Below are 56408 nucleotides of genomic sequence, written 5' to 3' on the forward strand. Positions count from 1 at the left end.
GCGGGGCGAGCTGGTGGTCCGGGCCGCCCTCGCGGCGGGGGCGGACGCGGTGCACCCCGGGTACGGCTTCCTGTCCGAGGACGCCGGGTTCGCGACGGCGGTGACCGACGCGGGGCTGGTGTGGATCGGGCCTCCACCGTCGGCGATCTCGGCGATGGCGTCGAAGACACGGGCGAAGTCGCTGATGGGGGCGGCTGGGGTGCCGTTGCTGTCCTCCGTGGACCCTGCGGTGGTGACGGCCGGGGACCTGCCGGTGCTGGTGAAGGCCTCGGCCGGTGGGGGTGGGCGGGGGATGCGTGTCGTGCGCGATCTCGCTGCTCTCGCCGATGAGGTGGCCTCTGCGCGGGCCGAGGCGGTTGCCGCGTTCGGCGACGGCTCGGTGTTCGTCGAGCCGTACGTGGAGGGCGGGCGGCATGTGGAGGTGCAGATCCTCGCCGACGCGCACGGGACGGTGTGGGCCTTGGGAACGCGTGACTGCTCGCTTCAGCGCCGGCACCAGAAGGTGGTGGAGGAGGCGCCGGCGCCGGGGCTGAGCGTCTCGCTGCGTGACACGTTGCGGGATGCCGCTGTCGCGGCGGCCTCGGCGGTCGACTACCGGGGGGCCGGGACGGTTGAGTTTCTGGTGGCACCGGGTGGGCGGGCCTATTTTCTGGAGATGAACACCCGGCTGCAGGTGGAGCACCCGGTGACGGAGTGCGTGTACGGGGTGGACCTGGTGGCGCTCCAGATCCGGGTTGCGGAGGGGTACGCGCTGGGCGCGCCGCCTTCGCCGGTGGGGCATGCGGTGTCGGCTCGGCTGTACGCGGAGGATCCGGCGCGGTCGTGGCGGCCTTGGGCGGGTGTGGTGCACCGGCTGTCGGTGGGGGCCGGTGCGGATGCGGAGGCCGGTGCGTTCGGGGTACGGCGCCGGGGCCTCCGGGGTGGGGGTCCGGGACCGTATATTTACGGGCCCGTGGGCCGGAATCCTTCTGGTGCCCCGACATTGGGCCCGCAAATACACGTCAGCGTCCCGGACCCCCACCCCTGCGACCCCGTCACCTCCCGTGGTGCCTTGTCCGCCGGGCTGCGTGTCGATTCCGGCGTCGATGACGGTGACGTCGTCGGTGTTCATTACGACCCCATGCTCGCCAAAGTCATAGCTTGGGCCCCGACGCGCGCCGAGGCTGTTCGGCGCCTCGCCTACGAGCTGGAGCGGGCCCGCATCCACGGGCCCGTGACCAACCGCTCGTTGCTCGTACGGTCCCTCCGGCACCCGGAGTTCCTGGCCGGGGAGATGGACACCGGGTTCTACGATCGGCATCTCGCCGAGTTGACCGATGCCGACGAGGCAGGGGGTATTCGGCTTGCGGCCCTGGCCGCTGCCCTTGCCGACGCGGCCTCCTCGCCGTCGCGGTTCGGCGGCTGGCGCAACGTGCCCTCCCAGCCGCAGGCCAAGCGCTATCGCGCTGGGGACGACGAGGTCGAGATCCGGTATCGGCTCGGGCGGGGCGGGCTCGTCGCGGAGGGGTTCGACGAGGTTCGGCTGGTGTCCGCCGCGCCCTCGTTCGTTGTTCTTGAAGTGGGTGGGGTTCGGCGCGGCTTCGAGGTTGCCTGTTATTCCGGTGGGGACGTCCACGTCGATTCCTCCCTCGGTTCCTTCGCCCTCGCCGTCCTTCCTCGTTTTCCCGACCCCACCACCCGCACTTCGCCCGGCTCGTTGCTCGCCCCCATGCCCGGCACCGTCGTGCGGGTCGCGGACGGGATCGCCGTGGGGAAGCCCGTACGGGCCGGGCAGCCGTTGATGTGGTTGGAGGCGATGAAGATGGAGCATCGCGTCGTCTCGCCCGCCGACGGCACGCTCACCGCTCTGCACGCCGTCCCCGGTCGTCAGGTCGAGGTCGGAGCCCTGCTCGCCGTCGTCACCACCGAGGAGACCACGCCATGAGCCATGCCATCGTCGAGACCGAGGAACACCACGATCTGCGCGCCGCCGTCGCCGCCCTGGGCGGGCGCTACGGGCGGGAGTACTTCACCTCCGTCGTACGCGACGGCAAGCACACCGACGAGCTGTGGGCCGAGGCCGGCAAGCTCGGTTACCTCGGGGTGAACCTTCCCGAGGAGTTCGGTGGCGGGGGCGGTGGCATCACCGAACTCGCCATTGTGCTGGAGGAGTTGGGTGCTTGTGGGTGTCCGCTGCTGATGATGGTCGTCTCGCCCGCCATCTGTGGCACGGTGATCGCCCGTTTCGGTACGGACGCGCAGAAGCGCGCCTGGCTGCCGGGGCTCGCGGCCGGTACGACGAAGATGGCCTTCGGGATCACCGAGCCGGACGCCGGGTCCAACTCCCACCGGCTGACCACGACCGCGCGTAGGGATGGTGACGACTGGATTCTCACCGGCCGCAAGGTCTTTGTTTCCGGTGTCGATATCGCTGATGCGACCCTTGTTGTCGGGCGGACCGAGGACGCCCGGACCGGCAGGCTCAAGCCCTGTCTGTTCATCGTCGGGCGTGACGCGCCCGGGTTCTCGCGGCGGCGGATCGCCATGGAACTCGCCGCGCCGGAGAAGCAGTTCGAGCTGGTGCTGGACGAGGTGCGACTGCCCGCCGACGCGCTCGTCGGCGACGAGGACGCGGGTCTGCTGCAACTGTTCGCCGGGCTCAACCCCGAGCGCGTCATGACGGCCGCGTTCGCTATCGGGATGGGCCGGTACGCCGTGACGCGGGCCGTCGACTACGCCCGTACCCGTGCGGTGTGGGACCGGCCGATCGGTGCCCACCAGGCGATCGCGCACCCGCTGGCGCAGGCGCACATCGAGCTGGAACTGGCCCGGTTGATGACGCAGAAGGCCGCCTCGTTGTACGACGCGGGCGACGACGCCGGTGCGGGCGAGGCCGCCAACATGGCGAAGTACGCGGCCGGGGAGGCCGCCGTCCACGCCGTCGACCAGGCGGTGCACACCCTCGGTGGCAACGGTCTGACGTCGGAGTACGGTCTGGCCTCGCTGATCACCGCGGCGAGGGTGGCGCGTGTGGCTCCCGTCAGCCGGGAGATGATTCTCAACTACGTCTCGCATCAGACGCTGGGCCTGCCCAAGTCGTACTGAGGAAAGGTGATTCGCGGATGTTGGTTCGCCGCTCGCACGAGCACGGCATCACCACCCTGACCCTGGATTCCCCGCACAACCGGAACGCCCTCTCGGCCCGGCTCGTGGGCGAACTGCACGAGGGTCTCGCGGGGGCGGCCGAGGACGCGGACACGCGTGCCGTGCTCCTGACGCACACCGGCAACACCTTCTGTGCGGGCGCCGACCTGAATGAGGCCGGGTCGGACGCGACGGCCCCGCTCGGGCTGGCGCGGCTGTTGCGTTCGGTGGTGGAACTGCCGAAGCCGGTCGTCGCCCGGGTCACGGGGCACGTGCGGGCCGGGGGGCTCGGGCTGTTGGGGGCGTGCGACATCGCGGCGGCGGGGGAGGGCGCGTCGTTCGCGTTCACCGAGGCGCGGCTCGGGCTCGCGCCCGCCGTCATCTCGCTGCCGCTGCTGCCGCGCCTGGACGCGCGGGCCGCCGCCCGCTACTACCTGACGGGCGAGCGGTTCGACGCCGAGGAGGCGGCCCGGATCGGGCTGATCACCCTGGCCGGGGACCCGGACGAGGTGCTCGCTCCCGTGCTCGCCGGGCTGCGCCGGGCTGCGCCGCAGGGGCTCGCCGAGTCCAAGCGGCTGGTGACGGCGGAGGTGCTACGGGCCTTCGACCGCGACACCCGGGCGCTGGCCGAGCAGTCGGCGCGGCTGTTCGCGTCGGCGGAGGCGCGGGAGGGCATGACGGCGTTCCTGGAGCGGCGGGACCCCGAATGGGCACGGTGAGCGCGCCCAAGCAGGACCGCAGCCGGGCCACCCGGCAGCGCCTGCTGGAAGCGGCCATCGCGTGCCTGGCGGAGTACGGGTGGGCGGGGTCGACGGTGGCGGTGGTCGCCGAGCGGGCCGGGGTGTCGCGGGGTGCGGCGCAGCATCATTTCCCCACGCGGGAGGACCTGTTCACGGCGGCGGTGGAGTACGTCGCCGAGGAGCGTTCGGCGGCGCTGCGGACGCTGATGCCGCGGGGTGGCCCGGACCGTACGCGGGCGGTGGTCGGCGCGCTGGTGGGCCTCTACACCGGACCGCTGTTCCGTGCGGCGCTCCAGCTGTGGGCGGCGGCCGCGCACGAGGAGCAGTTGCGGCCCCGGGTGACGGACCTGGAGGCGCGCGTCGGGCGGGAGTCGCACCGGATGGCGGTGGAGCTGCTGGGTGCGGACGAGGGGTGCCCGGGGGTGCGCGAGACCGTGCAGGGCCTGCTGGACATGGCGCGCGGCCTGGGGCTCGCCGATCTGCTGACGGACGACTCGGCGCGGCGGGAGCGGGTGGTGGAGCAGTGGGCGCGGATCCTGGACGGGGTGCTGCGCTGACGGACGCGGCCCGCCCCCGGCTGGGGGCGGGCCGTGGCGAAACCCTCGGGCGTCAGCCCGCGATGTCCTCGTAGCCCGCGACCTCTCGCGGATCCCGTGACCCCGGCCCCACATAGCGGGCCGACGGGCGGACCAGGCGGCCCGTGCGCTTCTGTTCGAGGATGTGCGCGCTCCAGCCCGCCGTGCGGGCGCAGGTGAACATCGACGTGAACATGTGCGCCGGGACCTCCGCGAAGTCCAGGACGATGGCCGCCCAGAACTCGACGTTCGTGGCCAGGACACGGTCGGGGCGGCGGTTGTGGAGCTCCTCCAGGGCGGCCTTCTCCAGGGCCTCCGCGACCTCGAAGCGCGGTGCGGCGAGCTCCTTGGCCGTGCGGCGCAGGACGCGGGCGCGGGGGTCCTCGGCGCGGTAGACGCGGTGGCCGAAGCCCATGAGGCGCTCGCCGCGGTCCAGGGCCTGCTTGACGTAGGCCGTGGCGTCGCCGGTGCGTTCGATCTCCTCGATCATGCCGAGGACGCGGGACGGCGCTCCGCCGTGCAGCGGGCCGGACATCGCGCCGACCGCACCCGACAGGGCCGCCGCCACGTCCGCGCCCGTCGAGGCGATGACGCGGGCGGTGAACGTGGAGGCGTTCATGCCGTGTTCCGCCGCGGAGGTCCAATAGGCGTCGACGGCCTTGACGTGCTTGGGGTCCGGCTCGCCGCGCCAGCGCTTCATGAAGCGCTCGACGACGGTCTCCGCCTTGTCGATCTCCTTCTGCGGCACCATCGGCAGGCCCTGGCCGCGCGCCGACTGGGCGACGTAGGACAGCGCCATCACCGCGGCCCGGGCGAGGTTGTCGCGCGCCGTGGCCTCGTCGATGTCGAGGAGCGGCTTCAGGCCCCAGACGGGCGCGAGCATCGCGAGCGCCGACTGGACGTCGACCCGGATGTCGCCCGAGTGGACGGGGATCGGGAACGGCTCGGCGGGCGGCAGCCCGGGGTTGAACGAGCCGTCGACCAGCAGTCCCCAGACGTTCCCGAAGGACACCTGGCCCACCAAGTCCTCGATGTCGACGCCTCGGTAGCGGAGAGAGCCGCCTTCCTTGTCGGGTTCGGCGATCTCCGTCTCGAACGCGACGACTCCCTCGAGTCCGGGTACGAAGTCGGACATCAGGCGGCTCCTCATGATGTGTGACAAGCGGCTGCCGACCACGGTGGTGGCCGTCACTGCTCCTACGGCTGCTGTTGGCGGCCCCGAAGCGGTTACGCGGCTGCTCGGCGCGGCTCGCGGTCCGATTCGGTCAACCCGGTCATGCCCCGTGCGGCTGTTCTTCACCCGGCTCGATGCCCGGTTCTTCGCCCGGTACCCGCCCGGCCGGCGCACCGGGCTTCGATGGGAAGCAGGGTCCGCTCAGGCCGGACACGATAGCCGGTGGTGTGTGGGTGCCACAGCTTCCTGCCCAGTGATTTTGGTGGGTTCCCCGGATGCGGGGAAGGGTGATGTCCGGCACAGTGCGGGTTTCGCCCGCGGCAGGGTTACGGGACGCCGGCACGGGGGAGGATGAGCTGCTTCGGCCGCGTTTTCGCTCCTGTGCGCCGTATCCCCGCGGGCGGCCGGTGTTGCAAGATGTCCGCGTGTCCCACGCCGATGATCTCGACCCCGCCGCGATGCGCGCGCAGTACCGCTTCGGCGGACTCCTGGAGACGGACCTCGCCGACAGCCCGTACGGGCAGTTCGCGCACTGGTTCGGGGAGACGGTCGCCGCCGGGCTGCACGAGCCCAACGCGATGATCGTCTCCACCGCGGACGCCGCCGGGCGGCCCAGCTCGCGGACGGTGCTGATGAAGAGCTACGACGAGCGCGGCTTCGTCTTCTACACCAACTACGGCTCCCGCAAGGCCGTCGAACTGGCGGCCAACCCGAACGTCTCGCTGCTCTTCCCCTGGCACCCCATCGCCCGCCAGGTCATCGTCACGGGCACCGCCGAGCGGGTCGGGCCCGAGGAGACGGCCGCCTATTTCCGCTCCCGCCCGCACGGCTCGCAGCTCGGCGCCCTGGCCAGTGCCCAGTCGACGGTGGTCTCCTCGCGCGCCGAGATCGACGAGGCGTACGAGCGGCTGGCGGCGCGGTACCCGGAGGGCGGGCCGGTGCCGGTGCCCACGGGGTGGGGCGGCTTCCGGGTGACGGCCGAGACCGTGGAGTTCTGGCAGGGCCGGGAGAACCGGCTGCACGACCGGCTCCGGTACGTGCGGGCCGCCGGGGGAGCGGGCTGGCGGGTCGAGCGGCTCTGCCCGTAGTGGTACGGGAGACGTGACGAACACAGACGATCCGTGGGCCGGTTACCGGCGCGCCTGGCGGCGCGGCGGTGCCGAGCGGACGACTCGGCGGCCCACGGATCGGGTGACTGCTTGGGATTGGCCGGCAAGGCCGGCGTTGCGCTGTGCGCGACGACGGGCGCTAGCCCGCAGTCACCTCACGCGTCCGGACTGAAATCATGTCCCGAACCACCTCCCTTCTCGTGTGCCCCCAGCCTAAAAAACGGTCCCGCGGACGACAAGCGAATTTCCCGTGGGCACCGATTTCGCCGAAGACGGTGTGGTGCCGGGCACGGTCGAGTTGAATGACCCGTCGTGCAGGACATGCAGACGCGTCCAGCAGGGGGTACCTCGTGACCGCTCCACACCCGTCCGGCCCTGCCCGACCCGGAACCCGCACGGGGGCCGAGGCCGCCGCCGGCAGCGACGACTCCGGCCTCCTCGCGGCGCTCCTCGACGGCATGGACGCCGCGCTGTGCGCGTTCGACGCCGACGGCACGGTCACCCACTGGAACCGCGAGGCCGAGCGGATACTGGGCTGGTCGGCCGAGGAAGCCGTAGGGCGGCACGGCCTGGACGGCTGGGCCGTGCGCGCGGCGGACGCCGAGGAGGTCACCGCGCGGCTGCTGGGCGTGATGGAGGCACCAGGGCGGCAGGTGCACGAGTTCGCGCTGCTCACCAAGGACGGCGGCCGGGTCCTCGTCCGCATCCAGACCTCGGCCGTCCCCGGCGCGGACGGCACGCCGACGGGCGCGTACTGCGCGTTCAGCGAGGTGCACACGCAGATCGATCTGGAGCGGTCGATCGCGCTGAGCGAGGGGCTGTTCGGGGACGCGTCCTGGGGCGTGGTGCTGGTCGACGCCGATCTGCGCCCGGCCCTCGCCAACGCGCACGCCGCACGGGCGCTGCGCACGGGCCGCACGGCACTGCTCGGCCGGCCGCTGGGCGATCTCCTGGACCAGGGCGTGGAGGAGTTGGAGGGCGCCCTCCAGCACGTACTGGCGGCCGGTGCCCCGCCCGCGCCCACGGACCTGTGGGTGACGCTGCGGGACGCCACCGGCGCGGCGTCGGAGCGGCGCTGCTGGCGCAGCGGCTTCCTGCGGCTGGCGTCCCCGCTCGCGGAGGAGCCCGTGCCGCTGGGGGTGGCGTGGCTGTTCCTGGACGTGACGAAGACGCGGCTGGCCGAGCAGGAGAGCGCGCGGCTGCGGTTCAGGGGCAATCAGCTGCACCGTGCGGGGCGGGCGGTCGCGGAGTGCGAGGACCCGACGGAGGGCGCGGCGCTCTACATGGACTTCGCCCTCGCGGGCTTCGCCGACCACGCCGTGATCGATCTGCTGCCGAAGCCGGTGGCGGCCCCGGAGGGGCCCGTCCGGCTGCTGCGGGCCGCCGCGACGCCCGCCGGGGCGCCGGGACCGTGCCCGGCGGCGGCGCTGAGCGGGCTGCCGGTGCCCTATGCGGACGGTCACCCGGCGTTGCAGGCGGTCGAGCGCTGCGGTTCGGTCCGGGCGGGCTCGGACCGTACGGACGGCTGGGCGCCGGCCCGCAAGTGGCCGGACGGCACCGAACACGCCCTGGCCACGGTCCTGCGCAGCCGGGGCCGCACGCTGGGGGCGGTCACCTTCCTGCGCGGGCCCTCCCGCCGCCCGTTCGACCGCGCGGACGCGACCTACGCGGAGGACGTCGCCTCGCGGGTGGCCGCGTCGATCGACCTGGCGACGACGGCCGAAGCGGCGGCGAAAGCGGAGGCGGAAGCCGGAACCGTCGACTGGTGCGGGAAGCCTGTCGGCTGAGATCAGCTGTGCCGCCTGCGGTGGTGGGCGCCCTGCGGGCGCGTCCTCAATCTCCCCCAGCCACCGCTGGGAGGTACCCCCAGGGGCTGGTTTGGGCTGGCCTCGGCCAAAACCAGCCCGTCCGGCGATTGAGGACAACCGCCGCGCAGCGGTGGTGCGGGGACGGCACGGCCTTGAGATGTCATCTGATCCGCCGGAACGGCTAATGGCGGAAGAAGATGCGGTCCCCGTACTCGGCCATCACCCGGCCGTTCCACTCGTGGCCGCCGTCCACGTTCCCCGAGCGCAGCATGGGCGGGTCGATGCCCCGGGCGGCCAGCTCACCCGCGGCCGTCGCGACGACGGCCTGCAGCAGGGCGCTGGTGACGACGGTGGAGGCCGGGGCGAAGGGGGCGGCGATGCCGTCGGCGGTCAGCTCCGCGTCACCGGGCGGGATCTTGCTGTCGATGACGAGGTCGCAGTGGTCCTTGAGGAAGGTGCCCGAGACGTGCCGTGACCTGGTCTGCTCGGCGTACGCGAGGGAGGTGACGCCGATGACCTTCAGGCCCAGGGCGCGGGCGTTCATGGCCATCTCCACGGGCAGGGAGTTGCGGCCGGACAGCGAGACGACGATCAGGACGTCGCCGGGCTGTACGGGGCTGGAGTCCAGGACCGCGCCGGCCAGGCCGTTCACCCGCTCCAGCGCGCTGCCGAGGGTCGCGGGCATGACGTCGATGCCGACGGCGCCCGGGACGGCGAGCAGGTTCATCAGAGCGAGGCCGCCCGCCCGGTAGACGACGTCCTGGGCGGGGAGGGAGGAGTGCCCGGCACCGAAGACGAAGAGCCGGCCGCCGTCCACCACCGTGTCGGCGAGCATGGCCCCGGCGGCGGTGATGTGGTCGGCCTCCTCGTCGCGAGCCCGCTGGAGCAGCCCGATCGCGGCGTCGAAGAACTGCCCGGCCAGCTTGTTCTCGCTCATCGCTGCGGGGCTCCTTAGCTCGGAATCCGGTGGTGCCTGGGGGATGCGCACGGTCGGTGCGTACGCTCGTGGCGCGGATCACGTTGCGGTCTTGACCAGCGCCCTGTCAATACGGCGTCCGCGCCGACGCCGTACGCGGCACCGTTGTCAGTGGTATGCGTCAGAATTGAGTCCAGGGCCAGCGCACGACATATCGAGGGGCACACATGTCCGGACTGATCGACACCACGGAGATGTATCTCCGCACCATCCTCGAGCTGGAAGAGGAAGGCGTGGTCCCCATGCGCGCCCGCATCGCCGAGCGGCTCGACCAGAGCGGCCCGACGGTGAGCCAGACCGTGGCCCGCATGGAGCGGGACGGCCTGGTCTCGGTCGCCGGTGACCGCCACCTGGAGCTGACCGAGGAGGGCCGTCGGCTGGCCACCCGCGTCATGCGCAAGCACCGGCTGGCCGAGTGCCTGCTGGTCGACGTGATCGGCCTGGAGTGGGAGCAGGTGCACGCCGAGGCGTGCCGCTGGGAGCACGTGATGAGCGAGGCGGTGGAGCGCCGCGTGCTGGAGCTGCTGCGCCACCCGACCGAGTCGCCCTACGGCAACCCCATCCCGGGCCTGGAGGAGCTGGGCGAGAAGGCCGAGGCCGATCCGTTCCTCAACGCCGGCATGGTCAGCCTGATGGACCTGGAGCCGGGCGCCGAGGGCAAGACGGTCGTCGTCCGGCGCATCGGCGAGCCGATCCAGACGGACGCCCAGCTGATGTACACACTGCGGCGCGCGGGCGTCCAGCCGGGCGCGGTGGTCAGCGTGACCGAGTCGGCCGGCGGCGTCCTGGTCGGCAGCGGTGGCGAGGCCGCGGAGCTCGAGGCGGACATCGCCGCGCACGTCTTCGTCGCCAAGCGGTAGCCCTTCCGGCGGATCAGGTGAGAGGGACCCTGCGGGCCGTGGCGGTCTGCACCCCCGCTGCGTGGTGGTGTCCTCAAGCGCCGGACGGGCTGTGATCGCCTGGGCTCAGCCACATCAAGCCTGTCCAGGCGTGGGCCCTGCGGGCCGTGGCGGTCTGCACCCCCGCTGCGTGGTGGTGTCCTCAAGCTCCCCCCAGCTCCCGCTGGGAGGTGCCCCCAGCGGGCTGCTGTGCTGTGTCCTCGAACGCCGGACGGGCTTGGCGGCTGGGCTCGGCCACATCAAGCCCGTCCGGCGTTTGAGGACGCGCCCGCAGGGCGCTCGCCGCCGCAGGCGGACAGGGCGGCCTGTTGGTCAACTCCCTTGATTCCGGCCGGAGTCCGCGGAATCGATACGCCCGGCCCCTCGGCATGCCACGCTGGCGCTGACGCATATGCCCACGCGCCACCGACCTGGGGAGGGGCTCGATGGGGCCAGCGGGCCGCACGGCCACCACGTGGCACCCCGGTGCCCGTCGTGGCACCTGCCGTGGCATCTGTCGTGGTGTCAGTCGGCGTGAGCGTCGTCGTGACGGCCGTGACAAGGGCCCCGGCGACTTTTCAGGTCGCCGGGGCCCCACCTCCCCGTGCTCCCCCGCGGCGACCCGGAGCCCCGAGCTCCCAGGGTGCGCCTCGCGGACCTTCTTCCCCGAGCGGTCCGCGCCCAGATCGATGTCTCCCCTGGGTGCGGGCGGCCAATCCTGCTGCATGGTCACTCGAACGAGGGGTGTTGCGCGCGATAACGGTTCGTTCGAATGCAAGTTCTATAAAGTGGGGCTGCTCGGGGGAGAAGTGGGGGTGTCAGGACTCATGGTGCGGCGTATCGACGTGAGCGGAAGCGGCGGAGTGCGGCTGGCGGCCTGGGAGTTCGCCGACCCGCCGAAGGCGGGCGGGCCGTTCGGCGGCGGCGGGCCGAGCGGCGTCCTGCTGCTCCACGGCCTGATGGGCCGGGCCTCCCACTGGGCGGAGACCGCCCGTTGGCTCTCCACGCGCCACCGCGCGGTCGCCCTTGACCAGCGGGGGCACGGGCGCAGCGAGAAGCCCGCCGAGGGTCCGTACACCCGCGAGGCCTACGTGGCCGACGCCGAGGCGGCCGTCGAGGAGCTGGGGCTGGGCCCCGTCACCCTCGTCGGGCACGCCATGGGTGCCCTCACGGCCTGGCAGCTGGCCGCCCGCCGCCCCGACCTCGTCCGCGCCCTGGTCGTCTGCGACATGCGGGCCTCCGCGCTCGGCGCGGCGACGCAGCGGGAGTGGGGCGAGTGGTTCAGGTCCTGGCCGGTGCCGTTCGCCACGCTCGCGGACGTCCGGAAGTGGTTCGGCGAGGACGACCCCACGCTGGAGCGGCCCAATCCGGCCCGCGGCGACTTCTACGCCGAGGTGGCGGCCGAGCGCGTGGACGGCTGGCGTCCGCTGTTCTCCCGCCGTCAGATGCTCCTCGCCCGGGAGACCTACGTCCACGACGCGCATTGGGAGGAGCTGGCGCTCGTCGAGTGCCCGGCCCTCGTCGTGCGCGGTCTCGACGGCGAGCTGGGCCGTGCCGAGGCCCAGGAGATGGTCCGCGTCCTGCCGCGCGGTGTCTATGCCGAGGTGCCGGACGCGGGCCACCTCGTCCACTACGACCAGCCCGACGGCTGGCGCCGGGTGGTCGAGCCGTTCCTCGCCTCGGTCCTGCCGGTCTGAGCGGCGCCGGGAGGGGCGGGCGGCTCGCCGAAACCGGCCGAGACGCGCCCTCTCCCGGCCTCTGTCCCCTCCGTTTTCCCCTCCGTCCCACGGCGCGGATCGCCATGGCCGGAATTAATTCAACGACCGTTGACATAATCCCCGCCCCGGGTGTGCACTGGAAGGACCGAGACACCTGGAGTTGCCATGACTTCTCGCATCGATCCCACCGCCGACGTCCTCGTCATCGGCGCCGGACCCACCGGGCTCCTGCTGGCCGGCGATCTCGCCGCCGCCGGGGTGCGGGTCGTGCTGCTGGAGCGGCGGGCGCGGGAGTCGAACCTCACCCGGGCCTTCGCCGTCCACGCGCGGACCCTGGAGATGCTGGACGCGCGTTCGGTCGCCGAAGAGCTGCTCGCCACCGGCGTCTTCATCTCCTCCGCACGGCTCTTCGGCAAGGCCAGGCTCGACCTGTCCGGACTGCCGAGCCGCTTTCCCGGTGTCCTCATGACCCCGCAGTACGAGACCGAGCGGGTCCTGGAGGCGCGGGCCGTCAAGCTCGGTGCCGAGATCCGGCGCGGCGCCGAGGTCGTCGGCCTGCGACAGGACGCGGACGGCGTCGACGTGGACGTCCGGACGCACACCGCCGGTGAGCCCTCCGGCGATGCCCCCGACGACGGCGGGACGACGACCCTCCGCGCCCGCTACGTCGTCGGCGCGGACGGTGTGCACAGCACCGTGCGACAGACGCTCGGGATCCCCTTCCCCGGCAAGTCCGTCCTGCGGTCCGTCATGCTCGCCGACGTGCGCCTCGCCGCCCCTCCCCGCGAGACGCCCGCCTTCAACAGCGTCGCCGAGGGCTTCTCCCTCGTCCTCCCCTTCGGGGACGGCTGGTACCGCATCATCGCCTGGGAGCGCGGCAGCGACCTGCCCGCCGACGCGCCCGTCGAGCTCGACGACCTGCGGGCCGTCACCCGGGCCGCGTTCGGGACGGACTTCGGCGCCCACGACGCCCGCTGGACCTCGCGCTTCCACAGCGACGAACGCCAGGTGCCGCGCTACCGCGACGGGCGGGTCTTCCTCGCGGGCGACGCCGCGCACGTCCACTCGCCCGCCGGCGGCATGGGGATGAACGCCGGGATGCAGGACGCCGCCAACCTCGGCTGGAAGCTCGCCGCCGTGCTGGCCGGGCGCGCCGACGACGCCCTCCTCGACACCTACCAGGACGAGCGGCACCCGGTGGGCGCCCTGGTCCTGCGCCTCAGCGGGGCCATCCTGCGGATGGCGCTGACCGGTTCGACGGTCGTGCGGGGGCTGCGGCGCGGCGCGGCCGTCGTCATCCAGCACGTGCCGCGGGTGACCCGCCGCCCCGCGCTGCTCGTCTCCGGCCTTGGCATCCGCTACCCCGCGCCGCCCGGCGCCCACCCCCTCACCGGGACCCGCGCCCCCGACCTGCCCCTGGTCGAGGTCCCCGACGGGCCCACGCGGCTCTACGAAGCGCTGCGCGCCGGCCGCTACGTCCGGGTCCTCCCGCGCGGCGCGGCTCCCCGGGACCCGGTGGGGGAGCGCGAGCCGGACGTCATCACCGTCAGGCGCACCGACGCGCGGCAGGAGAGCCTGCTCGTACGGCCCGACGGCTACGTGGCCTGGGCTTCCGACGACGGCGCCACCGGGGCCGTGCCGATGCCGACGGTCGGCGCCGTTCCGCTGTCCCGGGTGTGAGACGGGGGTACACGCCCGGGACAGCCCTTTGCCCCCTGCGGCGGCGAGCGCCTCTCGCCTGGCCGGCGGATCCTCGGCCGACCAGGCCATCCGGCCGCCTGCGGCGGCAGGCGCCCTGCGGGCGCGTCCTCAAACTCCCCCAGCTACCGCTGGGAGGTGCCCCCAGCGGGCTTGACGTGGCTGAGCTCCTGTTGGCGGCGGATACGGCCCGCAGGGCCGTTCGCCTGATGCGCCGCCGGTCACGGCAAGGGCAGCCGTTCGCAGTCGCTACGGCTGCCGCGGAGCGGTCCCGTCAGCGTCCGCGGGCGTCCGCGGTCTCGCGGCCGCACGCGTAGGCGAGGGCGCTGACCAGCTCTTCCGCGTCGGGGAGCCAGCGGTTGGCGGCGGTGGGCTGGCGGGCCCACTGGACCGCGCCGCGTGCGCCCATCCGGGTCGGCGGCGCGACCACGTAGTCGCCCTCGCCGCGCGCGACCAGGTCGAGGGAGGAGGGCGGCCAGCCCAGCTTCCGGGCCAGGTCGGCGACCTTCAGGGCGCCGCCGGGCAGGACGAAGAACAGCATCCTGCGGTGCGGGGTGGAGGTGATCGGCCCGAGCTGGATCTCCATCCGCTCCATGCGGGCGAGCGCCAGACAGCCGGCGCTCTCGGGTACGTCGAGCGCGTCGAAGGTACGGCCGGTCGGGAGCAGAACCGAGGAGTTGGGCTGTTTCGCCCACATCCGGCGCGCGGCGACCGCGCTGCCGGTGGCCTGGGTGGCCCAGTCGGGACGGGCCGGATGCGCGCCGGGCGAGGGGCAGTCGAGGTCGCCGCACGAGCAGCGTTCCCTGCCCGCGTCGACTTCCAGCCAGGTCCCGGCGAATACGTCCCAGTGCCGCTCTTCCGCGTACCGAACCGCGGCGTCGAGGACCTGCTCGCCGCGTTGTTGGGGGATAAGCGGGGCTCCTACTCCGATGGTCTTTTCCACGTTCATCACAACTCCCCTTGTCACCAGGGGTTACGGCTCGGACACGGCCTCCTCGCCGGACCCCGGCCATGCATATGGGGCGCACGGGAGCATGCACGGGGGCGCAGGCGCGGGTTCGCCGCCGCGAAGGGGTAGCCACCTGCCTGGCGGTCGCGGACGCGGTCGTCACCGTTTCCCGTACCGCAGATGTCACCGCGTCATTACCGCAATTGCCGGTCATTACCGGCAAGTCCCGCATTCTCCGGACACCAGGGGGCAAAGATCACAGGAGAACGCGTTCACAGCTGGCTCAGCTTCTCCGCGCTTCGCGGCAGCCGTCGCGAAGGCATAGCAGTTTCAGGGGGTACAGCATGGCCGCACGGCCACTCGTGGCGCGGCAGCCGAACGAACGGTTGCAGGCGCTCATTCAGGAAGCAGGCTGTTCCAACGCCGGTCTGGCGCGCCGGGTCAATATGTGCGGCGCCGAGCACGGTCTCGACCTTCGGTACGACAAAACGTCCGTAGCCCGTTGGCTGCGCGGCCAGCAGCCGCGGGGCCGCGCCCCGGCGATCATCGCCGAGGCGCTCGGCCGCAAGCTGGGCCGCACGGTGACGATCGACGAGATCGGCATGGCCAACGGAAAGAACCTGGCCTCCGGCGTCGGGCTCCAGTTCTCCCCGACCGTGCTCGGCGCCATTGAGCAGGTCTGTGAGCTGTGGCGCAGTGACGTGGGCCGCCGGGACTTCCTCAGCGGCACGTCCGTGGCGTCCTCCGCGCTCGTCGAGCCCAGCCGGGACTGGCTGATCACCAGCGCCGACGCGCAGGTCGCGCGCAGCGCGGGCGCCCGGGTCGGGGTCTCCGACGTCGAGGCCGTCCGGGCCACGACCGACGCCCTCGTGGAGCTCGACCACCGGTACGGCAGCGGGCACGTCCGCCCGGTGGTGGTCCACTACCTCAACAGCGTCGTCTCCGGGCTGCTGGCCGGTTCGTACCGCGAGGTGGTCGGCCGTGAACTGTTCGCGGCCGTCGCCCGGTTGACGGAGCTCGCCGGATACATGGCCGTCGACACCGGCCAGCCGGGCCTTGCCCAGCGCTACTACATCCAGGCGCTGCGACTGGCCCAGGCCGCCGGGGACCGGGGCTACGGCGGCTACGTCCTGGCCGCGAGCATGAGTCACCTCGCCGCGTCGCTGGGCAACCCCAGAGAGATCGCCCAGCTCGCGAAGGCCGCACAGGAGGGGGCGCGGGGGCAGGTCACCCCGCGGGCCGAGGCGATGTTCTGCGCGGCCGAGGCGCGCGGCCACGCCCTGCTCGGTGACGCGCGGGCCTTCCAGTCCGTCGCGATCCGCGCGGTGACCTGTCTCGAACAGGCCGACGGCGAGGGGGACTCCGGTGACGACCCGCCGTGGATCCGCCACTTCGACCAGGCCTATCTCGCGGACGAGCTGGCGCACTGCCACCGCGATCTCGGCCAGGCCGAGCCGGCCCGCCGGCAGGCGGAGGCGGCCGTCGCCGGTCACCCCGAGGGCCGCGTCCGTCGCCGTGCCATCGGTCTGTTGCTGCTGGCCACCGCCCACGTCCAGCAGCGTGAGGTGGAAGAGGCCTGCGCCACGGGCACCCGTGCCCTGGAACTCCTCGGCTCGCTGCGTTCGAACCGGGGCGCGGAGTACCTGGAGGACTTCCAGCAGCGCCTGGCGCCGTACCGGGAGGAGTCCGTGGTGCGGGAGTTCGGGGCCAGGTTGGAGGTGCAGGCGGCCTAGGGGGACCGCGGCCCCATAAGGAAAACCGCATAAGGAATAACCGCATAAAGAACAGGGGACGCGCGGATCACGAGTGGTCGTACGGGCGCCGCCGATCGGAGGGGAGTCACGACCCATGGCACCGGCACGGGGAGGGCTTGGTGCCGTGGGGACGTGACCGGGCGGGCCCGGCACCGACCCGCGCGATCCGCGCGATCCGCCCGAAGGGGCGGGACCGGCAGGGTTCGGTACGGAACCGGACCGGGTGACAGGAGCGTCGTACGGGGCTGGGCGGGCGGTGCATGGCCGACCGCCAGTGCGAACGGGTAGCGTGTGCCGCCGGTTCGAGTCAGTCCCGTACAGCTTGAGGAGTCCCGGTGACGCAGAGCGGACAGGGGGACGAGCCGCAGTTCCCTGCGGCCCCGCCCGCGCAGCCCGTGCACGAAGGCGTCGTGCTGCCCTCGCGCAGGAGCCATGGCGCGCCGTGGTCGGCCGACCGGGAGCAGAACGCGGCATCGGACCAGTCCTGGGGCGAGCCCTGGAGCGCCGACGCGCAGCGCGCACCCCTGCCTCCGGAGCGTCCTCAGCAGGCACCGCAGACCTCGCCGGCTCAACCGCCCCGGCAGGCTCCGCAGCCCATGCCGGTCACGCAGATCACCGAGGCCTTTCTGAGCGTGCCGCCGCCGCCCGCCCACGCCCCGGGCACATCGCCGGGCCCCGGGGGCTCCGAGGCCACCCAGTACCTGCCGCCCGTGGCGGCGGGCCCGATGCCCGGGGGCGATTCGGTCTCCGAGGCGACGCAGTATCTGCCGCCCGTGGGCAACAGCCCCATCCCCGGCGCCCCGGTCCCGCCCGCGCCCTTCACACAGCCGGCCTCGGACTCGGTGTCCGAGGCCACGCAGTACCTGCCGCCGGTGGCCGCCGACGGCCCCGCCCCCGGTGCCGGCGACTCGGTGTCGGAGGCGACGCAGTACCTGCCGTCCATGGGCACCGGTTCCCTGCCCGGCACGTCCACGCCGACCGCGTCCTTCGCGCGCGGGGCGGCCGATCCCGCGGCCGTGACCCCCGAGTACCTGGAGCCGGGAGGCTCGCCCGACTCGCCGTCCGAGGCGACCCAGTACCTGCCGCCGGTGGGCGGCGGGATACCCGGCGGCATATCCGGCACCGGCCTGTCCGGTCCGGCGGGCACCGACCGGGAGGGGCAGTCCTACGGGCGGCACGCCGCCGAATCGGCCGCGGAGGCCACGCAGTTGCTGTCCCCGCAGCCGCCCGCCCCGGCGGACTCCGACGCCACCCGTCATCTGCCGCCCGTCTCCGCCCAGTCCCCGGCACCGGCCGCGGGTCCCGCCGATCCGGCCGCCGGCGGACCGCCGGTCTTCGCGATGCGGCCGGGCCAGGCGGAGCGGCCGCCGCCGGCCGAGTTCGACGGGCTGTTCCGCGCGGCCGAGCCGACGGCGCAGCTGCCGCCCGTCCAGGCGCCCATCCGCAAGCAGCCACCGCCGTCCGGCCACGGGCCCGTGCCGTCCCACCAGGGCCCGGGCGGCCCCGGTCGGCGGGCGCCCCACGAGGCGCACCAGGCCCCCGAGCCCTACGAGCCGTACGACCCGCCGGCCCGGCGCAAGAAGTCCCCGGCCGTGCTGATCGGCGCGGTCGTGGCGGCCTGTGCGGTCGCCGGCCTCGGCGCGGGCGCGTTGCTCAGCGGCGGAGGCGGCGAGGACAACAGCGACAAACAGAACACCTCCGCGAGCACGGCCCCCAGCGAGCCGCCGAAGGACGACGACAAGAAGACGAGCCCGCCGCCGTCCCCGTCCGCCGACCCGGCGCTGGCCCAGGCGAAGGCGCTGGACGCACTGCTCAAGGACAGCAACAACAGCCGGGAGTCGGTCATCAAGGCCGTGGACTCCACCAAGAGTTGCAAGAACCTCGACTCGTCCGCGAGCGATCTGCGTGCGGCCGCGAACCAGCGCAACGGCCTGGTGACCCGGCTCGGCCGGACGCCGATCGACAAGCTGCCCGACCACGCGGAGCTGTCGGAGCAGCTGAAGAAGGCCTGGCAGTCGTCCGCCTCGGCGGACAGCCACTACGCGAAGTGGGCCAAGCAGGTCGACGGCAAGCACGGTTGCGTCAAGGGCCACGCCCGCCCGACCCGTGAGAGCGCCGCCGGCGACAAGGCGAGCGGCGACGCGACCGCCGCGAAGAAGAAGGCCGCGGCCCTGTGGAACCCGATCGCGAAGAAGTACGGGCTGACCCAGCACGCCTGGTCCCAGCTGTGAGGGGGCTCCGGCTCACACGTGCGCGCGGCGGCGCTCCAGCGTCTTGGTGACGTCGGTGAACCCCTCGCGCACGGCCACGAGCCGGCCGTCCCGCACCACCTGATAGGTGACGTTCGCGTTGACGATCCGGGGGTAGTCCGGGACGGCCAGCAGATCCTGGTAGCGCCAGGAGAGCGGGGGCGTCAGCCCGCCCGTGGCGACGCGGTGCCCCCGGTCGAGCGCGGTCCGGACCGAGCGGGCGCTGATGTCGTCGGCGTCGAGCGCCATGAGCACCGACCGCAGGGCGGTGTAGGCGATCCACGTGGTCTGGACGCCGGGGTCGGCGGGGTCGACCCGGTTGTCGCCGAAGGCGTGCCGGTCGATGACCTCGCGCATGGCCCTCCAGCGGCGATCGTCCGCGGCGGGGTACCAGGCGGTGGCGAACGCGCCCTCCAGGGCGCTCTTCGCGCCGCCGGTGCTGTCGACGAGGGACTGCTTGACGCTGCCGAGCACGGACGCGATCCGCACCTTGGCCCCGGCCTCCGGCTGCCGCCGGAACGAATCGAAGAACGTGTCCGTGCGCTCGCCGAGCGCCGCGGTGACACAGCCGCCGTCGTCGGTGCCCGCGGCCTTCAGCGCCTCCGCGCTCGTCCGCTCGTAGTCGGTGGCGTCCTCCGGTGCGCGGAGGTCGGCGGCCGGCGGCCGGCCCGCGGCGGCGAGTCCGGCGTCGAGCAGCCGGGGCAGCTGGTCGCCGGAGATCGTGTCTGGCCGTACGAGGGCGACGCGCTTGCAGGTGCCCGCCAGCTGGCGGCCGTTGCCCGCGAGCAGGGCGGCCTGGCCGCCGTTGACCGGGTAGGAGAGCGGGCTGCTCAGCTCCTCGTCGGTCAGGCCGTAGCCGCCGATGAAGGGCGTGCCGGACGCCTCCAGCGGGGACATCATCGCGCGGCCGTGCTGGCTGTAGGAGCCGACGACCGCGACGACCTCTTCCTCGACGGCGCGCCGCGCGCAGCGTGAGGCGGCGACGGAATCGTTGCGCTCGTTGCAGGTGATGACCTTGAGGTCGCGACCGTGGATGCCGCCGTGCGCGTTGACCCAGCGGGCGAACGCCCCGGCCATGGCGGGCATGCCCGCCATGTTGGTGGCCCGGGTGCCCTCCGGGGCCCAGGTCATGACGGTGATGGGGCCCCCGGAGTCCCCCTCGGCCCCGGGGAGCCCATCACAACCGGTGAGCAGTGCCGCCGCCGCGCACACCGCGGACACGACGGTGGTCCGTAAGGGGCGGATGGTCAGGCGACGCCGTCCGGTCATGGCCCGAACTCTCCCGGCCGCCGGGGAACAGATGTGTGATCGCGGCGCAACGGCGGGTGACGCCGTGGTGAATTGCGGGGGCCTGATGTGGGCGCTCGGTGGGGAACGTACGATCGAGTGCTGTGCAAGGTTCGGAGAAGTCTTCCCGTCGCGGCCGCCGCTCGACCACCATGGACGGCATGCCGCTCAATGACATGCCGTGGTGGCGCTGGCGCGTGAATGTGCGCTCCGCGCTGCACATGCTCTCGGACCCCGTCTTCCAGCGGGAGTGCTGGCTGACCGGGCTCCCGGGGTACGGGGATGTGACCGACGCCGTCTACCGGCTCGTCGAGGACACCTGGCTGGACAACTGGTCGGCGGAGAAGTACATAGGGACGATCTTCCGGGACCCGGCCGAGGCCAGTCTCGTCGACGCCGCCGTCCTGCGGGTGCTGCGGATCATGCACCAGGTCGGCGCCGACGCGCCCGTCTCGGCCTACCTGGAGCACCACGCCTGGCCGGATGCCGTACGGGCCGCCCGCGAGGCGCACGTCCGGCTGGCGGCGAACGACGGGGACGAACCGGACGTACCGCCGCGCCCGCTCGACGTGCTGGCGCAGCTCACCCGCATCGCCTGACCGCTCGCGGAGCACGGTTCGGGGGTCTCGCTCCGGGGGTCTCGCGGAGGCGGGCGGTCCGACGGGCCCGGCGGGTATGCGACGCTATTGGGCTATGAACGCCTCGCAGCCCCCCGCCTCCGAAGGGGCCCCCGAACAGTACGTCCTCACCCTCTCCTGCCCGGACAAGCAGGGCATCGTGCACGCGGTGTCCAGCTACCTCTTCATGACCGGTTGCAACATCGAGGACAGCCAGCAGTTCGGCGACCACGACACCGGGCTCTTCTTCATGCGGGTCCACTTCACCGCGGAGCCGCCGGTGACGGTGGACAAGCTGCGGGCCAGCTTCGCGGCCATCGGCGACACCTTCCACATGGACTGGCAGATCCACCGCTCCGACGAGAAGATGCGCGTCGTGCTGATGGTGTCCAAGTTCGGGCACTGCCTCAACGACCTGCTCTTCCGCTCCCGGATCGGCGCGCTTCCGGTCGAGATCGCGGCGGTCGTCTCCAACCACACCGACTTCGCCGAGCTGGTCGGCTCGTACGGCGTCCCCTTCCGCCACATCCCGGTGACGAAGGAGAACAAGCCGGAGGCGGAGGCGGAGCTGCTGGAGCTGGTCCGCGCCGAGGGCGTCGAGCTGGTCGTGCTCGCCCGCTACATGCAGGTGCTCTCCGACGACCTGTGCAAGGCGCTGTCGGGCCGGATCATCAACATCCACCACTCCTTCCTGCCGAGCTTCAAGGGCGCCAAGCCGTACCACCAGGCGCACGCGCGCGGCGTGAAGCTGATCGGTGCCACGGCGCACTACGTGACCGCCGACCTCGACGAGGGCCCGATCATCGAGCAGGAGGTCGAGCGCGTCGCCCACGGCGTCACGCCCGACCAGCTCGTCGCGATCGGCCGCGACGTGGAGTGCCAGGCGCTGGCGCGCGCGGTGAAGTGGCACAGCGAGCACCGGGTGCTGCTGAACGGGCGGCGGACGGTGGTGTTCGCGTAGCGCGAGCGCGCTTTCGCGTCCGTCAGACCGGTTGTGGTTGGCGGGGGCCCTGGAGCTCCCGCAGCCGCGCTTCCCGCTCGGCGAGCGCCTGCTCCCGGGAGTACAGTGCCGCCTTCAGGGCGGCTTCCAGCTCGATGCTCCGGCGTAGCCGGGACTGGGCGTCGTCGAGGGCCTGGCTCAACCGTTGGACCCGCTGGAGCAGTGATTCCTCGTGTGTGGCGTCGGCCGACGGTTGCCTGTTGGCGGCGGTGGGAGGCGTGGTGCGGGAACGCAGGGTGGCCAGGTGCAGCTCGTAGAGATGCTGAACCGCCTCCGGTGCCACCTCCAGGCCTCGGTGGATCGAGACCTCCCGCACCAGTAGCTGGAGAAATTCCCGTGGCGGGATACGGCTGCCCGAGAGGTACCGGGAGAGGGCGCTCGGGTCCATGTGATGACGCGCGGCGAACGAGCGCAGTGAGGTGCCGAGCATCTCGAACAGGGCCCGTAGCCCCGTGGCCAGCATGCGCTGGTCATGCGGCACCCGGTCGATCGGGCGTAGCTCGCGATCCTGGCGCAGGGGTAGGTCTACGGCCTCCACGGTCTTCTCGGCGAGGACCAGCCACGCAGCTGTCGCGGCCTTCGGCGCGGGCCGCGGTGCCCGCTGCCGGTGCCTGTTCGCGTACAGGCGTAGCCAGTGTTCCTGCCACTCGTCGGCCACGGGACCGGTTTCCTCGGCGCGGATGCGGCCCTGCCGTTGCGCGAAGGTCAGACAGGCGAGTACGAGCGATCTGACGACGAACGAGTTCGGCAGCGAGGTGCGTTTGGGGCTCAGGGCGTCGCCGATGGTGCTGCGCGGCAGCCGGGCGGCGCGCGAGCCCCAGTTCCTCGCGATGTCCTCGAGTCGCGACAGCGACGGGTTGCCCGCCCAGAGCTTGAGCTCCCGTAGGCAGGCGATGAACTCCCTAGGGGCCCCGGCCGTGGCTGGGACGGGCGGCTGGGTCGACCACGGGCGCATCTCAGCGGCCGCCGGGCCGCCGAGTGGGCCCGGCCCGGCTTGGTGCTGGGCGATGAGCCACTGCTCGGTCCAGTGCTCGTGGCCGGCACCACAAGCCGTGGCATACGCGAGAGTGAGTTTGAGGCTCGGGAGTTTCCAGCCCGCCGCCGCCTGGGACAGCGCGGGTACCGAGTAACTCGTCCGCCGTGCGAGTGTCGTATAGGTGGGGGATCCGGCGGCCTTCCGCAGCTTTCGCAGTTGTAGCGCGAATGTCGCGTACGGGGCCGTGGGGTCGATGGGCTTTTCCGGGCGTGCCACTCGCGCCTCCCTGCGGGTGGTCCAGGGGGTGCCGCGAAAGGGCGGCACCCCCTGGCAGCCGACAGGGGTCAGGACGTGCGCTGGAGCTCGCGTGCCGCCGTACCGGCGGCGAGAATGGTCGCGAGCGCGGCGGTCTCGTCGTAGCCGAGTGCGACGAGCACGACGACGACCACCAGCACCGGAATCACCGGTGGCACCGCGAGGGTCCTGCCTCCCGGCAGACTGACGCACAGTGCGTGCGTATCGATCGCCACTGATACCACTTCCCTTTGTCCGGACGGTCATTGACGAGGCGTCACGGGTTGCCGCCCGGGACACCGCCTCACTGTCTCAGCTCGCGCGGCGCGAAGGCACCCGCTCCGGAGGTCTTGTTGTTTCCTGGATTCCGGGATTCCGTTTCTTTCAGGAAAGGAACGGGCGGCGCGGATTGTTTGCCGGGTGTCCGGGCGGCGAGTGAACAATGGCGACCACATCGGTTTCGGGCCTGGTCGGTACCCGGAGGTTGTTCAGTGGGCGTCCGGATCCATCCGGCAAGCGTTGCAACCCTTCCTGCAACGCCCGTCCGCGTGGGAGAAACTCAGCAAGAACTGCGAGCCAGATACTGTTCCGTCCGGACGGTCTGCCGCAGCTTTCGGGAGCCACCCGTTGCCGCGGGACTCTCGCCAGATCGGGGCCCCGTATCCGGGATACGGGGCCCCGACTCGTCACAACCGCGAAAGCGAAGCCGTGGCGAGCAGCACGTCGCGGATCGCCTCGCGGTCCCCGAGCTGCCCCGCCGCCGCTTCCTCCGGCGGCACGTGTCCCGCCGCCAGGCGGCAGAACTCCAGGGCGTCCAGCGCGACATGGGCCACCTCCTCGTCCGGTGAGGGGAGGGCCGCCGGGGAGTCGAGGGGGATGTGCCAATGGCCGCCGCCGTCGCCCTCGATCTCCAGGTGGAGGGTGCGGCCCGGTGTGCCCGCCGCGACCAGGGTGCGGGGCGGGCCCGAGAGGCCTGTGCGGCGGCGGTGCGCGATCGTGGCGGGCAGGTGCCGGGCCGCGAGGTCGATCATGTGGTGGAGGTGGCCGGCCGCCGGTGGGGCGTAGGGGTAGTGGACGGCCTCCGCGATGTCCCCGGCGTGGACCCAGCATTCGAAGGCGCGGTCGAGGAAGGAATCCCGCAGCGGCAGGGTGAACGGGCCGTAGGGGACGTCCAGTTCGGCGGCGCCGCCGCCCGCGAAGGACACGGTCCTGATCAGTGAGTGGCCCTGGGCGCGCCAGACGGCCCGCACGTCCCCGGGTGCCTGCTCGGCGGCGGCCGAGGACCAGAACGCCTCCGTGCGTTCCGTGGGCGTCCCGGGCTTCTCGCAGCCCCGTCGGGTGGGGAGCCCGAGCGCGTCCGCGACGATGCCGTCCACGGCCATCAGATGGCCGATCACCTCGGCCACGGTGGTGTCACGTCCGGCCGGGCGCCGGCCGTCGAACCAGCCCAGCCGCACCGGGGCACGCCATTCCGCCTCGCCGATGTCGCGGAGCAGGGCGTCGAGGCGGGCGGTCTCCGCGTCGTACGGGGCGGCCCATTCGGGCACCGGGATACGGGCGGGGCGGCGGGTCAGGCAGTTGGCGAGGGTGCGGGAGCGCAGGGTGGGGTCGAGGTCGAGGTTGTCCTCGGGGTGCAGCAGCGCGACCGCGTCGCGCAGCCGGACGGCCTCCTCCGCGCAGCTCGCGCAGTCCGTCAGGTGCGCTTCGACCGCGGCCGTCTCCTCGGCGGAGCAGGCGGCCAACGCCCAGGCGCCGAGCAGTGACTTGAGCAATCCGTGGGACATGGGCGGCGCCGGTGGCGTGGGAGGTTCGGGATCCGGGGCGGGGGCGGGCGGCGGCGACGGCGTTGGTGCCGGATCCGGTGCGTACGGCCAGCGCGGCGCGTCCTCGGCGGGTGAGCGCGGCGGGGGTATGCGCGGCGGGGTGCCCGGAGCGCCGTTCCCGCCGTCCGGCAGCCGGCGGCCGGGGCCCGCGGGGTCGTTCGTGCCGCTCACCGACCGCCCCTCCCGCTCCCGCCGTCGGGCGGCGTCACCGCGCGGGGTCCGGGGTGGGCCGTGGAGAGCAGTTGCAGGCCGAGGCGGAGCCGGCGACGGGCCTCGTCCTCGGTGACGCCGAGGTCGGCGGCGGCCCTGCGGTAGTCGAGGCGGCGGAAGTAGGCGAGGTCGAGGGCGGCGCGCAGCGGGGCGGGCATGGACGTGACGATGTAGTCGGCGCGGGCGGCGGCGGACGCCGCGCGGACCTTCTCCTCGATCTCCTCGGGCGCGCTCTCCCGGTCACTCTCCGACTGTCGCAGCCTGCTGACGGCCTGCCGGTGGGTGACCGTCGCGATCCAGGAGCGCAAGGGGCCCTGTTTGGGGTCGTAGGCGTCGGGGTGCTCCCAGACGTAGCCGAACACCTCGCGGGTGACGCGGTCGGCGCCCGCCTCGTCGCCGAGCACCCGGTGGGCGAGGCCGTGCACGAGGGAGGCGAACCGGTCGTACAGCTCACCGAGCGCGGCGGCCTCGCCGCTCGCGAGGCGCTGCTGCATCTTCCGGTCCCACCGGGGTGGTGCGTCGTTCGTCATGCGGCCCCCTCCGTGCGCACCGCCACGCAGGTGGCGCCCGGTGGCGCCTCACTCACGTGTCCCGTACGCGCGTACGTCGTACTGCTGCCCAAAACTGCTTGTGCCCACCGTCACATACTCGTCGAATGTAGTGGCCGGGCCCGGCGGCGCAGTCGCCTTTGTGGCAAATCGCCGTCCGGGAACGGTCGGGGATGATATGGCTACGTTCACTTTGTGCTCGTTTCGCCGATCGGCGCAGATCGTACGTGCGCGAATGTGCCGATGTGTTATGCGGGTGTGACCGGATTCGTGAGAGTGAGGGGCTCGGACGGGGCATAGGCTCCTTGGCGGTCGGCGTATGCCAGGCGGTGTTTCACGGGGAAGCGGCCGGGCAGGGGCCACCGAGGAAGACGTCCGTGGGAGCGCGGGACCGAGTGAAGGGCTGCGGGCACGTGACACTGAAGGTGACGGAGGGTGAGCGGGGCCACTGGGCCGTGCTCCGGGTCTCCGGAGAGATGGACCTCGTGACCTCGCCGGCGGTCCGGCAGCATGTGCACGACGCGGTCGCCGAGGGACGGCGCAGTCTGGTGCTCGACCTCGGTGAGGTCCGTTTCTGCGACTCCAGCGGTGTGGGCGTGCTGATCGCGGCCCGGCGGCTGATGCGGTCCTGCCAGGGGCGGCTGCGGCTGATCCTGCCCGCGCAGGGCGCGGTCGACGGCTCGCACGTCAACCGTGTGCTGGGCGCCCTCGGGGTGCGCCGCCTCTTCGAGGTCTTCCCCGATCTGGACAGCGCGACCGACGAACGGGCGAACCCGCTGTCGGCGTAGCGCGTTCACCCCGCCGGGGGGAACTCCGCCCGTACGAGGAATCCGCCGTCGGCCGTCCCGTGCGCGGTCAGCGTCCCGCCCAGGCTCTGCGCCCGCTCCCGCAGCCCGACCAGACCGTGGCCCCCGCCGGGCAGTTCCGGTGCCGGTACGGCCGCGTCCGCCGGACCGTTGCGGATCTCGACCCGCAGGCCCCGTGCCTCCTCCTCGGTGACCCGGACCCGCACCCACGCCCCGGGCGCGTGTTTGCGCACGTTCGTCAGTGCCTCCTGCACGGTCCGGAAGGCGGCGCGCTCGACGGCCTCCGAGCGCTCGGTCTCCCGGTCGGAGGTGTCCTCGTAGTCGACGTTCAGCGCGCTCAGCTCGATCAGCCGGGGCAGGTCCGCCAGGCGTGGCTGCGGGGTGAGTTCCTCGGTGTCGGCGCCCGCGGCGCGCAGGATGCCGACCATGTGGCGCAGCTCGTCCAGGGTGCGCACGGACAGTTCGCGGATCGTGCGGGCCCCGGCGCGGGCCTCCTTGTCGGCCGTGCTGATCTGCACGGCCCCGGCCTGCAGGCTGATGAGGCTGACCTGGTGGGCGACGACGTCGTGCATCTCGCGGGCGAGCCGGGCGCGCTCGGTGGCGAGGACCTGGTCGGACAGCAGTCGGTCCTCGCGGGCGCGGCTGCGGGTCAGCTCGTCGAGACGGGCGGCGAGTTCGCGGCGGGTGCGGGTGAGCAGGCCGACGGCGATGGGGGTGGCCGCGGTGACGAGCGCGTCGACGAGGAAGAGGGCCGTTTCGCGGCGGTCGTCGAAGGAGAGTTCGGAGATCGGGTAGGGCAGGAAGTGCGCGGTGGCCAGCAGCAGTCCGCACACGACGAGCAGCCGCCGGTCGGGTCTGCGGACGGCGATCGTGTAGAGCGCGACCATGGGTGCGAACCAGATGTAGCCGATGTAGATGCCGGGCAGGGTGGCCGCGAAGACGGTGAGCGGGAACCGGCGGCGCCACAGCAGCGCGACCGCGGCGAGCAGTGACACCCCCAGCTCCAGCCCCAGCCCGGTGCCGTTGACGAGCAGCGCGTCCATGGTCGCGAAGAGCGCGGGCACCACGACGGGCAGGGCGGCGGGCATCCGGGCGGCCGTGAAGCGGTGCCGGATCCGCGGCGAGGTGCTCATCGGGCGCCGCCGTTCGGCGGGGCGGCGTCGGCGGGGTGGCGGGTGGCGACGAGCCCCGCGCGGTCGGCGACGACGGCGGCCTGGACGCGGTTGACGCCGCCGAGTTTGCCGAGGACGGCCCGGACGTGGTCCTTGACCGTGCTGGGGGCCAGTCCCATGCGCTCGGCGATCTGGGGGTTGGCGAGGCCCGCGCCGAGGTGGGCCAGCACCTCGCGCTCGCGCGGGGTCAGCGCCTGGACCGCCGAGGCGGCGGTCGTCTCGGCCTCGGCGGCGAGGTAGCCGCCGATGACCGCGCGGGTCACACCCGGGTCCAGGACGCTGGCGCCGGCGGCGAGGGTCCGCACGGCCCGCACGAGCTGCTCGGGGTCGGTGTCCTTCAGCAGGAACCCGGAGGCCCCGGCGCGCAGCGCGGCGGCGAGGTACTCGTCGGCGTCGAAGGTCGTGAGCATGGCGACGGCGGGCGGGTGCGGGAGACGGCGGAGCGCGCGGAGCACGGTCAGCCCGTCGACGTCCGGCATCCGGATGTCGAGCAGCACCACGTCGGGTGCGCAGCCGCGCACGGTGTCCACGGCCGCGCCGCCGCCGCAGTCCGCGACCACCTCGATGTCCTGGGCCGTGCCCAGGATCATCCGGAGCCCGGACCGGACGAGCTGCTCGTCGTCCACCACCGCAACACGGATCACGGGCCGCTCCCTCTTCCCTGTTCAGAGCCGGGGTGCCACCTGTCGGCCCCCGGCGCCCTCCAGCCTGCCGCACGGCTCGGACAAAAGCGGAGCCAGTCGCTCCACCCGGCGGGAGGGGACACCCCCGCCGATCGGCGGGGGTCGGCCGGGACCCACGGGGGATTCCGTTCCGGTTACCCCGACCGGCAGAGTGTGTCCATGCTGCACCATGCCGGGGCTCACCCCCGGACGCCCGATCGCGCGTGGCGCGCCCGCGCCCTCGTCGCGACCGGCGTCTGTGTCGCCCTGGCGACCGCGTGCGGCTGTACCCGGTCTCAGGCCGCCGCGTCCCCCACAAGCGGCGGCCTGTCCGTGTCCTACGAGGCTCCCCGGCGCGGCGGCGCGGACGAGCGCGCGTTCCTGAAGGACCGGCGGCTGCCGGAGCGGGTCGCCGAGCAGCTCAACGACAGCCTGCGGCTGCCGAAGACGATCGACGTCGTCGGCCGGACCTGCGACGAGAAGGACGACGTCCCCACCTACGACCAGCAGACCCGGCGCATCGAGCTCTGCTACGACTTCATCGGCGAGGTCCGGTCGATGTTCGAGGACGCCCACAGTCCGGACCCGGACGAGCGCACCGCGGGCGTGATCACCGAAACGCTCTACCACGAGGCCGCGCACGCCCTGAAGGACACGCTGCACCTCGCGACCACCGGTCGCGAGGAGGACGTCGCCGACCAGTTCGCGGCGTACAGCCTGATCCCGCAGGGTGCCGAGGGCCGGGCCGCGGTGCTGGCCGCCGCCGACAACTACGCCCAGTACGCCCGTGAGACCGACCCCGAAGAGATCGACTTCTCCGCCGAGCACCCCCCGGAGGCCACCCGCTCGGCCAACTACCGCTGCTACCTCTACGGCGCCGAGCCGAAGAAGAGCGGAAAGCTCGTCGACGGCACGCTGCTGACCAAGGAGCGGGCCGAGCTGTGCGTCGACGAATACCAGGATCTGCGGCGCGGCTGGGGCAGCCTCCTCGCGCCGTACAAGACCGACCGCTGACCGGCCTCTGGAGGGGAGGGCCGGTCAGCGGCGCGGGCTTCGAGGTCCGACGCGGAATCAGGGCCGCCACAGCGGGGGCGCGGCGGGGGCGGGGCCCAGCGTCGTCGTACCGGGGGCCGCGCGGTGTCCGAGACCGGTGCGGTACGCGTCCAGGGCGGCGTCCGTACGGCCGGTGCGCCGCAGCAGGTCGCCCAGCAGCCGGCACAGATCGGCGAGATCGCCCGCGGCGCCCGTGCGCTCCAGCAGGGACAGCGCGGCGCAGTAGTGCTCCTCGGCGGCCTCGGTGTCCGAGCGCTCCTCGGCGATCAGCCCCAGCAGCCGGTGCGCGCCGCCCGCGTGGACCGCGCCGCGCTCGGCGCCCAGCGCCGAGGGCGACAGCAGCGGGCGCAGCAGATCTTCCGCCTCGGCCGCCTTGCCGCGCCGCCGCAGCACGTCCGCCAGCTCCACCTCGACCTGCACGGTGAACAGCGGGGCCTTCTTGGAGGCCAGCATGTCGCGGGCGGTGCGCAGCTCGCTCTCGGCCTTCCGCAGATCGCCGTCCTGCGCGTAGACGTAGCCGCGCATCCAGTGGCAGTGCGCCAGCTCGGTGCGGATGTGGAGCTGCTGGTACAGCTCCTGGGCCTTGGCGAGCGAGGCGTCGGCCTCCGCGATCCGGCCCTCGGCGATGAGGGTGCGGGCGACCCCCCGGTGCATGCTCGCAACGAGCGCCGGGTTGTCGACCTGCGGAGCGAGCGCGAGCGCCAGCTCGGCGGCGTGCGCGGCCCGCGCGTGCGCCCCCATGTCCATGTAGGGGGCGATGACGGCGGTGTAGAGGAGCAGCAGCGCGTCGGGGTCGTGCAGCCCGGCGGCGTTCAGCTCGTCGACGGTCGACTCCAGCAGATAGCAGGCGTAGCGCAGCTCGCCCGCGAGCAGATGGGCGGTGGCGCGGCCGCGGACGGCGGGGACGCGGCGCGGCAGCGGCTCGTCGGCCAGCAGCCGTTCGACCTCGGCGAAGTGATCGCGGGCGGCGACGAGGTCGCCGGTCTCCAGGGCGCAGTCGCCGAGCCCCTGCACGGCGGTGGCCTCCTCGGACACCAGGGTGTGCCCGGCGGCCTCGGCGCGCAGGGCGCGGTAGCGCACGGCCGCGTCCTCGGCTTCGCCGGTGGACAGGACGCGCCGGGCGTCGGTCAGCCGCAGCCGCAGCTCGGTGGCCAGGTGCGGGGGACGGCCGGTCGCCAGCTCCTCCAGGGTGATGCCGAGGCGCCCGGCGAGATGCCGCAGGGCGGTCTCGGAGGGGCGTACCTTCCCGGCCTCCAGGGTCGAGACGTACGCGGCGGTGTAGGCGGGTTCGGCCAACTGCTTCTGGGTGAGACCCCGTTCCGTGCGCATCCGGAGCACGCGTCGGCCGATGTCGGCGGGTTCGTCGGCCCGTATGCCGTGGGTACTGTTCTCGGCCACTTGTGCCCCTCGGTAAGTTACGCCGTGACTTAAGTCGTGAGTTAAATCTGTTTGATTCGACGTGAGGACGGATGATGCCGGAAGCCCTGGGGAAGGCGGCTGCTGCCGCGCGGACGGTCGGACCGGCGGATTCGATAGATACCACGGGTACGGCGGTCGTCCGGCAGCCCGGCCTCGTCATGACGGACCACTTCTTCGACGTCCCCCTCGACCACCGTGCGCCCGACGGCGAACACATACGCCTCTACGCTCGCGAGGTCGTCGCCACGCGCCGCGAACGCGACGAACTGCCGTGGCTGGTCTACCTCCAGGGCGGTCCGGGCTGCCCCGCCGGGCGGCCCGTGGGCCGGGAGAACTGGCTCGACCGGGCGCTGGAGGACTACCGCGTCCTCCTCCTCGACCAGCGCGGCACCGGCCGCTCCACGCCCGCCACCCGGCAGACCCTCCCGCTCCGCGGCACCCCGGCCGAACAGGCCGACTATCTGGCCCACTTCCGCGCCGACTCCATAGTCCGCGACTGCGAGCTGATCCGCGCCCGGCTGACCGGCGGCCGGCCCTGGACCGTGCTCGGGCAGAGCTTCGGCGGCTTCTGCGCCGTCACCTACCTCTCGTACGCGCCCGAGGGGCTCGCCGAGGTCCTGATCACCGGTGGTCTGCCGTCCCTCGACGCCGACGCGGACGCCGTCTACCGCGCGGCCTACCCGCGCATGGAACGCAAGTCGCTGGAGCACTACGCCCGGTACCCCGGCGACGAGGCCGCCGCCCGCCGCATCGCGCGCCATCTCGCCGACCACGAGGAGGTGCTGCCCGACGGCACCCTCCTGACGGTCCCGGCATTCCAGCAACTCGGCATCCTCCTCGGCACCGGCGACGGCTCCCACCGACTGCACTACCTCCTCGAGGACGCCTTCGTGGACACCGTCGCGGGACCGCGGCTGTCCGACGCCTTCGCCGAACAGGTCGCGACGGTCCTCTCCCGCGCCGACTGCCCTCTTTACGCCATCCTCCATGAGGCCATCTATGCCCAGGACGAGCGCGCGACGCACTGGTCAGCCGATCGTGTGAGAGGCGAATACCCGCAGTTCGAACGGGGGATCGAGCCCGGGGGGCGCTTCCTCTTCACCGGGGAGAGCGTCCACCCCTGGATGCTGCGCACCCACCCGGCCCTGCGCCCCTTGCGCCACACCGCCGAACTCCTTGCCGAGCGCCGGGGTTGGACCCCCCTCTACGACCCCGAGCGCCTCGCCCGCAACACCGTTCCCGTGGCGGCCGCGATCTACCACGACGACCTCTTCGTCGACACCGAGCACTCGCTGCGCACCGCGCGCACGATCGCCGGGCTGCGGACCTGGGTCACGGACGAGTACGAGCACGACGGCGTCCGGGCAGGTGGACGCGCAGTGCTGGACCGGCTGTTGAGCCTCGTACGGGACGAGGCGTAGCCCGGTCCACGGCCGTGGGGCAGTCCGAACGAGCTTTGTCACACTGGTAACTTGAGCCCCATCCATTGCCTTGTGTCCCCTGAGCCCCTATGTTAATCCGCACCTCAATGCGACTTAATCCGCCACTTAATGGCGGGCTCAGGGAGGAACCCCCCATGCGCAGACGAATATCCCTCGCGGCCGGTGCGGCCCTCACGGCCGCGCTGGCCGCCACGGCGACGACGGTGACCGCGACGGCCACGACGACATCCGCGAAGACTTCGAAGTCGGCGGCGCCCGAGCCGAAGAGTGAACGCACCCAGCACGTCGAGTACTTCACCGGCCCCGGCGGCCACCCCCGCCACACCACCGTCCCCGCCTCCACCCCCCCGCCGCGCACGTTGCGCCCCTCGGCCGCGGGCGACGGTGCCGTCACCAAGGTCATCGACAACGGCACGGTGGGCTCCAAGGTCGACGTCGTCTTCATCGGCGACGGCTACACCGCCGCCCAGCAGGGCGACTTCCATGCCGACGTGCGCGCCAAGTGGGCGAAGATGTCGGCCGTCGAGCCCTACGCCTCGTACAAGAAGCTCTTCAACGTCTGGGCCGTCGACGCGGTCTCCCGGCAGTCCGGCGTCTCCGGCGACCCGGGCGAGGGCGTCGTCAAGGACACCGCGCTGAAGTCCCGCTTCTTCTGCGACGGCATCGAGCGGCTGCTGTGCGTCGACACCGGACGCGTCGAGTCGTACGCCGCGAAGGCGCCCGCCGCGGACCTGGTCGTGGTGCTGTCCAACTCGACCAAGTACGGCGGCGCGGGCTACAACGACATCGTCTCCCAGGTCGGTTACGACGGCATCGCCACCGCCTCGTCCGACAACGACGACTCCGACCAGGTCGCCGTGCACGAGACGGGCCACTCCTTCGGCAAGCTCGCCGACGAGTACCAGTACGAGGAGTACGGCACGTACACCGGCGCCGAGCCGGGCAGTGCCAACACCAGCAAGCTGACCGCGGCGGAGCTGACGGCACAGAAGAAGAAGTGGTACCGCTGGGTCGGCAAGACCTCGCCGGACGGCGGCAAGGTCGGCGCGTTCGAGGGCGCCGGCTACTACCCCAAGGGTCTCTACCGCCCCACCGACGACTCGATCATGCGCTCGCTCGGGCGCGAGTTCAATCTCCCGGGCCGTGAGGCCATGATCGCGGGCTTCTACCGCCACGCGAAGGCGCTGACGAGCACCACGAGCACGTCCGGCAAGGTCGGCAGCCGCGACAAGGTCACCGTGCGGCTGCCCGCCGCCACCACGACCGTGCGCTGGTACGTGGACGGGCGCGAGGTCCAAGCGGGCCGGGGGCGGACGAGCGTGACTCCGCGCTCCCTGGGTGTGAAGCCGGACGGCAAGACCCACACGCTGACGGCCAAGGCCGTCGACCGCACGGACGCGGTGGTGGACCCGGAGCTGCGGAAGCGGCTGTCGGGCTCGCTGACGTGGAAGGTGGCGGGTTAGAGCCGGTCGGTGCCTCAATCGCCGGACGGGCGCTGTGTTGTGTCCTCAATCGCCGGACGGGCTGAGGCTGAGCTCAGCCCAATCAAGCCCGTCCGGCGTTTGAGGACGCGCCCGCAGGGCGCCCGCCGCCGCAGGCGGCAAGGCGGGCCGGTAGCCGAGGATCCGCCGGTCAGGCGAGAGGCGGCAGGACGGGCGGCAGTCGGCAGGACGGCCCGGTAGCCGAAGTCCGGCCGGACAGACGCTAACCCGCATCCAGGACGGCGGAGCCGCCATACGCGCGGGCGAGGCGGTCGAAGCCGCGGGCGAGGGCGGTGGTGATCACCTCGCGGGTCCGCTCGGGCGGCTCGCCCGCGGCGAGCGAGGCGTGCAGGGCCTCGAAGGCCTGCTCCCGGACGGCGTTGGCGAAGGACGCGAACAGCTCCAGCTCGGCCCGGACGTCCGGGTGTTCCGCGCTCCGCCCGGCGCGCTCGACGAGGAGCTCCAGAAGGCGCCGCCGCCGCGCGCGGGAGACGGGCAGGTAGCTGCGGCGGAGTGCCGGGCTGCCGAGGAGGATGCGGGCGAAGACGCGCGCCTGACTGAGCGAGTCGCCTTCGTCGGTCAGCACCATCCCGTAGCAGTCGACGTAGAACCGGTGCAGCCGCTCGAGGAGTTCGGCGCTGTCGGTGGCGGGCAGCACGGCCTCGGGCAGTGCCGCGTCGAACTCGCTGCCGCGCCCGAAGAAGATGTCCTCTTTCGAGGCGAAGTGGGTGAAGACGGTGGCCGGGGCCACCTCCGCCTCCGCCGCGATCCGGGTGAGGGTGACGGCCTCGAACCCCTCCTCGGCGAAGAGCCGGAAGGCGGCCTCGGAGATCGCGCGCCGGGTGCGCTCCCGCTTGCGGCCGCGCAGCCCGGTCGGGGGCGCGGTGCACGGCGTGGCGTCGGTGGCGGTGTGGGGGTGGGCCGTCGTCATGGGTTCAGGATAGCCGCCCCCCAGCCAGAATTAGAGGTGCTACATTTTTAGAGCACCTCTACTTTCGGGTGCCGCCATCCGTCGTGAGGACGCCTCCGCCATGCGCACAGCCGCCGCCCAGTCACCACCGACGAACCCGATACCCGGGCCCGCCGCCGACGCCTCGTCCGTGTCATCCCGCTCACCCCGGTCCACCGCCGCGATCCTCGTCATCGCGTGCGCGGCCCAGTTCATGGTCGTCCTCGACGTGTCGATCGTGAACGTGGCCCTCCCGGCCATGCGCGCCGAACTCCACCTCAGCGCCGCCGGCCAGCAGTGGATCGTCAACGCCTACGCCCTCGCCTTCGCCGGGCTGCTGCTGCTCGGCGGCCGGGCCGCCGACCTCGTCGGCACCAAGCGGGCCTTCCTGACCGGGCTCGCCGCCTTCACCGCCGCCTCCCTCGCGGGAGGCCTCGCCCAGGGCGGTGCCCTGCTGATCGCCGCCCGCGCGGTCCAGGGCCTGGGCGGCGCGATCCTCGCCCCCGCCACCCTCACGCTGATCATGACGACGTTCACCGAACCCGCCGCCCGCACCCGGGCGATGGGCGCCTGGAGCGCCGTCATGGCGGCCGGCGGCGCGGCGGGCGCGGTCGTCGGCGGAGTGCTGACCGAGTACGCGGGCTGGCGCTGGGTGCTGTTCGTCAACGTCCCCATCGGCGTCGCCCTGCTGGCCGCCGCCCTCGTCTACGTACCCCGGGGGACGGTCCGGGAGGGCGGGCTGCGCCGCCTCGACCTGCCCGGCGCCGTGACCGTCACCGGGGGCCTGACCGCCCTCGTCTACGGGATCATCTCCTCCGAGACCCACGGCTGGGGCGAAGTCACAGTCTGGGCCCCGCTCGCGGCCGCCGGCGTGCTGCTCGCAGCCTTCCTCGCCATCGAGGCCAAGGTCGCCCACCCGCTCGTACCGCTCGGCATCCTGCGCCGCCGCACCCTGGCCGTCGCCAACCTGGTGGTGCTGGGCATGGGCGCGGCCACCTTCTCGATGTGGTTCCTGCTCTCCCTCTACTTCCAGCAGATCCTCGGTCACAGCGCCGTGAAGGCGGGCCTGTGCTTCCTGCCGGGCTCGATCGCGATCATCGTGGGCGCGCAGCTCGCCACCCGGGTCATCGCCCGTACCGGGCCCCGGCCGTTGCTGGTCATCGGCATGGCGCTCAGCACCGTCGGCTTCGTCTGGCTCTCCCGGCTGAGCGCGGACGGGAGCTTCGCGAGCGACGTGGTCGTGCCGTTCACCCTGGCGACCTTCGGCGCGGGCCTGGCGATGATGCCCGCCACCGTCGCCGCCACGAGCGGCACCGACCGGGCGCAGGCGGGCCTCGCCTCCGGTCTCGTCAACACCTCCCGCCAGGTGGGCGGCGCGATCGGCCTGGCCCTGCTGGCCACCGTCGCCTCCCACACCACGGCCGGCCGGCTGGCCGCCCACGACGACGTGCGGGTGGCGCTGACCGACGGCTACGGCAGGGCGCTGCTGATCGCCGCCGCGTTCACCGCGTGCGCGGCACTCGGGGCGCTGGCCCTGCCGGGCAGGAACCGCACGGACCGAGCCTGAGCCCGCTCCGCACCTCTTCACGTCCTGAAGGAAGGAACCGTCATGGCACTGGAGTTGAACCACATCATCGTCCACGTCAAGGACCGGCACGAGAGCGCTGCGTTCCTCGCCGAACTGCTGGGTGCCGAGGCGCCGGTCGACTGGGCGCACTTCACGCAGCTCACCTCGTCCAACGGCGTCGGCGTCGACTTCGCGGACGACATGGTGGCCCCGGAGGACATCAACCTCAGCCACCTCGCGTACCTGGTCACCGAGGAGGAGTTCGACGCGATCTTCGGCCGGGTCGAGAAGCGCGGGGTGCGCTTCTGGGCCGACCCGGCGATGAAGGCCGAGGGGCAGATCAACCTCGCCTACGGCGGTCGGTCGATCTACCTCCTCGACCCGGGTGGCACATGCGCGATCGAGTTCATGACGAGGCCGTACGCGGAGGTGCCGGAGTCGCGGCCGTCGCCGGTGTGACGCTCACGCGCAGAGCTCCCGCTCCAACGGGGTGCGGAAGCGGGGCGTGACCCGCACCCCGCCCAGCCAGGCGGCCAGCCGGGCGGCCTCCGCGTCGATCGCGGAGGCCGTCTCGCGGCCGACGTCCGCCAGCGGCCGCCAGACGACCTCCCCGCCCGCCCGCTGCGCCCAGCCGCCCACGACGCGCCCGTCGCTCCAGACGGTCGGACCGACGTTGCCCGCCCGGTCGAACAGGGCGGGCACGTGATCGGGCGAGAGGTACCAGTCGCGGCCGCGCCATCCCATGGACGTCGGGTCGAGCCCGGGGAGGAGGGCGACCCAGGGCTCGGCGGCGGGTTCGTCGTCGAGGTCGTCCGGCAGCACGACCCCGGCCCCGTGGGCCAACTCGACGCCCGTCACCCCCGCATCGGCCAGCGCCCTGCGCGTATCGCCGAGCGTCCAGCCGGTCCACCACTTCAGATCCGCTTCCGTGGCCGGCCCGTACGCGGCGAGCCAGCGCCGCGCGACCTCGGCCTTGGCCTCCCGGACGTCGATCTCCGGCAGTTGCGGCACGCGCGCGTACGGGTAGAGGCTGCTGGTCCACGAGCCGCGCGGCCGGGCGCGCCGCACGTGCCCGTCCGAGGCCAGCAGCCGCAGCAGCCGGCTGCCGACGCTCTGCCGCCCCTCGTAGGGCTTGCCGGGCGACACCACGATCGTCTCCTTCAGCGCGGGCACGTCCTTGGCCAGCTCGGCCGTCGTGGCCTCACCCCGCGCGGCGAGCGCTTCCAGCACCTCGGCCTCGGTCCGCGCGAGCCGCTCCTCGTCCCAGCCTCCGTCGGTGCCGTCTTGCAGGAACTTCACGAACGCGGCCCGCTCCTTCACCGCGATCGCCCGCGCCGTGGAGGAGCCGACGTACGGGGCGAATTCCCGGCTCACGGCGAAGAGGGTCCGCCGCATGGACAGCAGCTTGATCAGCGTCACGTCCTCGTACAGCCCCCGCTCCACCTCCGCCGTCGACGGCTCGGCGAGCCGCGCGCACGCCGACAGGTACACGGTCGCGGCGTCGGTGGCGTGCAGGGCGACGAGCGCGTCCGCCACGTCCTCGACGGTCGTCGCCCGGTGGGCGGGTGCGAGCAGATGCCGCCGCCCGAGGCGGGCGCGGCGCTGCTCGTCACTGATGCGGAGGCTCTTCATGGGGGAGAGGCTAGGGGCGGAGTAGGTCGAATCCTGTCCTCTATGGGTCGTTATTCAGGTGCGGCGCGATCGCTTTGCTGAGAGGTTGCGCGGCATGGACACTGCTGCCGATGGGCCCCTGATCCGCCGCGCCACCTCTGCCGACGCGGCCGGCACGGCCGAAACGTGGCTCCGCTCGTACGACGCGGCTCTGCCGACCGTGCGCCGCGCCCACACGGACGACGAGGTCCGCGACTACTTCCGTCACGTGGTGATCCCGGAACGCGAGACGTGGGTCGCGGAGGCGGCCGGGGAGATCGTCGGAATGATGGTCCTGCACGAGGACTGGCTGGACCAGCTCTACCTCGCACCCGGCTGGCGGGGCCGCGGCCTGGGCGACCGCTTCGTGACCCTGGCGAAGGACCGCTTCCCGTCCGGCCTGGACCTGTGGACCTTCCAGATCAACACCCCGGCCCACCGCTTCTACGAGCGCCACGGCTTCACGGAGGCGGAGCGCACGGACGGCTCGGCGAACGAGGAGCGGGAGCCGGACGTCCGCTACGTCTGGCGGCCGTAGCCCTTGGCCCGTGCGGACGGGCGAACGCGAGAGGCCCCTTCCGGTGTCGGAAGGGGCCTCTCGGGCTGTGCACTCGGCAGGATTCGAACCTGCAACCTCTTGATCCGTAGTCAAGTGCTCTATCCGTTGAGCTACGAGTGCGGGGCGTTGCGGGAGCAACCTTACAGGATTTTTTCCGGGGTATTCGCACACCCGTGAGCGGTGGGGTGGGGGCTCGGCCCGGCCGAGCCGAATTCACTGCCCACCGCACCGTGCCCCGCCGCTCCCATCGGCCGAGGGCGCGGCCCGTCCCCGGCCGACGGAGCCCTGGGTGCCGGCGTGTGACCTGTCATTCGTCATTCCGGAGTGATCTCGTAGCGCAGCCGCTGGCGGTGCGCGGGCATGGTCATCATGTCGAGCAAATCGGCGATCTCCGTCGGCGCGGGCACCTCCCCGGCGTGCACGATGCGCTGACTCCCAGGCCGCCCCTTGGCTGCGGCCTCGGCAGCCCACGCCTCCGGCTGCCCCGCGTCGCGCGGCTTCAGGTACGGCATTGAGCTGCTGATCCACTCGCCGGTGGTCATGGTGTCCTCCCTCGGGTGACGCTGTTGGGTGCGATTTCCATCTTTCGCGAATTCTGCAGCCATCAACGTCTGCTTCGCAGGCGCGTTCAGTGGGCCAGGCTGAGCAGGAGGACGTCATGAAGATCCGCGTCTTCCCAGGGGTAGGCGTCGCCGATCTTCCGATAGCCCCAGGAGCGGTACGCGGCGACTGCCGCCTTGCTTTCGGGGTGGACGTTCAGCAAAACGCGCTCGGCGCCGTTGCCCTGGAGCACGGCGTCGTGCAGTCGGCGGGCGATGCCGCGCCCGCGCCACGGCGCGCGTACGGCCAGTTCCATCAGCCCGAAGGTCCGGCGTCCGTCCTCACGGCGCATCTCGTCAGGCACGGGTGCGATGAGTTGATCCCACCAGCCGGTGGTGGACCCGAGGTTGTAGCCGTAGGCGATGCCCACCGGCTCGCCCTTCCCGGTGTGGGCGAGAGCGCCTCGGAAGGTGTGTTTACGGGTCTGCGAGCGGAAGCGGCGGAAGGTCACTTTCACATCCTCTGCCGTCTCGCAGTAGGGCGGCTCGGCGAATACCTCGGCGTAGACGAGGCGGAAGGCGTCCTCGGCCTGTACGGCGGCCGGCCCGTCCATGGGCTCGACCGCGATCGTTTCAGGTCCCCTCATGTTGCGCTCCCTCGTGCGACCTCGCGGATGCGTGCTGAGCAGTCGCGGGCTTCAGGGCAGTCAAGGCGATCGGCGGCCTCTTGGAATCCGCGCATTCTGTCCAGTAGCCGTGGTGAGGAGATGCCGCCGCATGATTCGAGGACGTGGCTCATTTCCGCGCATGCCTCCTCGGCTTCCCTGGCTTCGAGCAGGACTCTCGCCAGCTTGACGCGGTAGGAAGCGCTGTTGCGGGCGTAGTCGCCACCGATACCACGAACGGAGGCCCGCAGGAAGGGAACGGCCCGCTTGGGTTGATTCGCCCGTACATACATGTCGGCTGTTGCGTAGTCCACTTCAAAGGCACCTGCGAACTTGGCCCAGTTGGGAGCGTCGGTATCGCAATCGGTCCGTGCCTGGTAGGTCACGGCGCGGCTGAGGGCCCGGCGAGCACCGGGGAAATCACCGGCGACTGTCGCTACATTCGCGTCGCGGAGAGCGATGACCAAGTGCACGGTCGGGCCGGCGCCCACGTGGCTCGCGAGACGGTAGGCGTTCTCGACGGCACTACCCGCTTCCCACGCTCGCTCTGCCTTGATCGCGAGAAGAACAAGGGTTTCCAGGACCGAGATCTGCAGTAGGGGGTCATCGACCAGCTGGGCCGCGACCAAAGCTTCCAGACATGCGGCGCGTCCCTCCTCGATGCGTCCGCCGTCGTATCCGTACCAAGCGCGATGTCCGTGCAGCTCGGCGAGCATCGTCTGAAGCTCGCATCCGATGCGCGAGGTGTACGAGGCGGAACTGAGTGCCTGCGTGATGGCGCCTTCGATCCGTCGTGCCTGAGCCATGGCGGGCACGCTGCCTACCATGTGGTCCGTCCGGTAGAGGTCGTCCAGCCGCTCGCGCAGGTGACCGATGTCGATCGCTCCGATCCGTGGCCCCGGCCGCCTGGGTGTCAGTGCCGAGGCGGCCAGGGCGCCGGTTTCGGCGACGAACGTCCTCCTCTTCACGGCTCCGGCCTCGCTGACGGGCCCGGAAGCCGTCACGCGGTGACTGGGGACGTCGAATCCCATCTCGGCGAGCGGTACACCGAGCATCGCTTCCAGCACGGTCTGCTGGCCGGGGTGCGGCAGCGGCGGGGGCGACTCGTTCTCCCAACGGCGCAGTTGCCGTTCGCTTACGGCCGCGCTGATACCGAGGCGAGTGGCTTCCCGAACGAAGGCGGCAACGAACGATTGCTGTGTATGTCCGGCGGCTTGCCGCAAATCGGCCAGCTTGCTGATGCGCCTGCCCGCCATACGAACCTCTCCCGGTTGCGGTATGTCATCTCACCGTAGCGACTTGGCCCTTTGGGTACGGGAAAACGTCCGCCTGAACGTCCGGTTCAGCGAAACCCTGAGTGATCCGGCACGCGGTGAACTTGCGGTGCACCACCTCGAAGAGTGGGCGGACCCGTTGGGGGACTGATGACCATGACCCTTCGCGTGTACGAGGTCGACAGCAGGACCGGTCGGATCGTGCGCGAGCGCGGCGGATCAACTGTGAGGGCCAAAGCCCGGCCGTACTCGCCCCCGCTGTCCATCGCGTACCCGCTGTGCCAGTGCCGCAGATGTCATACCGACGGCACCGGCGCCGATGAGCAGTGGTCATCGGTGGATGCCGGTTCGGCCCCACACGGCGTTACGCCCACTCCCTCACCTCCTGAAGGGCGCACCGTGACCAACCCCGTTCCACTCCCCGCCTACGACCCCACCCGCATCGAGGCAGTCGTCCGACGCGCCCAGGACCCCACCCAAACCCCCACCCCCGCCACCCGCCTCGCCCTGCGCGCCGCCGTCGCCGCGCTTCTGCCCCACGCCATCCGTCACCGCGACACCCTGGCTCCCGGCGACGCCGCCCGGCAGTACGTCGGCGAGACCATCGCGCGGGCGCACGCCTGGCAGGCGCTGGTGAGCGTGCCCGCAGGGCCGCTCGCGAGCCTCGCGGCCGAACTGCTGCGGTACGCACGACAGGCCCCCGTGAAGCTTTGCCCAACGGTCAGCCACCCCGGCGCCCCGCGCCACTAGCGTCACCGTCCATGGAAACGATCAACGTACGGAACGTGGCCGCCGCCCTCCCCGAAGCCTGGAACTCGCGTGTGCTCGGTGAGGCCGGCGGGGCCTGCGTGAAGGTGCTGCGGATGGACGACGGCGGACTGGAGGAGGAGGCGCACGCGGACGCCGAGGCGCTGTTCGTGCTCGACGGGTGCCTCGAACTCACCGTGGAGGGCGTGCCGATGGCCGTCCGGACAGGTGAGCTGTATGTCGTACCGCCCAATACCGCGCACACCGTGCGACGCGGGAGTCGCGGGGTGCTGATGGTGATCGAGGGAAGCCAGGCCGGTTGAATTCCGCCTGCTGGATGGGGGACGCCGCCGGTATCGGGCCGGAGGCGTGGGGCAAGATGGGGCCATGGGGACCTTCGCTGCACCCGAAGGGTTGATCGCCGGCCGCTACCGGCTCGGGCCGAGGATCGGGCGTGGCGGCATGGGCACCGTTTGGCGTGCCAATGACGAGCTGCTGGCCCGTGAAGTCGCGGTCAAGGAGCTGCACGTCGACGACGAACTGAGCGCCGCCGAGGCGCAGGTGCACCGCGACCGCACGCTGCGCGAGGCCCGTACGGTCGCGCAGATCAAGCACCCGAACGTGATCGTCCTGCACGACATCGTCGAGCAGGACGGGCGCCCCTGGATCGTCATGGAGCTGGTGGACGGCCGGGCGTTGTCCGACCGGCTGGCCGCCGAGGGGCCGGTGCCGGCGCGGGAGGCGGCCCGGATCGGGGTCGCGATGCTGGGGGCGCTGCGCGCCGCCCACGCGCGCGGTGTGCTGCACCGGGACATCAAGCCCGCGAACGTCCTCCTGGAGGCCGGCACCGGCCGGGTCGTGCTGACGGACTTCGGCATCGCCCAGGTGTCGGGGGCGACGACGATCACCGAGACCGGGGCGTTCGTCGGCTCGCCCGAGTACACCGCGCCGGAGCGGATGTCGGGCGGCCGTACCGGTCCGGAATCCGATCTGTGGTCCCTGGGGGTGCTGTTGTGCACCGCGCTCAGTGGTGCGTCCCCCTTCCACCGGGACTCCCTCGGCGGGATCCTGCACGCCGTCGTCTACGACGAGATCCGGCCCCCCGCCAACGCGGGCCCGCTGCTGCCGGTCGTACGCGGCCTGCTGGAGCGCGATCCGGCGCACCGGATGGGCGCGGACGAGGCGGAGCGGCTGCTGCGCGGCTACCTCGACACCGGGCGGCTGGCGTCGTCCGCCCGCTACACCCCGACGCAGCGCAGCGTGCCCGTACCGCCACCTGCCCCGGCCCCACCGGCACCCCCGTCCCCCGACGCCACACCCCACAACACGGGCACCGATCCGTCGCCCACCTGCCCGCCGCAGAACGCCCGGCGCGGGCGCGGGCGTACCGTCCTGATGGCGGCCGTCGCCCTCACCGCCCTGGCCGGCATGGGTGCTGGCCTCGCCGTCGTCCTGGTGGACCGGGAATCGGAACCGGTGGACCCGAAGCCGGGACGCCCGTCGGTCCCCTCCGGGCAGGCGTCGGTCGCCGTCCCCTCACTGCCCAGCCAGCCGCGCGTCAAGGCGCCCGCCGGGTATCACGTCGTGCGGGACCCGGCCGGGTTCGCGCTCGCCGTGCCCGACGGCTACACCCGTTCCCTCGAACCACCGCGTGTCTTCTACTACTCGCCCGGCAAGGAGTTCCGGATCGGCATCCTCATCCAGGACGCCCGCCCCGACGGCCCCATCGGCGCGATGCGCGACTCCGCCGCCCAGGCCCCGGACCGCTACCCCGGCTACTGCGACGGCCGCGTCGAGAAGACCACCCACAAGGGGAACCCGGCCGCGTCCTGGGAATTCACCTGGAACGGTTTCGAGGAGGACCCGGGCCCCCGGCACACCTACGACCTCGGCTGGGACGAGGGCGGGAAGATGTACGACGTGTGGGTGTCGGGTCCGGCCGTCAAGTCGGTCGAGGGGCGCCGGCATTTCGACACCGCCCTGGACACCTTTGTGCGGACCCGGCCGGTTTCGTCGCCCTGACCTGGGGCGGGGCCGAGGTGGCCGAGGTGCGCCCACGGGCCCCCGGTTGGTAATGATTGGTTCATGACGAACCACGGGGGACGGGCCGACGAGCCCACCAGCTACGGGCTCCAGCCGCCGGGTGCTCCGGCCGCGTTCGGCGCGCCGACTCATCCCTATTCCGGCCACCTCGCAGCACCGAACGGGGCGAACGGCACGTATCAGCCGACGGCCCACCACACCCCGTCCCCGCAGCCCGCTGCCCCGCAGGGCACGGCCGAGCCGGGCGTCGTCCGCAGGGTCGGCGGCCGTTACCGGCTCGTCTCCCGCCTCGGCCACGGCGGCATGGGCACCGTGTGGAAGGCCCGTGACGAGGTCGTCGACCGCGACGTGGCCGTGAAGGAGCCGCGCGTCCCCGACCACCTGCCGGAGAGCATGCGGCAGACCGTCTACCAGCGCATGCAGCGCGAGGCCCGCGCCGCCGCCCGTATCGACCACCCCTCGGTCGTCACCGTCCACGACGTCGTCATCGAGGACGGCCGCCCCTGGATCGTCATGGAGCTGGTGCGCGGGCGATCCCTCGCCGACCGGCTCACCGAGGGCACCCTGGACCCCCGCGAGACCGCCAAGATCGGTCTGGCGGTCCTGGGCGCCCTGTCCGCCGCCCACGCGGCGGGCGTGCTGCACCGCGACGTGAAGCCGGACAACGTGCTGCTCGGCCCCGACGACCGTGTGGTGCTCACCGACTTCGGCATCGCGCAGATCGAGGGCGAGCAGGGCCTGACCGAGACGGGCGCCTTCGTCGGCTCGCCCGAATTCGTCGCTCCGGAACGCGTGTTGGGCCAGGTGCCCGGTCCGGAGTCCGACCTGTGGTCGCTGGGCGTCGTGCTCTACGCGGCCGTGGAAGGCGTCTCCCCCTTCCGCCGCACCAACACCCCCGCCACCCTCCAGAGCATCCTGTCCGCCGAGCCGCAGACCCCCTCACGCGGTTCGGGCGCGCTCGGAACGCTCGTCATGCAGCTGCTCCGCAAGGACCCGGCGGCCCGCCCGACGAGCGCCGAGGCCCGGCAGACGCTGGAGTCCGTGGCCCGTCCGACGGCGCCGCGGCCCGCGGCGTTCGCGACGCCGGCGACGGCCGGCACCGGCAGCCGCTGGGTGCCGCCCGTGCTCCAGGGCAACCGCAAGGCGCAGTGGGGTCTCGGCGGTGGGATCGTCGCCCTGGGCGTCGCGGCGGCGCTGCTCATCTTGAACCCGTTCGCGGTCGGACCGGCGATACCCCTGAACTGGAAGGTCCGGGAGGAGCCGGAGATCGTGCGGGCGTCCCTCGCGGTCCCCGAGGACTACATCAAGACCACGGACGCCGACAAGGGGTGGGTCGGCTTCAGCGACCCCAGCGGCGTGTTCATCATCTACCTGACCCGCGCGACGGAGGAGCCCAAGCCGGGATCGTCCACGCCCCAGCCCGACATCGGCTCGGCCGACGCCGAAGCCGACAAGCTCAAGGCCTACTACCAGGGCGGCACGGCCTCGGGGATCAACGACCCCGTGGCGAAGAAGAGCAAGGCGACCTACAAGGGCATGGACTCGGCGGAGGTCCAGACCGTCTACCGCAAGTCCGGGAGCGACGAGGCGGACCCCAAGAGGCTCATCCGGACCCAGATCATCGTCAACGAGGCCAAGAACGTCTCCTGGCAGCTGGAAGTGCGGATGCCCGAGAAGGGCGAGTCCCGCAAGGACGGCGACAAGCTCTTCGAGAACGTCCGTCAATACCTGAAGCTCCAGGACAAGTGAGGCCCGGGGGGCGGTGACCTCACCGGCCTCGCCCGTCGCGCCAGCGATCGCTGGCGCGATTGTGCCGGAGCAGTGAAAACAGGCTACTGGCGGGTACCCAAAGTGTCGGCCCACGCCTACGCTCGCCCTCATGACGGACTCGCGGCGCGGCGCAGCAGAGATAGCAGGGGCAACGGCGACCACGGAGGCGACGAAGGAGTCAACGGGGCGCGGGAGCAACCCCGTTGCCCCTGTGGGCGTCCGTACCGCCGCCGACGTCGTCACCCCCGCCCTCGTCGCCCGTCTCACCACCGGTGTCCTCGGCAGCGGCACGACCGCCAACCACGCGCCCTTCACCGGGCGGAAGCTCGCCGACCTGCCGGAGTCGACCCCGCAGGACGTCGCCGCCGCGTTCGACCGGGCCCGCGAGGCGCAGCGCCGCTGGGCCGCCGTGCCCGTGCGGCAGCGCGCGGCGGTGCTGCTGCGCTTCCACGACCTCGTGCTCGCGCGGCAGGCCGAGGTCCTGGACCTCATCCAGCTGGAGACCGGCAAGGCCAGACTGCACGCGCACGAGGAAGTGCAGGCCGTCGCCGTCGCGGCCCGCCACTACGGGCGCAAGGCGCCGGCGTATCTGCGGCCCAAGGGGCACATGGGTGTGGTCCCGACCCTCACCAAGGTCACCGAGCTGCGCCAACCGCGGGGCGTCGTCGGTCAGATCGCTCCCTGGAACTACCCCTTCGAGCTGTCCGTCGGTGACGCCCTCCCCGCGTTCGTCGCGGGCAACGCCGTCGTGATGAAGCCCGACACCGAGACGGCGCTGACCGCCCTGTGGGCCCGTGAGCTGCTGATCGAGGCGGGCCTGCCCGCGGACGTGTGGCAGGTCGTGCTCGGGGAGGGCCCGGTCGTCGGCCCGGCCGTCGTCGCCCACGCCGACTACGTCTCCTTCACCGGCTCGACCCGCACCGGCCGCGAGGTCGCCCAGGGCGCCGCCGCCCGCCTGGTCGGCTGCTCGCTGGAGCTCGGCGGCAAGAACGCCATGCTGGTCCTGCGCGACGCCGACGTCGAGAAGGCCGCCGCGGGCGCGATCCGCGGCTGCTTCTCCTCCGCCGGCCAGCTGTGCATCTCCATCGAGCGGCTGTACGTCCACGAGTCGGTCGCCGACGAGTTCGTCCGGCGGTTCGTCGCCCGCACGAAGGCGATGCGGCTCGGCACGGGCCTGGCCTACGGCGCCGACATGGGGTCGCTCGTCTCCGACAGGCAGCTGGAGACCGTGACCCGGCACGTCGAGGAGGCCGTCGCCAAGGGCGCAACCGTCCTCGCGGGCGGCCGCCCCCGGCCCGACGTCGGCCCACTGTTCTACGAGCCGACCGTCCTCGAAGGCGTCGAGGCGCCCATGGCGGTCTGCGCGGAGGAGACCTTCGGCCCGGTCGTCTCCGTCTACCGCTTCCGCGACGAGGACGAGGCCGTCGGACTGGCCAACGCCACCCCCTACGGGCTCAACGCCAGCGTCTGGACCAAGGACGGGCGGCGGGGCCGGGCGGTCGCGGCCCGGCTGCGCGCGGGCACGGTCAACGTCAACGAGGCCTACGCGGCCGCCTACGGCAGCGCGCGGTCACCCATGGGCGGCATGGGCGACTCGGGGCTGGGACGCCGGCACGGCTCCGAGGGCATCCTCAAATACACCGAGGCCCAGACCGTCGCCCAGCAGCGGATCATGCCGCTCGGCCCGGCCTTCGGCCTGGACGACGAGAAGTACGCGGCGCTCATGTCGAGCGGCCTGCGTGCGATGAAGGCCCTGCGCCTGCGCTGAACCCGCACGCCCGACGCGTCCGCACACTCCTACGGAGGTCCCGGTGGCAGAGTTCGACTACGACGTGATCGTCATCGGCTCGGGCTTCGGCGGTTCGGTGTCCGCCCTGCGCCTGACCGAGAAGGGGTACCGCGTCGGCGTGCTGGAGGCGGGCCGCCGCTTCACCCGCGACACCCTGCCCAAGAACTCCTGGGACCTGCGCAACTACCTCTGGGCCCCGGCCCTCGGCCTCTACGGCATCCAGCGCATCCACCTCCTCGGCCATGTGATGGTGCTGGCGGGCGCCGGCGTGGGCGGCGGCTCGCTCAACTACGCCAACACGCTGTACGTGCCGCCGAAGCCGTTCTTCGACGACCCGCAGTGGGCGCACATCACCGACTGGCAGGAGGAGCTGAAGCCGTACTACGACCAGGCCCGGCGCATGCTCGGTGTACGGCTCAACCCGACCATGACGCCCTCGGACGTCCACCTCAAGGCGGCGGCCGAGAAGATGGGCGTGGGGGACACCTTCCACCTGGCACCGGTCGGGGTGTTCTTCGGGGACGGGAAAGACGCCGGCGGCACGGCGGGCGCCCCGCGGGCCGAGCCGGGCGCCGAGACGCCCGACCCGTACTTCGGCGGCGCGGGTCCGGCCCGCAGGGCCTGCACCGAGTGCGGCGAGTGCATGACCGGCTGCCGGCACGGCGCGAAGAACTCCCTCACCGAGAACTACCTCCACCTCGCCGAGCGGGCCGGGGCGGTCATCCATCCGATGACCACGGTCGTGGCCGTCACCGAGCACCCGGGTGGTGGGTTCAAGGTCGTGACCGTGCCCACCGACAAGCGGCGCAAGGCCCGGCCGAGGGTGCTGCGCGCGCAGCGGGTGGTCGTCGCCGCCGGTACCTACGGCACCCAGACGCTGCTGCACTCCATGAAGGACAAGGGCCTGCTGCCCCGGATCCCCGACCGCCTCGGCCACCTCACCCGTACCAACTCCGAGGCCCTCGTCGGCGCCATGACCGACAACCGGCGCTACCGCAAGGCCCACGGGGTGCCGGAGGTCGACTTCACGCGCGGAGTCGCGATCACGTCCTCCGTCCACCCCAACGCCGATACCCACATCGAACCCGTCCGGTACGGGAAGGGCTCCAACGCGATGGGCGCCCTGTCGATCAGCCAGGTGCCGGTGGGCACCCGCGCGCCACGCGTGGTGGCCTTCGCGGCGAACTGCGTGCGGCATCCCGTGGTGGCCCTGCGGTCGCTCTCCAACCGCCGCTGGTCCGAGCGCACGATCATCGGCCTGGTCATGCAGTCGCTGGACAACTCCCTGACCACGTACCGGAAGCGGAGCGGGCCGGGCAAGGGCCTGCTCACCGCCCGGCAGGGGCACGGCGCGCCCAACCCGAAGCAGATCCCCGAGGCGGCCGAGGCGGCGACGCTCATCGCGCAGGAGATCAACGGCTTCGCGGGCAGCAACGTCGGCGAGCTGATCGGCACCCCGCTCACCGCCCACTTCCTGGGGGGCTGCCCCATCGGCTCCGACGCCACCCAGGGGGTCATCGACCCCTACCACCGGCTGTACGGGCACCCGGGCATCTCCGTCGTCGACGGCGCCGCCGTCTCCGCGAACCTGGGCGTCAATCCGTCGCTGACCATCACGGCCCAGGCGGAGCGCGCGATGTCGTTCTGGCCGAACAAGGGCGAGGCGGATCCCCGCCCGGAGCAAGGCGGTGCGTACGCACGGGTGGCCGCCGTGGAGCCCCGCAGCCCGGCGGTCCCGAAGGACGCCTACGGGGCACTGCGGCTGCCGTTCCTGGCGGTGCCGGTGGTACCGAAACGCGCCGAGCGGGGCGCCGAACAGGTGTAAGGCTCATGGGTAAGGCCCGCGCTCCATGGAGCGCGGGCCTTACCCGTCACTGCTCACCGCTCACTGTTCCCGGTCCCGGGTTTACGCGGCGGAGTTCGCCTTACGGCGGCGCACGACGAAGACCGCGCCCGCTCCCACGGCCACCGCCGCGCCGCTGAGCGCGGCGACCGTCGGCAGCCCGGACGAGGAACCCGTCCGGGCGAGTTCACCGGTCACGGGCAGGGTGGACAGACTGCCCCGGGCGGCGGGCTTGTCGGCGTGCCGGGCCTTGCCCGGCTTGGCGGTGGTGCCCTTGGCGTCGTCGACCTTGCCGGGCTCGCTGCCGACGGGCAGCACGTCGAAGTAGAAGATCGAGCCCTCCGCGTCACCGCACGTGCCGTCCTGGCCGGTGTAGGACCCGGTCTGGAAGGCCGCGCCGTACCCGGCGGGGGCCTTTGCGTCGATCTTCAGCCGGATCCTGGCGTCGACGTACTGCCGGGGCCTGAGGTTCTCCGCCTCGGCGAAGTCACCGAACTCCAGGTTCTGCCAGGAGCGCTTCTGGACGTTGTACCACTCCACGCTGAGGTACTTGCCGGTGTCCTCAGCTTCGTCCTTGCCGTCCCAGGTCCAGACGTCCATGAAGGCGACGACCGAACGCAGTTCCCCGTTGGAGGTGTTGGTCGCCCGGTAGACGAAGCTCTGCCAGCCGGAGCCGGCCACGATCTTGCTGGGGAGGCCGATGAGCTCGGTCTTGAGCTGTGCCTTCTCCGGGCGCTCGCCGCAGTCGTCCGGCGCGCCCGTCACCGTGCTCGAAGCGGCAGGGGACGGTGAGGTGGAGGTGGACGACGGGCTCGGATCGCCGGTCGAGGCCGAGGTCGAGGTGGCGGTCGTGGTGGCCGAGGACGGCGCGGCCGGGCTCGGGGGCGCGGACGAGGCGGGAGGCTCCACGACGGGCGAGGGCGAGGCGCTGGGGGTCGGTGACGCCGACGGCGTGGTCGACGGGTCCGGCGAGGCGCTCGGCGGGGCCGGCTCGCCCGTGGCGAAGGCGTAGGGGGCGACGAGCAGTGCGGCGGGGCCGATGACAGCCGTGGCGGCGGCTGTGGCAAGAGCGCGGCGAAGCTTCATGGAGACCTCTTCGGGGTCCGAAGTGAAGGGGCCGTCGCGGTGGGGAGGGGGAAACGCGGTCATGGCCCGTGCGATTGCAGGTACATGACCAGTGATCGCCTCGAATGGTTGCGCGGCGCCGCGAGGCCGGCGCCCGTGATTGATCTCACAGAATGCCGTGGATCGGCGAAGGGCCCCGTGGCCGCCTCCGCGGGGGGCGCGGGCGGCCACGGGGCCCTTGACTGCCGGCACCGGAGTCAGGGCAGGGTCGGTGCCGCGGAGCGGCGCCGGGGGAAGCGCCGCAGGTTCGAGAGGTCGTGTCGGCCCGGCCACTGGTTCGACCAATGGCGGTGCGGGCCCAGGGATTTGGTGTCCCCTTGGCATCGTGGGGGATGTCCCTCGCCGGGCGCAACCGTTTCGACCGGATACGGTCGGTTCCAGGCGTCCCTGGAACCGACCGATCTTGGGTGGCGGCCGGGCTGCTGTCCCCTGCTGACCGGTCGCCGTGCCACCGGAGTGAGGTCCCACGACGTACGTGCTCGTACGTCTCACACTCCGGTGGATCCGCCCTGTCGTTGCCGGGCGCCCAGGTGAACAGGGACGGAAGCCACGTGTGGATTTCAAGTGGGCCGCTCCTGGCTGGTGCGGACAACGGGTCCAACGAAGGGCGTCGCGACGCGGTCACGCGCCGTACGGGTGACGGCGCCCGAACTCGGATCCGCGTCAGGTCCGCGTCAGACCCGGGGCAGACCGGGTCGGATCCGGGTCAGATCCGCCCCCGGCACAGCTCCAGGAGGGTCATGGCCAGCGTGGTGCCGGGCTTGCCGAGCTGATCGCTGAAGTGGTTGAGGATCTCCATCTCGCGGGCGAGGCTCACCCGGGGGCCGCCCGAGGCGATCCGCTCGCGTTGGATCACCGCCGAGACGGCCATCCGCTCCTGTACGAGCCCGATGATCCGCCCGTCGAGATCATCGATCCGTCCGCGCGCGTCGGTGATCAGGTGGGCGGCCTCGTCCGTGCGGGCGCCGGTCTCCGGGGCGGTCCGGGGTGCGGTCTGGGTGCTCATGTCCGTGTCTCCTGGGGGTCGGGCCCCGTGGCCGGTCATCGGACCCGGAAAACGCAGGACGCCCCGGGCCTTGTCGGCCCGGGGCGCCTGGGAAGTCGCTGATCAGTGTTTCAAGCAGCACAACCATGGCAGCCGGTCGGGCCGGTGCCATAGGTAAACGCGAAGGTGAGCTGCTTAAACATGGGGCTCAGTATGAGCCCGTTAGAATGGAAAGTCCAAACCCCCCGTTTCACCGCCGGAAGGCCGCCGAAGTGCCATCAGCGTCCCCTGCTGCCGCCCACGACAACACCGCGGACCCCGTCCTCGTTGTCGACTTCGGCGCGCAGTACGCCCAGCTCATCGCCCGCCGCGTCCGCGAGGCCCGGGTCTACAGCGAGATCGTTCCGTCCACCATGCCGGTGGAGGAGATGCTCGCCAAGAACCCGAAGGCGATCATCCTCTCCGGCGGTCCGTCGTCGGTCTACGCGGACGGTGCCCCGAGCATCGACCGCTCCCTCTTCGAAGCCGACGTTCCCGTCTTCGGTATGTGCTACGGCTTCCAGCTGATGGCCACCACCCTGGGCGGCACCGTCGACGACAACGGCGCCCGCGAGTACGGCCGCACCCCGCTGAGCGTCTCCAAGGTCAGCTCCACCCTCTTCGAGGGCACGCCGGCCGAGCAGTCGGTGTGGATGTCGCACGGCGACGCCTGCTCCGCCGCCCCCGAGGGCTTCACCGTCACCGCGTCCACGGACGTCGTGCCGGTCGCCGCCTTCGAGAACGACGAGAAGAAGCTCTACGGCGTCCAGTACCACCCCGAGGTGCTGCACTCCACCCACGGCCAGCAGGTCCTGGAGCACTTCCTCTACCGTGGCGCGGGCATCGAGCCCACCTGGACGACCGGCAACGTCATCGAGGAGCAGATCGCCTCGATCCGTGAGCAGGTCGGCACCAAGCGTGCCATCTGCGGGCTGTCCGGCGGCGTCGACTCCGCCGTGGCCGCCGCCCTCGTCCAGAAGGCCATCGGCTCGCAGCTCACCTGCGTCTACGTCGACCACGGCCTGATGCGCAAGGGCGAGACCGAGCAGGTCGAGAAGGACTTCGTCGCCGCGACCGGTGTGCAGCTCAAGGTCGTCGACGCGCAGGAGCGCTTCCTGACCGCGCTCGCCGGCGTCTCCGACCCGGAGACCAAGCGCAAGATCATCGGCCGTGAGTTCATCCGCGTCTTCGAGCAGGCCCAGGCCGAGCTCGTCGCCGAGGCGGGCGCGGCCGGCGAGGCCGTGGAGTTCCTGGTCCAGGGCACGCTCTACCCGGACGTGGTCGAGTCCGGCGGCGGCACCGGCACCGCGAACATCAAGTCCCACCACAACGTGGGCGGCCTCCCCGAGGACCTCGAGTTCAAGCTCATCGAGCCGCTGCGCCAGCTGTTCAAGGACGAGGTCCGCATGGTCGGCGCCGAGCTGGGCCTGCCGGCCGAGATCGTCCAGCGCCAGCCCTTCCCCGGCCCGGGCCTCGGTATCCGCATCGTCGGCGAGGTCACCAAGGAGCGCCTGGACCTGCTGCGCGAGGCCGACGCCATCGCCCGCGAGGAGCTGACGGCCGCCGGTCTGGACAACGAGATCTGGCAGTGCCCGGTGGTCCTGCTCGCGGACGTCCGCAGCGTCGGCGTCCAGGGCGACGGCCGCACCTACGGTCACCCGATCGTGCTGCGCCCGGTCTCCTCCGAGGACGCCATGACGGCGGACTGGACCCGGATGCCGTACGAGGTGCTGGCGAAGATCTCGACCCGGATCACCAACGAGGTCAAGGACGTCAACCGCGTGGTGCTCGACGTGACGAGCAAGCCGCCGGGGACGATCGAGTGGGAGTAGCCCTCCCGGCCTCCCGATAGGCCTTTTGTACGGTCGACGCCGATGCCGTCGCTCATTCGTTTGAGCGGCGGCATCGGCGTTCGCGCGGTCGATCGGTGCCCTGCTCGGGGCGGCCGGCCCGTCGTCCCTCTGTTCTCCGGCGGTACCCGGCGGTAGCTTCCGTTGCGTAGCCACGGACCAGCCCGAGGAGACCGCCATGCCGCAGCCGACCCCGCCGGAGCCGATACCCACCGACCAGCTTCACTTCGCGATGCCGCCCCGGCACGAGAGCGTCGAGGACGAGCGGCAGCACCGCAAGGAGCGGCTCGCGGCCGCGCTGCGGCTCTTCGGGCGGCTCGGGTTCGAGGAGGGCGTGGCGGGCCATATCACCGCGCGGGACCCGGAGTTCACGGACTGCTTCTGGGTCAATCCGTTCGGGATGTCCTTCAAGCACGTCACCGTCTCCGATCTGATCCTGGTGAACCATCAGGGACAGGTCGTCGAGGGGCGGTACCACGTCAACCAGGCGGCGTTCGCGATCCATTCGCAGGTCCACCGGGCCCGGCCGGACGTCGTGGCCGCCGCGCACAGCCACTCCACGTACGGGCGGGCGCTGGCCGCGCTGGGGGAGCCGCTGGAGCCGATCACGCAGGACGTCTGCGCCTTCTACCAGGACCATGCGGTCTTCGACGACTACACGGGCGTGGTCCTCGACGAGGAGGAGGGGCGGCGGATAGCGACCACCCTCGGGCCGCACAAGGCCGTGATCCTGCGCAACCACGGGCTGTTGACCGTCGGCGACTCCGTCGACGCGGCGGCGTGGTGGTTCATCACGATGGAACGCTCCTGCCAGGTGCAGCTGGTCGCGAAGGCCGCCGGGAAACCGGTGCTCATCGACCCCGAGAGCGCCCTGCACACCCGGGAGCAGCTCGGCAACGACCTGGTGGCGTGGATCAACTACCAGCCGCTGTACCAGCAGATCACCCGTAGCGAGCCGGAGCTGCTGGGCTGAGCCCCGGGGTGACTTCCGGCCCGGGCCGGGCCGGGTCCCATCCCCGCCCAGGGGCGGGGGTGGCTCGTCCTTCCGGGCGCCTTTGATGCGCTTTTGCGCTGCCTACGATGAATGAGTGCCGGGGCCTCGCCGCCTCGGCATTGTCACGCCTGGAAGAAACGGTTCGGAAGAAGACTGGTAGGAACATGCGCCTCTCCCGCTGCATCGGGCTGTCCGCCGCCCTGGCCCTGACCGGCCTGGCAGTCACCGGATGCGGCGGCGGCGCCGAGGCCGAGGAGCGGCCCGGTTCCGGCAAGCCGTCCTCCCCGTCCTCGTCCGCGCCCTCCGCGCCGGCCTCCGCGGCCGTCCCGGAGAAGCTCGCCCCGCCCGCTGTGGAGCTGCCGGGCGCCGCCAAAGTCGTACGGCCCGAGATCGCCCCCGCGAACGGTGAGAAGGTCGGCGTGGGGCAGCCCGTCGCCATCGTCTTCAAGCAGCAGAAGGTCTCGCCCGAGCTGCGCGCGGGCATCGAGGGACGGCTGAAGGTCCGGACCTCGCCGAAGACCGCCGGGGCCTGGCACTGGGCGGAGTCCAAGGGCGACACCCTCCTCCACTTCCGGCCCGAGAAGTACTGGCCCGCGGGGACCGAGGTCTCGCTCGACGCCCGCCTCGGCAAGGTCGAGCTGGCCCCCGGCACGGCCGTCGACCGCGACCGGAGGATCAACTTCACCATCGGCGCCGCGATGATCAACACGGTGGACCTCAAGGCCCACAGGATGACCGTCGTCCGCGACGGCAAGACGCTGCGCAGCATCCCCGTCAGCGGCGGCGACGAGAAGAAGTTCAAGACCCGCGACGGCATCAAGACCATCCTCGCCAAGGAGGGCCGGGTCGTCATGGACTCGCGCTCCATCGGCATCCCGCGCAACCACCCCGACGGCTTCTACGGCTCGTACGACTACAGCATGCGCGAGACGGTCAGCGGCGAGTACGTGCACGCGGCGCCCGACAACGCCGAGTCCTTCGGCAAGGAGAACGTCAGCCACGGCTGCATCGGCATGTCCACGGCCGACGCCAAGTGGCTGTACGGGCTGAGCCTCAAGGGCGACGTCGTCCAGGTCACGGGCAGTTCCGGCAAGCCGATGGACACCTTCGGCAACGGCTACGGCGACTGGAACCTCAGCTGGGAGCAGTGGCTGAGGGGCAGCGCGCTCGGCGTCCGCACCGGCTGATCTGCTCAGCTCACGGCCCCGCCCCGCCAGGGTTCCGAGGTTGTCCACAGCCCTGTGGTTGTCCACAGGGCTGAACGCGTTCGGCCCGACATACGTATGGTCGGGTGAGGGCAGTGGGGGCAATGGGCGGAGAGGCGGCGGATGGCATGGCTTTCACAGGTCGGACGGAAACGGTCGGCGGCGGCACGGACCGGCGGTCCGCCCTCTCGCGGTACGCGCTGCTGCCGCTGCGTGTCTTCCTGGGCGTCACGTTCGTCTACGCGGGGCTCGACAAGCTCACCGACTCGGCCTTCCTGGCGAGCAGCGGTCCGGGCTCCCTCGGTGAGCTGATGCGCGCGGTGCGGGACAGCGCCGCGATCCCCGGCCTCGTCGACCTGGCGCTGAAGAGCCCCGTCGGCTTCGGCTACGCCATCGGCATCGGCGAGCTGGCGGTCGGCATAGGCACCCTGCTGGGGCTGTTCGCCCGTGTGGCGGCGGTCGGGGGCGCCCTCATCTCCCTCAGCCTGTGGCTGACCGTGAGCTGGGCGACCACGCCCTACTACTACGGCAACGACCTCGCCTATCTGATGGCCTGGCTGCCGTTGGTCCTGGCGGGCGCGCCCATGCTTTCTGCCGATGCCGCCTTGCGCCGTAGGCGCTTTCGCTGGGGCCGCCGGGCCTTCCGGGGCAGCCTGCCGGCGTGATCGGGCCGTCTGTGCCGCCTGCGGCGGAGAGCGCCCTGCGAGCGCGTCCTCAAGCCTGTCCGGCGCTTGAGGACACCGCCGCGCAGCGGAGGTGCGCACGCCACCGCCTCGACCCCGGTCACCCCGACCGACCGGGCTCCCGGTCGTCGGGCTCCCGGCGGCGGCGGACGGCGACGGCGAGAGCGGAGACCGTGCCGGAGACGCAGAGGCCGATGCCCAGGGCCGGCAGCAGCACGTAGGCGGGGAAGTGCCACCGGCCGGCGGCTGCGGCGAGATAGGCCGCGCAGCCGCCCAGGAGGACCAGCCCGATGACGAGCTTGCCCGGTTCGAAGTCATGGCGTCGCACGGGTCACCTCCACCTGGCCGATACCGACCTCGAGCCGGATCTCCAGCGTGCCGCGCGAGGCGTGTCCGGCGGGCGGCGGCAGGGTGATCCGTTTGCGTTGCCCGGGGCTGATGTCGATGTCGTCGCGCTGCTCGCCGGGCAGCTGGATGTCGCCGAGGCCGACCTTGACGTCGAGCCGGGCCGTGACGTCCGGGGGCACGACGACCTTGAGCTGCCCGGCGCCCGCCCCGGCGCTCGTGCCGATCACCTTGTCCTTCGGCCAA

50 protein-coding genes, 1 tRNA gene and 1 pseudogene (2 of these 52 only partly in view) are annotated in these 56408 nt (G+C 72.2%); 31 read left to right on the forward strand and 21 right to left on the reverse strand.

Annotation, left to right across the window (positions count from 1 at the left end):
* The 4 genes in view from FHS38_RS23605 to FHS38_RS23620 are tightly spaced (at most 17 nt apart) and all read left to right on the forward strand, a layout consistent with a single transcriptional unit that may run on beyond the window.
* Positions 1 to 1924, forward strand: the 3' portion of a protein-coding gene (locus tag FHS38_RS23605; protein WP_184736501.1) for an ATP-binding protein. Its footprint begins 182 nt before the window's first position; the window shows 1924 of its 2106 coding nt (coding positions 183–2106); its start codon lies off the left edge, out of view; it ends in the stop codon at positions 1922 to 1924.
* Positions 1921 to 3084 carry an acyl-CoA dehydrogenase family protein gene (locus FHS38_RS23610; RefSeq protein WP_184736503.1) on the forward strand — a complete coding sequence of 388 codons (1164 nt, stop codon included), beginning with the start codon at positions 1921 to 1923 and terminating at the stop codon, positions 3082 to 3084. The genes FHS38_RS23605 and FHS38_RS23610 overlap by 4 nt, the downstream gene beginning before the upstream one ends.
* A gap of 17 nt (positions 3085 to 3101) precedes the next feature.
* Positions 3102 to 3842, forward strand: coding sequence for an enoyl-CoA hydratase family protein (locus tag FHS38_RS23615; protein WP_184736505.1), 741 nt, complete (start codon positions 3102 to 3104; stop codon positions 3840 to 3842).
* Positions 3830 to 4420 (forward strand): TetR/AcrR family transcriptional regulator, encoded by a 591-nt coding sequence (locus FHS38_RS23620; RefSeq protein ID WP_184736507.1) that lies wholly within the window; start codon positions 3830 to 3832, stop codon positions 4418 to 4420. Before FHS38_RS23615 ends, FHS38_RS23620 begins: the two co-directional genes overlap by 13 nt.
* Positions 4421 to 4472: 52 nt before the next feature.
* On the opposite strand, the gene FHS38_RS23625 is transcribed toward FHS38_RS23620, so the two are convergent.
* Positions 4473 to 5573, reverse strand: a complete 1101-nt coding sequence (locus tag FHS38_RS23625; RefSeq protein ID WP_184736509.1) for a citrate synthase 2 — start codon at positions 5571 to 5573, stop codon at positions 4473 to 4475.
* A gap of 497 nt (positions 5574 to 6070) precedes the next feature.
* Here FHS38_RS23625 and pdxH point away from each other — a divergent pair, with 497 nt between their 5' ends.
* Together pdxH and FHS38_RS23635 are read left to right on the forward strand one after the other, a co-directional pair.
* The gene (pdxH, locus tag FHS38_RS23630) at positions 6071 to 6700 is read left to right on the forward strand and encodes a pyridoxamine 5'-phosphate oxidase (protein ID WP_184736665.1); all 630 of its coding nucleotides are present in this window, start codon (positions 6071 to 6073) and stop codon (positions 6698 to 6700) included.
* A gap of 323 nt (positions 6701 to 7023) precedes the next feature.
* Positions 7024 to 8508 carry a PAS domain-containing protein gene (locus FHS38_RS23635; protein ID WP_184736511.1) on the forward strand — a complete coding sequence of 495 codons (1485 nt, stop codon included), beginning with the start codon at positions 7024 to 7026 and terminating at the stop codon, positions 8506 to 8508.
* A 202-nt stretch (positions 8509 to 8710) separates the two neighbouring features.
* Here the strand turns inward: FHS38_RS23635 and FHS38_RS23640 are convergent, their stop codons facing one another.
* A complete protein-coding gene (locus tag FHS38_RS23640) occupies positions 8711 to 9466 on the reverse strand; it encodes an SIS domain-containing protein (RefSeq protein WP_184736513.1) in 756 nt (251 codons plus the stop codon).
* Between the two features lie 206 nt (positions 9467 to 9672).
* On the opposite strand from FHS38_RS23640, the gene FHS38_RS23645 reads away from it, so the two are divergent.
* The 3 genes from FHS38_RS23645 to FHS38_RS23655 all read left to right on the forward strand — a co-directional run bounded on the left by FHS38_RS23645 (position 9673) and on the right by FHS38_RS23655 (position 13781).
* Positions 9673 to 10365 (forward strand): iron-dependent transcriptional repressor DtxR, encoded by a 693-nt coding sequence (locus FHS38_RS23645; RefSeq protein ID WP_184736515.1) that lies wholly within the window; start codon positions 9673 to 9675, stop codon positions 10363 to 10365.
* 845 nt (positions 10366 to 11210) lie between these two features.
* Positions 11211 to 12080, forward strand: a complete 870-nt coding sequence (locus tag FHS38_RS23650; RefSeq protein WP_184736667.1) for an alpha/beta fold hydrolase — start codon at positions 11211 to 11213, stop codon at positions 12078 to 12080.
* 186 nt (positions 12081 to 12266) lie between these two features.
* The gene (locus FHS38_RS23655) at positions 12267 to 13781 is read left to right on the forward strand and encodes an FAD-dependent monooxygenase (RefSeq protein ID WP_184736517.1); all 1515 of its coding nucleotides are present in this window, start codon (positions 12267 to 12269) and stop codon (positions 13779 to 13781) included.
* Between the two features lie 292 nt (positions 13782 to 14073).
* Here the strand turns inward: FHS38_RS23655 and FHS38_RS23660 are convergent, their stop codons facing one another.
* Positions 14074 to 14748 (reverse strand): bifunctional DNA primase/polymerase, encoded by a 675-nt coding sequence (locus FHS38_RS23660; RefSeq protein WP_130879418.1) that lies wholly within the window; start codon positions 14746 to 14748, stop codon positions 14074 to 14076.
* A gap of 344 nt (positions 14749 to 15092) precedes the next feature.
* Here FHS38_RS23660 and FHS38_RS23665 point away from each other — a divergent pair, with 344 nt between their 5' ends.
* Positions 15093 to 16481 (forward strand): NsdA family TPR-like regulatory protein, encoded by a 1389-nt coding sequence (locus tag FHS38_RS23665; RefSeq protein WP_184736519.1) that lies wholly within the window; start codon positions 15093 to 15095, stop codon positions 16479 to 16481.
* A 356-nt stretch (positions 16482 to 16837) separates the two neighbouring features.
* The gene (locus tag FHS38_RS23670) at positions 16838 to 18733 is read left to right on the forward strand and encodes a hypothetical protein (RefSeq protein WP_184736521.1); all 1896 of its coding nucleotides are present in this window, start codon (positions 16838 to 16840) and stop codon (positions 18731 to 18733) included.
* Positions 18734 to 18745: 12 nt separating this feature from the next.
* Here the strand turns inward: FHS38_RS23670 and FHS38_RS23675 are convergent, their stop codons facing one another.
* Complete coding sequence (locus FHS38_RS23675; RefSeq protein ID WP_184736522.1) at positions 18746 to 20020, reverse strand: ABC transporter substrate-binding protein; 1275 nt, start codon at positions 20018 to 20020, stop codon at positions 18746 to 18748.
* 179 nt (positions 20021 to 20199) lie between these two features.
* Here FHS38_RS23675 and FHS38_RS23680 point away from each other — a divergent pair, with 179 nt between their 5' ends.
* Positions 20200 to 20637 (forward strand): SCO4402 family protein, encoded by a 438-nt coding sequence (locus FHS38_RS23680; RefSeq protein ID WP_229822177.1) that lies wholly within the window; start codon positions 20200 to 20202, stop codon positions 20635 to 20637.
* A 94-nt stretch (positions 20638 to 20731) separates the two neighbouring features.
* Positions 20732 to 21616, forward strand: a complete 885-nt coding sequence (gene purU, locus FHS38_RS23685; protein WP_184736524.1) for a formyltetrahydrofolate deformylase — start codon at positions 20732 to 20734, stop codon at positions 21614 to 21616.
* Positions 21617 to 21638: 22 nt separating this feature from the next.
* Here purU and FHS38_RS23690 read toward each other — a convergent pair whose 3' ends face one another.
* From FHS38_RS23690 to FHS38_RS23705, 4 genes are all read right to left on the reverse strand, one after another.
* Positions 21639 to 22907, reverse strand: a complete 1269-nt coding sequence (locus FHS38_RS23690) for a helix-turn-helix domain-containing protein (protein WP_184736526.1) — start codon at positions 22905 to 22907, stop codon at positions 21639 to 21641.
* A gap of 68 nt (positions 22908 to 22975) precedes the next feature.
* The gene (locus FHS38_RS23695; RefSeq protein ID WP_184736528.1) at positions 22976 to 23161 is read right to left on the reverse strand and encodes a hypothetical protein; all 186 of its coding nucleotides are present in this window, start codon (positions 23159 to 23161) and stop codon (positions 22976 to 22978) included.
* Between the two features lie 450 nt (positions 23162 to 23611).
* The gene (locus FHS38_RS23700) at positions 23612 to 24919 is read right to left on the reverse strand and encodes a maleylpyruvate isomerase N-terminal domain-containing protein (RefSeq protein WP_308433513.1); all 1308 of its coding nucleotides are present in this window, start codon (positions 24917 to 24919) and stop codon (positions 23612 to 23614) included.
* Positions 24916 to 25488 (reverse strand): sigma-70 family RNA polymerase sigma factor, encoded by a 573-nt coding sequence (locus FHS38_RS23705; protein WP_184736530.1) that lies wholly within the window; start codon positions 25486 to 25488, stop codon positions 24916 to 24918. Before FHS38_RS23705 ends, FHS38_RS23700 begins: the two co-directional genes overlap by 4 nt.
* A gap of 431 nt (positions 25489 to 25919) precedes the next feature.
* Here FHS38_RS23705 and FHS38_RS23710 point away from each other — a divergent pair, with 431 nt between their 5' ends.
* On the forward strand, positions 25920 to 26294 hold the full coding sequence (locus tag FHS38_RS23710) for an STAS domain-containing protein (protein ID WP_184736532.1): 375 nt from the start codon (positions 25920 to 25922) through the stop codon (positions 26292 to 26294).
* A gap of 5 nt (positions 26295 to 26299) precedes the next feature.
* Here FHS38_RS23710 and FHS38_RS23715 read toward each other — a convergent pair whose 3' ends face one another.
* Together FHS38_RS23715 and FHS38_RS23720 are read right to left on the reverse strand one after the other, a co-directional pair.
* Positions 26300 to 27445 (reverse strand): sensor histidine kinase, encoded by a 1146-nt coding sequence (locus tag FHS38_RS23715; protein WP_184736534.1) that lies wholly within the window; start codon positions 27443 to 27445, stop codon positions 26300 to 26302.
* Positions 27442 to 28128, reverse strand: a complete 687-nt coding sequence (locus FHS38_RS23720) for a response regulator (protein ID WP_184736536.1) — start codon at positions 28126 to 28128, stop codon at positions 27442 to 27444. The genes FHS38_RS23715 and FHS38_RS23720 overlap by 4 nt, the downstream gene beginning before the upstream one ends.
* A gap of 198 nt (positions 28129 to 28326) precedes the next feature.
* Between FHS38_RS23720 and FHS38_RS23725 the strand changes: the two genes are divergently transcribed.
* Entirely contained in the window at positions 28327 to 29160 is an 834-nt protein-coding gene (locus FHS38_RS23725; RefSeq protein WP_184736538.1) for a DUF4344 domain-containing metallopeptidase, read from the forward strand.
* A gap of 57 nt (positions 29161 to 29217) precedes the next feature.
* Here the strand turns inward: FHS38_RS23725 and FHS38_RS23730 are convergent, their stop codons facing one another.
* Entirely contained in the window at positions 29218 to 30528 is a 1311-nt protein-coding gene (locus FHS38_RS23730) for a helix-turn-helix domain-containing protein (RefSeq protein WP_221495315.1), read from the reverse strand.
* A gap of 248 nt (positions 30529 to 30776) precedes the next feature.
* On the opposite strand from FHS38_RS23730, the gene FHS38_RS23735 reads away from it, so the two are divergent.
* The gene (locus FHS38_RS23735) at positions 30777 to 32039 is read left to right on the forward strand and encodes an alpha/beta fold hydrolase (protein WP_229822333.1); all 1263 of its coding nucleotides are present in this window, start codon (positions 30777 to 30779) and stop codon (positions 32037 to 32039) included.
* A gap of 155 nt (positions 32040 to 32194) precedes the next feature.
* Positions 32195 to 33523 (forward strand): M64 family metallopeptidase, encoded by a 1329-nt coding sequence (locus tag FHS38_RS23740; protein ID WP_184736543.1) that lies wholly within the window; start codon positions 32195 to 32197, stop codon positions 33521 to 33523.
* A 241-nt stretch (positions 33524 to 33764) separates the two neighbouring features.
* On the opposite strand, the gene FHS38_RS23745 is transcribed toward FHS38_RS23740, so the two are convergent.
* The gene (locus tag FHS38_RS23745) at positions 33765 to 34472 is read right to left on the reverse strand and encodes a TetR/AcrR family transcriptional regulator (RefSeq protein ID WP_184736545.1); all 708 of its coding nucleotides are present in this window, start codon (positions 34470 to 34472) and stop codon (positions 33765 to 33767) included.
* A gap of 100 nt (positions 34473 to 34572) precedes the next feature.
* On the opposite strand from FHS38_RS23745, the gene FHS38_RS23750 reads away from it, so the two are divergent.
* Entirely contained in the window at positions 34573 to 36057 is a 1485-nt protein-coding gene (locus tag FHS38_RS23750; protein WP_184736547.1) for an MFS transporter, read from the forward strand.
* A gap of 42 nt (positions 36058 to 36099) precedes the next feature.
* Positions 36100 to 36516 (forward strand): VOC family protein, encoded by a 417-nt coding sequence (locus tag FHS38_RS23755; protein ID WP_184736549.1) that lies wholly within the window; start codon positions 36100 to 36102, stop codon positions 36514 to 36516.
* A 3-nt stretch (positions 36517 to 36519) separates the two neighbouring features.
* Here FHS38_RS23755 and FHS38_RS23760 read toward each other — a convergent pair whose 3' ends face one another.
* On the reverse strand, positions 36520 to 37689 hold the full coding sequence (locus tag FHS38_RS23760; RefSeq protein WP_184736551.1) for a winged helix DNA-binding domain-containing protein: 1170 nt from the start codon (positions 37687 to 37689) through the stop codon (positions 36520 to 36522).
* 94 nt (positions 37690 to 37783) lie between these two features.
* On the opposite strand from FHS38_RS23760, the gene FHS38_RS23765 reads away from it, so the two are divergent.
* Positions 37784 to 38245 (forward strand): GNAT family N-acetyltransferase, encoded by a 462-nt coding sequence (locus FHS38_RS23765; protein ID WP_184736553.1) that lies wholly within the window; start codon positions 37784 to 37786, stop codon positions 38243 to 38245.
* Positions 38246 to 38313: 68 nt separating this feature from the next.
* Here FHS38_RS23765 and FHS38_RS23770 read toward each other — a convergent pair.
* The 4 genes and pseudogenes from FHS38_RS23770 to FHS38_RS23785 form a co-directional block, all read right to left on the reverse strand.
* Positions 38314 to 38386 (reverse strand) — tRNA-Arg (locus tag FHS38_RS23770).
* 254 nt (positions 38387 to 38640) lie between these two features.
* Positions 38641 to 38808: pseudogene (locus FHS38_RS23775) on the reverse strand (UTRA domain-containing protein); the annotation flags it as partial.
* Between the two features lie 86 nt (positions 38809 to 38894).
* Positions 38895 to 39452 carry a GNAT family N-acetyltransferase gene (locus FHS38_RS23780; protein WP_184736557.1) on the reverse strand — a complete coding sequence of 186 codons (558 nt, stop codon included), beginning with the start codon at positions 39450 to 39452 and terminating at the stop codon, positions 38895 to 38897.
* Complete coding sequence (locus FHS38_RS23785) at positions 39449 to 40726, reverse strand: NsdA family TPR-like regulatory protein (protein WP_184736559.1); 1278 nt, start codon at positions 40724 to 40726, stop codon at positions 39449 to 39451. Before FHS38_RS23785 ends, FHS38_RS23780 begins: the two co-directional genes overlap by 4 nt.
* A 417-nt stretch (positions 40727 to 41143) precedes the next feature.
* On the opposite strand from FHS38_RS23785, the gene FHS38_RS23790 reads away from it, so the two are divergent.
* From FHS38_RS23790 to FHS38_RS23815, 6 genes are all read left to right on the forward strand, one after another.
* Positions 41144 to 41494 carry a hypothetical protein gene (locus FHS38_RS23790; RefSeq protein WP_184736561.1) on the forward strand — a complete coding sequence of 117 codons (351 nt, stop codon included), beginning with the start codon at positions 41144 to 41146 and terminating at the stop codon, positions 41492 to 41494.
* An 11-nt stretch (positions 41495 to 41505) separates the two neighbouring features.
* Positions 41506 to 41814: a cupin domain-containing protein gene (locus FHS38_RS23795; RefSeq protein ID WP_184736563.1), complete on the forward strand. Its 309-nt coding sequence runs from the start codon at positions 41506 to 41508 to the stop codon at positions 41812 to 41814.
* A gap of 64 nt (positions 41815 to 41878) precedes the next feature.
* Positions 41879 to 43513, forward strand: coding sequence for a serine/threonine-protein kinase (locus FHS38_RS23800; RefSeq protein ID WP_184736566.1), 1635 nt, complete (start codon positions 41879 to 41881; stop codon positions 43511 to 43513).
* Between the two features lie 63 nt (positions 43514 to 43576).
* On the forward strand, positions 43577 to 45283 hold the full coding sequence (locus tag FHS38_RS23805) for a serine/threonine-protein kinase (protein WP_184736568.1): 1707 nt from the start codon (positions 43577 to 43579) through the stop codon (positions 45281 to 45283).
* 130 nt (positions 45284 to 45413) lie between these two features.
* The gene (locus tag FHS38_RS23810) at positions 45414 to 47072 is read left to right on the forward strand and encodes a succinic semialdehyde dehydrogenase (protein ID WP_184736570.1); all 1659 of its coding nucleotides are present in this window, start codon (positions 45414 to 45416) and stop codon (positions 47070 to 47072) included.
* A gap of 43 nt (positions 47073 to 47115) precedes the next feature.
* Positions 47116 to 48918 (forward strand): GMC family oxidoreductase N-terminal domain-containing protein, encoded by a 1803-nt coding sequence (locus FHS38_RS23815; RefSeq protein WP_184736572.1) that lies wholly within the window; start codon positions 47116 to 47118, stop codon positions 48916 to 48918.
* Between the two features lie 81 nt (positions 48919 to 48999).
* On the opposite strand, the gene FHS38_RS23820 is transcribed toward FHS38_RS23815, so the two are convergent.
* Positions 49000 to 49701, reverse strand: coding sequence for a hypothetical protein (locus FHS38_RS23820; RefSeq protein ID WP_184736574.1), 702 nt, complete (start codon positions 49699 to 49701; stop codon positions 49000 to 49002).
* A gap of 1 nt (position 49702) precedes the next feature.
* Between FHS38_RS23820 and FHS38_RS23825 the strand changes: the two genes are divergently transcribed.
* The gene (locus FHS38_RS23825) at positions 49703 to 49948 is read left to right on the forward strand and encodes a hypothetical protein (RefSeq protein ID WP_184736576.1); all 246 of its coding nucleotides are present in this window, start codon (positions 49703 to 49705) and stop codon (positions 49946 to 49948) included.
* 819 nt (positions 49949 to 50767) lie between these two features.
* Here FHS38_RS23825 and FHS38_RS23830 read toward each other — a convergent pair.
* On the reverse strand, positions 50768 to 51067 hold the full coding sequence (locus FHS38_RS23830; RefSeq protein WP_184736578.1) for a chorismate mutase: 300 nt from the start codon (positions 51065 to 51067) through the stop codon (positions 50768 to 50770).
* A gap of 251 nt (positions 51068 to 51318) precedes the next feature.
* On the opposite strand from FHS38_RS23830, the gene guaA reads away from it, so the two are divergent.
* From guaA to FHS38_RS23850, 4 genes are all read left to right on the forward strand, one after another.
* Positions 51319 to 52917: a glutamine-hydrolyzing GMP synthase gene (gene guaA, locus FHS38_RS23835; RefSeq protein WP_184736580.1), complete on the forward strand. Its 1599-nt coding sequence runs from the start codon at positions 51319 to 51321 to the stop codon at positions 52915 to 52917.
* Positions 52918 to 53113: 196 nt separating this feature from the next.
* Entirely contained in the window at positions 53114 to 53908 is a 795-nt protein-coding gene (locus FHS38_RS23840) for a class II aldolase/adducin family protein (RefSeq protein ID WP_184736582.1), read from the forward strand.
* 185 nt (positions 53909 to 54093) lie between these two features.
* Positions 54094 to 55116 carry a L,D-transpeptidase gene (locus tag FHS38_RS23845; RefSeq protein WP_184736584.1) on the forward strand — a complete coding sequence of 341 codons (1023 nt, stop codon included), beginning with the start codon at positions 54094 to 54096 and terminating at the stop codon, positions 55114 to 55116.
* 146 nt (positions 55117 to 55262) lie between these two features.
* Positions 55263 to 55799: a DoxX family protein gene (locus FHS38_RS23850; protein WP_184736586.1), complete on the forward strand. Its 537-nt coding sequence runs from the start codon at positions 55263 to 55265 to the stop codon at positions 55797 to 55799.
* 118 nt (positions 55800 to 55917) lie between these two features.
* Here the strand turns inward: FHS38_RS23850 and FHS38_RS23855 are convergent, their stop codons facing one another.
* Together FHS38_RS23855 and FHS38_RS23860 are read right to left on the reverse strand one after the other, a co-directional pair.
* Positions 55918 to 56145, reverse strand: a complete 228-nt coding sequence (locus FHS38_RS23855; protein WP_184736588.1) for a hypothetical protein — start codon at positions 56143 to 56145, stop codon at positions 55918 to 55920.
* Positions 56132 to 56408, reverse strand: partial view of a PspC domain-containing protein gene (locus FHS38_RS23860; protein WP_184736590.1) — the end only. It continues 1097 nt past the right edge of the window; only the last 277 of its 1374 coding nucleotides appear in the window; its start codon lies beyond the right edge, outside the window; its stop codon occupies positions 56132 to 56134. Before FHS38_RS23860 ends, FHS38_RS23855 begins: the two co-directional genes overlap by 14 nt.

Source organism: Streptomyces netropsis, assembly GCF_014203545.1.
Classification (GTDB): domain Bacteria; phylum Actinomycetota; class Actinomycetes; order Streptomycetales; family Streptomycetaceae; genus Streptomyces; species Streptomyces netropsis.

Coding starts and splice junctions, on each gene's coding strand:
- FHS38_RS23740 (WP_184736543.1), top strand. CDS start 32,195: ATGCGCAGACGAATATCCCTCGCGGCCGGTGCGGCCCTCACGGCCGCG.
- FHS38_RS23650 (WP_184736667.1), top strand. CDS start 11,211: ATGGTGCGGCGTATCGACGTGAGCGGAAGCGGCGGAGTGCGGCTGGCG.
- FHS38_RS23645 (WP_184736515.1), top strand. CDS start 9,673: ATGTCCGGACTGATCGACACCACGGAGATGTATCTCCGCACCATCCTC.
- FHS38_RS23620 (WP_184736507.1), top strand. CDS start 3,830: ATGGGCACGGTGAGCGCGCCCAAGCAGGACCGCAGCCGGGCCACCCGG.
- FHS38_RS23830 (WP_184736578.1), bottom strand. CDS start 51,067: ATGAGCACCCAGACCGCACCCCGGACCGCCCCGGAGACCGGCGCCCGC.
- FHS38_RS23655 (WP_184736517.1), top strand. CDS start 12,267: ATGACTTCTCGCATCGATCCCACCGCCGACGTCCTCGTCATCGGCGCC.
- pdxH (WP_184736665.1), top strand. CDS start 6,071: ATGCGCGCGCAGTACCGCTTCGGCGGACTCCTGGAGACGGACCTCGCC.
- FHS38_RS23765 (WP_184736553.1), top strand. CDS start 37,784: ATGGACACTGCTGCCGATGGGCCCCTGATCCGCCGCGCCACCTCTGCC.
- FHS38_RS23845 (WP_184736584.1), top strand. CDS start 54,094: ATGCGCCTCTCCCGCTGCATCGGGCTGTCCGCCGCCCTGGCCCTGACC.
- FHS38_RS23660 (WP_130879418.1), bottom strand. CDS start 14,748: ATGAACGTGGAAAAGACCATCGGAGTAGGAGCCCCGCTTATCCCCCAA.
- purU (WP_184736524.1), top strand. CDS start 20,732: ATGAACGCCTCGCAGCCCCCCGCCTCCGAAGGGGCCCCCGAACAGTAC.
- FHS38_RS23780 (WP_184736557.1), bottom strand. CDS start 39,452: ATGAGGGGACCTGAAACGATCGCGGTCGAGCCCATGGACGGGCCGGCC.
- FHS38_RS23800 (WP_184736566.1), top strand. CDS start 41,879: ATGGGGACCTTCGCTGCACCCGAAGGGTTGATCGCCGGCCGCTACCGG.
- FHS38_RS23785 (WP_184736559.1), bottom strand. CDS start 40,726: ATGGCGGGCAGGCGCATCAGCAAGCTGGCCGATTTGCGGCAAGCCGCC.
- FHS38_RS23625 (WP_184736509.1), bottom strand. CDS start 5,573: ATGTCCGACTTCGTACCCGGACTCGAGGGAGTCGTCGCGTTCGAGACG.
- FHS38_RS23610 (WP_184736503.1), top strand. CDS start 1,921: ATGAGCCATGCCATCGTCGAGACCGAGGAACACCACGATCTGCGCGCC.
- FHS38_RS23680 (WP_229822177.1), top strand. CDS start 20,200: ATGCCGCTCAATGACATGCCGTGGTGGCGCTGGCGCGTGAATGTGCGC.
- FHS38_RS23725 (WP_184736538.1), top strand. CDS start 28,327: ATGCTGCACCATGCCGGGGCTCACCCCCGGACGCCCGATCGCGCGTGG.
- FHS38_RS23640 (WP_184736513.1), bottom strand. CDS start 9,466: ATGAGCGAGAACAAGCTGGCCGGGCAGTTCTTCGACGCCGCGATCGGG.
- FHS38_RS23850 (WP_184736586.1), top strand. CDS start 55,263: ATGGCTTTCACAGGTCGGACGGAAACGGTCGGCGGCGGCACGGACCGG.
- FHS38_RS23760 (WP_184736551.1), bottom strand. CDS start 37,689: ATGAAGAGCCTCCGCATCAGTGACGAGCAGCGCCGCGCCCGCCTCGGG.
- FHS38_RS23755 (WP_184736549.1), top strand. CDS start 36,100: ATGGCACTGGAGTTGAACCACATCATCGTCCACGTCAAGGACCGGCAC.
- FHS38_RS23750 (WP_184736547.1), top strand. CDS start 34,573: ATGCGCACAGCCGCCGCCCAGTCACCACCGACGAACCCGATACCCGGG.
- FHS38_RS23730 (WP_221495315.1), bottom strand. CDS start 30,528: ATGCGCACGGAACGGGGTCTCACCCAGAAGCAGTTGGCCGAACCCGCC.
- FHS38_RS23715 (WP_184736534.1), bottom strand. CDS start 27,445: ATGAGCACCTCGCCGCGGATCCGGCACCGCTTCACGGCCGCCCGGATG.
- FHS38_RS23615 (WP_184736505.1), top strand. CDS start 3,102: ATGTTGGTTCGCCGCTCGCACGAGCACGGCATCACCACCCTGACCCTG.
- FHS38_RS23840 (WP_184736582.1), top strand. CDS start 53,114: ATGCCGCAGCCGACCCCGCCGGAGCCGATACCCACCGACCAGCTTCAC.
- FHS38_RS23735 (WP_229822333.1), top strand. CDS start 30,777: ATGACGGACCACTTCTTCGACGTCCCCCTCGACCACCGTGCGCCCGAC.
- FHS38_RS23705 (WP_184736530.1), bottom strand. CDS start 25,488: ATGACGAACGACGCACCACCCCGGTGGGACCGGAAGATGCAGCAGCGC.
- FHS38_RS23805 (WP_184736568.1), top strand. CDS start 43,577: ATGACGAACCACGGGGGACGGGCCGACGAGCCCACCAGCTACGGGCTC.
- FHS38_RS23665 (WP_184736519.1), top strand. CDS start 15,093: ATGGCCGCACGGCCACTCGTGGCGCGGCAGCCGAACGAACGGTTGCAG.
- FHS38_RS23795 (WP_184736563.1), top strand. CDS start 41,506: ATGGAAACGATCAACGTACGGAACGTGGCCGCCGCCCTCCCCGAAGCC.
- FHS38_RS23675 (WP_184736522.1), bottom strand. CDS start 20,020: ATGACCGGACGGCGTCGCCTGACCATCCGCCCCTTACGGACCACCGTC.
- FHS38_RS23635 (WP_184736511.1), top strand. CDS start 7,024: ATGACCCGTCGTGCAGGACATGCAGACGCGTCCAGCAGGGGGTACCTC.
- FHS38_RS23745 (WP_184736545.1), bottom strand. CDS start 34,472: ATGACGACGGCCCACCCCCACACCGCCACCGACGCCACGCCGTGCACC.
- FHS38_RS23810 (WP_184736570.1), top strand. CDS start 45,414: ATGACGGACTCGCGGCGCGGCGCAGCAGAGATAGCAGGGGCAACGGCG.